General features: G+C 62.7%; 53 protein-coding genes and 3 tRNA genes (2 of these 56 running past the window's edge). 10 read left to right on the top strand and 46 right to left on the bottom strand.

What is annotated here, in order from left to right; all coding sequences use genetic code 11:
• The 32 genes from dnaE to AC6CIG_RS11340 all read right to left on the bottom strand — a co-directional run.
• Positions 1-2,729: the 5' portion of a DNA polymerase III subunit alpha gene (dnaE, locus tag AC6CIG_RS11495; protein WP_437408985.1), read on the bottom strand. The gene continues 781 nt to the left of window position 1, outside the view; the window shows 2,729 of its 3,510 coding nt (coding positions 1-2,729); it begins with the start codon at positions 2,727-2,729; its stop codon lies off the left edge, out of view.
• A gap of 476 nt (positions 2,730-3,205) precedes the next feature.
• Entirely contained in the window at positions 3,206-3,892 is a 687-nt protein-coding gene (locus AC6CIG_RS11490; protein ID WP_437408984.1) for an ABC transporter ATP-binding protein, read from the bottom strand.
• Positions 3,893-3,909: 17 nt separating this feature from the next.
• Positions 3,910-5,223, bottom strand: coding sequence for a lipoprotein-releasing ABC transporter permease subunit (locus AC6CIG_RS11485; RefSeq protein WP_018094865.1), 1,314 nt, complete (start codon positions 5,221-5,223; stop codon positions 3,910-3,912).
• 15 nt (positions 5,224-5,238) lie between these two features.
• On the bottom strand, positions 5,239-6,567 hold the full coding sequence (proS, locus tag AC6CIG_RS11480; protein WP_437408983.1) for a proline--tRNA ligase: 1,329 nt from the start codon (positions 6,565-6,567) through the stop codon (positions 5,239-5,241).
• Positions 6,568-7,312: 745 nt separating this feature from the next.
• A complete protein-coding gene (locus AC6CIG_RS11475) occupies positions 7,313-7,609 on the bottom strand; it encodes a hypothetical protein (protein WP_018094863.1) in 297 nt (98 codons plus the stop codon).
• A 21-nt stretch (positions 7,610-7,630) separates the two neighbouring features.
• Positions 7,631-7,894, bottom strand: coding sequence for a hypothetical protein (locus tag AC6CIG_RS11470; RefSeq protein ID WP_201446023.1), 264 nt, complete (start codon positions 7,892-7,894; stop codon positions 7,631-7,633).
• A complete protein-coding gene (locus tag AC6CIG_RS11465) occupies positions 7,887-8,393 on the bottom strand; it encodes a c-type cytochrome (RefSeq protein ID WP_437408982.1) in 507 nt (168 codons plus the stop codon). Before AC6CIG_RS11465 ends, AC6CIG_RS11470 begins: the two co-directional genes overlap by 8 nt.
• A gap of 18 nt (positions 8,394-8,411) precedes the next feature.
• Positions 8,412-8,834 (bottom strand): DUF411 domain-containing protein, encoded by a 423-nt coding sequence (locus AC6CIG_RS11460; RefSeq protein ID WP_379943357.1) that lies wholly within the window; start codon positions 8,832-8,834, stop codon positions 8,412-8,414.
• A gap of 12 nt (positions 8,835-8,846) precedes the next feature.
• Positions 8,847-9,767: a WD40/YVTN/BNR-like repeat-containing protein gene (locus AC6CIG_RS11455; RefSeq protein WP_437408981.1), complete on the bottom strand. Its 921-nt coding sequence runs from the start codon at positions 9,765-9,767 to the stop codon at positions 8,847-8,849.
• Between the two features lie 218 nt (positions 9,768-9,985).
• A complete protein-coding gene (locus AC6CIG_RS11450) occupies positions 9,986-10,321 on the bottom strand; it encodes a hypothetical protein (protein WP_437411670.1) in 336 nt (111 codons plus the stop codon).
• A gap of 108 nt (positions 10,322-10,429) precedes the next feature.
• Positions 10,430-10,699, bottom strand: a complete 270-nt coding sequence (locus AC6CIG_RS11445; protein WP_018094857.1) for a DUF1467 family protein — start codon at positions 10,697-10,699, stop codon at positions 10,430-10,432.
• Between the two features lie 82 nt (positions 10,700-10,781).
• Complete coding sequence (gene mce, locus AC6CIG_RS11440) at positions 10,782-11,186, bottom strand: methylmalonyl-CoA epimerase (protein ID WP_018094856.1); 405 nt, start codon at positions 11,184-11,186, stop codon at positions 10,782-10,784.
• A 53-nt stretch (positions 11,187-11,239) separates the two neighbouring features.
• The gene (locus tag AC6CIG_RS11435; protein ID WP_127709276.1) at positions 11,240-12,907 is read right to left on the bottom strand and encodes a ribonuclease J; all 1,668 of its coding nucleotides are present in this window, start codon (positions 12,905-12,907) and stop codon (positions 11,240-11,242) included.
• Between the two features lie 27 nt (positions 12,908-12,934).
• A complete protein-coding gene (locus AC6CIG_RS11430; RefSeq protein ID WP_275596429.1) occupies positions 12,935-13,702 on the bottom strand; it encodes a biotin--[acetyl-CoA-carboxylase] ligase in 768 nt (255 codons plus the stop codon).
• Positions 13,699-15,141, bottom strand: coding sequence for an NADH-quinone oxidoreductase subunit NuoN (gene nuoN, locus AC6CIG_RS11425; protein WP_003531859.1), 1,443 nt, complete (start codon positions 15,139-15,141; stop codon positions 13,699-13,701). The genes AC6CIG_RS11430 and nuoN overlap by 4 nt, the downstream gene beginning before the upstream one ends.
• 19 nt (positions 15,142-15,160) lie before the next feature.
• Complete coding sequence (locus tag AC6CIG_RS11420) at positions 15,161-16,672, bottom strand: NADH-quinone oxidoreductase subunit M (protein WP_018094853.1); 1,512 nt, start codon at positions 16,670-16,672, stop codon at positions 15,161-15,163.
• The gene (gene nuoL, locus AC6CIG_RS11415; protein WP_100672199.1) at positions 16,672-18,666 is read right to left on the bottom strand and encodes an NADH-quinone oxidoreductase subunit L; all 1,995 of its coding nucleotides are present in this window, start codon (positions 18,664-18,666) and stop codon (positions 16,672-16,674) included. The genes AC6CIG_RS11420 and nuoL overlap by 1 nt, the downstream gene beginning before the upstream one ends.
• Before the next feature lie 7 nt (positions 18,667-18,673).
• Positions 18,674-18,982 carry an NADH-quinone oxidoreductase subunit NuoK gene (nuoK, locus tag AC6CIG_RS11410; RefSeq protein WP_003531854.1) on the bottom strand — a complete coding sequence of 103 codons (309 nt, stop codon included), beginning with the start codon at positions 18,980-18,982 and terminating at the stop codon, positions 18,674-18,676.
• A gap of 29 nt (positions 18,983-19,011) precedes the next feature.
• Entirely contained in the window at positions 19,012-19,626 is a 615-nt protein-coding gene (locus tag AC6CIG_RS11405; protein ID WP_100672198.1) for an NADH-quinone oxidoreductase subunit J, read from the bottom strand.
• 151 nt (positions 19,627-19,777) lie between these two features.
• Positions 19,778-20,269 (bottom strand): NADH-quinone oxidoreductase subunit NuoI, encoded by a 492-nt coding sequence (gene nuoI / locus AC6CIG_RS11400; RefSeq protein WP_100672197.1) that lies wholly within the window; start codon positions 20,267-20,269, stop codon positions 19,778-19,780.
• 64 nt (positions 20,270-20,333) lie between these two features.
• Positions 20,334-21,377, bottom strand: a complete 1,044-nt coding sequence (gene nuoH / locus AC6CIG_RS11395) for an NADH-quinone oxidoreductase subunit NuoH (protein ID WP_018094850.1) — start codon at positions 21,375-21,377, stop codon at positions 20,334-20,336.
• A 20-nt stretch (positions 21,378-21,397) separates the two neighbouring features.
• On the bottom strand, positions 21,398-23,479 hold the full coding sequence (nuoG, locus tag AC6CIG_RS11390; RefSeq protein ID WP_018094849.1) for an NADH-quinone oxidoreductase subunit NuoG: 2,082 nt from the start codon (positions 23,477-23,479) through the stop codon (positions 21,398-21,400).
• 201 nt (positions 23,480-23,680) lie between these two features.
• Positions 23,681-24,322 (bottom strand): helix-hairpin-helix domain-containing protein, encoded by a 642-nt coding sequence (locus tag AC6CIG_RS11385; protein WP_437408977.1) that lies wholly within the window; start codon positions 24,320-24,322, stop codon positions 23,681-23,683.
• Between the two features lie 6 nt (positions 24,323-24,328).
• A complete protein-coding gene (gene nuoF / locus AC6CIG_RS11380) occupies positions 24,329-25,633 on the bottom strand; it encodes an NADH-quinone oxidoreductase subunit NuoF (protein WP_018094847.1) in 1,305 nt (434 codons plus the stop codon).
• 14 nt (positions 25,634-25,647) lie between these two features.
• Positions 25,648-26,466: an NADH-quinone oxidoreductase subunit NuoE gene (nuoE, locus tag AC6CIG_RS11375; RefSeq protein ID WP_018094846.1), complete on the bottom strand. Its 819-nt coding sequence runs from the start codon at positions 26,464-26,466 to the stop codon at positions 25,648-25,650.
• 16 nt (positions 26,467-26,482) lie between these two features.
• Positions 26,483-26,737 (bottom strand): hypothetical protein, encoded by a 255-nt coding sequence (locus tag AC6CIG_RS11370; protein ID WP_018094845.1) that lies wholly within the window; start codon positions 26,735-26,737, stop codon positions 26,483-26,485.
• On the bottom strand, positions 26,737-27,927 hold the full coding sequence (locus AC6CIG_RS11365) for an NADH-quinone oxidoreductase subunit D (RefSeq protein ID WP_018094844.1): 1,191 nt from the start codon (positions 27,925-27,927) through the stop codon (positions 26,737-26,739). The genes AC6CIG_RS11370 and AC6CIG_RS11365 overlap by 1 nt, the downstream gene beginning before the upstream one ends.
• Positions 27,928-27,983: 56 nt before the next feature.
• Positions 27,984-28,589: an NADH-quinone oxidoreductase subunit C gene (locus tag AC6CIG_RS11360; protein WP_018094843.1), complete on the bottom strand. Its 606-nt coding sequence runs from the start codon at positions 28,587-28,589 to the stop codon at positions 27,984-27,986.
• A gap of 17 nt (positions 28,590-28,606) precedes the next feature.
• The gene (locus tag AC6CIG_RS11355) at positions 28,607-29,185 is read right to left on the bottom strand and encodes a NuoB/complex I 20 kDa subunit family protein (protein WP_003531828.1); all 579 of its coding nucleotides are present in this window, start codon (positions 29,183-29,185) and stop codon (positions 28,607-28,609) included.
• Entirely contained in the window at positions 29,176-29,541 is a 366-nt protein-coding gene (locus AC6CIG_RS11350; RefSeq protein WP_018094842.1) for an NADH-quinone oxidoreductase subunit A, read from the bottom strand. The genes AC6CIG_RS11355 and AC6CIG_RS11350 overlap by 10 nt, the downstream gene beginning before the upstream one ends.
• A gap of 296 nt (positions 29,542-29,837) precedes the next feature.
• Positions 29,838-29,914, bottom strand: a tRNA-Asp gene (locus AC6CIG_RS11345).
• Positions 29,915-29,983: 69 nt separating this feature from the next.
• Positions 29,984-30,060: transfer RNA gene (locus AC6CIG_RS11340), tRNA-Asp, on the bottom strand.
• Between the two features lie 441 nt (positions 30,061-30,501).
• Here AC6CIG_RS11340 and AC6CIG_RS11335 point away from each other — a divergent pair.
• Positions 30,502-30,577 (top strand) — tRNA-Val (locus AC6CIG_RS11335).
• Between the two features lie 296 nt (positions 30,578-30,873).
• Here AC6CIG_RS11335 and AC6CIG_RS11330 read toward each other — a convergent pair.
• From AC6CIG_RS11330 to AC6CIG_RS11320, 3 genes are all read right to left on the bottom strand, one after another.
• Positions 30,874-31,272 (bottom strand): (R)-mandelonitrile lyase, encoded by a 399-nt coding sequence (locus AC6CIG_RS11330; protein WP_127709284.1) that lies wholly within the window; start codon positions 31,270-31,272, stop codon positions 30,874-30,876.
• A gap of 88 nt (positions 31,273-31,360) precedes the next feature.
• Positions 31,361-34,822: an ATP-binding protein gene (locus tag AC6CIG_RS11325; RefSeq protein WP_437411668.1), complete on the bottom strand. Its 3,462-nt coding sequence runs from the start codon at positions 34,820-34,822 to the stop codon at positions 31,361-31,363.
• Positions 34,822-36,114, bottom strand: a complete 1,293-nt coding sequence (locus tag AC6CIG_RS11320; RefSeq protein WP_437408976.1) for a metallophosphoesterase family protein — start codon at positions 36,112-36,114, stop codon at positions 34,822-34,824. Before AC6CIG_RS11320 ends, AC6CIG_RS11325 begins: the two co-directional genes overlap by 1 nt.
• Here AC6CIG_RS11320 and AC6CIG_RS11315 point away from each other — a divergent pair.
• Positions 36,079-36,312, top strand: coding sequence for a hypothetical protein (locus tag AC6CIG_RS11315; protein WP_437408994.1), 234 nt, complete (start codon positions 36,079-36,081; stop codon positions 36,310-36,312). The two genes, AC6CIG_RS11320 and AC6CIG_RS11315, sit on opposite strands and share 36 nt — an antisense overlap.
• Before the next feature lie 55 nt (positions 36,313-36,367).
• The gene (locus AC6CIG_RS11310; RefSeq protein WP_437408975.1) at positions 36,368-36,841 is read left to right on the top strand and encodes a MarR family winged helix-turn-helix transcriptional regulator; all 474 of its coding nucleotides are present in this window, start codon (positions 36,368-36,370) and stop codon (positions 36,839-36,841) included.
• A gap of 69 nt (positions 36,842-36,910) precedes the next feature.
• On the opposite strand, the gene AC6CIG_RS11305 is transcribed toward AC6CIG_RS11310, so the two are convergent.
• The 7 genes from AC6CIG_RS11305 to AC6CIG_RS11275 form a co-directional block, all read right to left on the bottom strand.
• On the bottom strand, positions 36,911-39,103 hold the full coding sequence (locus AC6CIG_RS11305) for an esterase-like activity of phytase family protein (RefSeq protein WP_437408974.1): 2,193 nt from the start codon (positions 39,101-39,103) through the stop codon (positions 36,911-36,913).
• A 230-nt stretch (positions 39,104-39,333) separates the two neighbouring features.
• On the bottom strand, positions 39,334-39,606 hold the full coding sequence (hupB, locus tag AC6CIG_RS11300; protein ID WP_003531811.1) for a DNA-binding protein HupB: 273 nt from the start codon (positions 39,604-39,606) through the stop codon (positions 39,334-39,336).
• 221 nt (positions 39,607-39,827) lie between these two features.
• Entirely contained in the window at positions 39,828-42,248 is a 2,421-nt protein-coding gene (gene lon, locus AC6CIG_RS11295) for an endopeptidase La (RefSeq protein ID WP_127709292.1), read from the bottom strand.
• 470 nt (positions 42,249-42,718) lie between these two features.
• Positions 42,719-43,996: an ATP-dependent Clp protease ATP-binding subunit ClpX gene (clpX, locus tag AC6CIG_RS11290; protein WP_003531807.1), complete on the bottom strand. Its 1,278-nt coding sequence runs from the start codon at positions 43,994-43,996 to the stop codon at positions 42,719-42,721.
• A gap of 294 nt (positions 43,997-44,290) precedes the next feature.
• Entirely contained in the window at positions 44,291-44,917 is a 627-nt protein-coding gene (gene clpP, locus AC6CIG_RS11285) for an ATP-dependent Clp endopeptidase proteolytic subunit ClpP (protein ID WP_003531805.1), read from the bottom strand.
• A 276-nt stretch (positions 44,918-45,193) separates the two neighbouring features.
• Positions 45,194-46,750: a phospholipase D family protein gene (locus tag AC6CIG_RS11280; RefSeq protein WP_437408973.1), complete on the bottom strand. Its 1,557-nt coding sequence runs from the start codon at positions 46,748-46,750 to the stop codon at positions 45,194-45,196.
• A 107-nt stretch (positions 46,751-46,857) separates the two neighbouring features.
• Positions 46,858-47,715: an endonuclease/exonuclease/phosphatase family protein gene (locus tag AC6CIG_RS11275; protein ID WP_018094833.1), complete on the bottom strand. Its 858-nt coding sequence runs from the start codon at positions 47,713-47,715 to the stop codon at positions 46,858-46,860.
• 172 nt (positions 47,716-47,887) lie between these two features.
• Between AC6CIG_RS11275 and AC6CIG_RS11270 the strand changes: the two genes are divergently transcribed.
• On the top strand, positions 47,888-49,135 hold the full coding sequence (locus AC6CIG_RS11270; RefSeq protein ID WP_437408972.1) for a cytochrome P450: 1,248 nt from the start codon (positions 47,888-47,890) through the stop codon (positions 49,133-49,135).
• A gap of 6 nt (positions 49,136-49,141) precedes the next feature.
• Here the strand turns inward: AC6CIG_RS11270 and AC6CIG_RS11265 are convergent, their stop codons facing one another.
• Genes AC6CIG_RS11265 through AC6CIG_RS11255 form a run of 3 tightly spaced genes read right to left on the bottom strand, consistent with a single transcriptional unit; the run spans position 49,142 to position 51,248 of the window.
• Positions 49,142-49,483 carry a cupin domain-containing protein gene (locus AC6CIG_RS11265; protein WP_018094831.1) on the bottom strand — a complete coding sequence of 114 codons (342 nt, stop codon included), beginning with the start codon at positions 49,481-49,483 and terminating at the stop codon, positions 49,142-49,144.
• Positions 49,484-49,511: 28 nt separating this feature from the next.
• Positions 49,512-50,792 (bottom strand): O-acetylhomoserine aminocarboxypropyltransferase, encoded by a 1,281-nt coding sequence (locus tag AC6CIG_RS11260; RefSeq protein WP_018094830.1) that lies wholly within the window; start codon positions 50,790-50,792, stop codon positions 49,512-49,514.
• 27 nt (positions 50,793-50,819) lie between these two features.
• A complete protein-coding gene (locus tag AC6CIG_RS11255) occupies positions 50,820-51,248 on the bottom strand; it encodes a CoA-binding protein (RefSeq protein WP_127709298.1) in 429 nt (142 codons plus the stop codon).
• 190 nt (positions 51,249-51,438) lie between these two features.
• Here AC6CIG_RS11255 and AC6CIG_RS11250 point away from each other — a divergent pair, with 190 nt between their 5' ends.
• Positions 51,439-52,275 (top strand): EamA family transporter, encoded by an 837-nt coding sequence (locus AC6CIG_RS11250; protein ID WP_018094828.1) that lies wholly within the window; start codon positions 51,439-51,441, stop codon positions 52,273-52,275.
• An 80-nt stretch (positions 52,276-52,355) separates the two neighbouring features.
• On the opposite strand, the gene AC6CIG_RS11245 is transcribed toward AC6CIG_RS11250, so the two are convergent.
• Complete coding sequence (locus AC6CIG_RS11245) at positions 52,356-53,177, bottom strand: enoyl-CoA hydratase (RefSeq protein ID WP_498322712.1); 822 nt, start codon at positions 53,175-53,177, stop codon at positions 52,356-52,358.
• A 170-nt stretch (positions 53,178-53,347) separates the two neighbouring features.
• Between AC6CIG_RS11245 and AC6CIG_RS11240 the strand changes: the two genes are divergently transcribed.
• From AC6CIG_RS11240 to argC, 5 genes are all read left to right on the top strand, one after another.
• Entirely contained in the window at positions 53,348-53,779 is a 432-nt protein-coding gene (locus AC6CIG_RS11240; protein WP_018094826.1) for a PaaI family thioesterase, read from the top strand.
• A 220-nt stretch (positions 53,780-53,999) separates the two neighbouring features.
• Entirely contained in the window at positions 54,000-54,464 is a 465-nt protein-coding gene (gene rplM, locus AC6CIG_RS11235) for a 50S ribosomal protein L13 (protein ID WP_018094825.1), read from the top strand.
• Between the two features lie 2 nt (positions 54,465-54,466).
• On the top strand, positions 54,467-54,934 hold the full coding sequence (gene rpsI / locus AC6CIG_RS11230; protein ID WP_003529231.1) for a 30S ribosomal protein S9: 468 nt from the start codon (positions 54,467-54,469) through the stop codon (positions 54,932-54,934).
• 151 nt (positions 54,935-55,085) lie between these two features.
• Entirely contained in the window at positions 55,086-56,042 is a 957-nt protein-coding gene (gene speB, locus AC6CIG_RS11225; protein ID WP_127709304.1) for an agmatinase, read from the top strand.
• Between the two features lie 93 nt (positions 56,043-56,135).
• Positions 56,136-56,636 carry the 5' portion of an N-acetyl-gamma-glutamyl-phosphate reductase gene (gene argC, locus AC6CIG_RS11220; protein WP_437408971.1) on the top strand. Its footprint extends 432 nt past the window's final position, so only the first 501 of its 933 coding nucleotides appear in the window; the start codon lies at positions 56,136-56,138; its stop codon lies off the right edge, out of view.

The following is a 56,636-nucleotide window of genomic DNA, read 5'->3' as shown; positions in this document are numbered from 1 at the left end:
AAGCAGTCGAAAGCACCGGCGGCGATCAGGCTTTCGAAAACACGCCGGTTCAAGAGCTTCGGATCGATCCTCAGGCAGAAATCTTCGAGATTTGCGAAAGGCCGATCGCCGCGTACGGCGACGATGTGGTCGACGGCAGACTCGCCGACGCCTTTGAGGGCGGCGAGCGAATAATAGATGCGGTTGTCGCCGGTTTCGAAGTGGCGGTGGGAGGTCTGCACGGACGGCGCGACCACCTGGATGCCGAGGCGCATCGCGTCCTGGCGGAAATCGTTGATCTTGTCGGTGTTCGACATGTCGAGCGTCATCGACGCTGCGAGGAACTCGACCGGATAATGCGCCTTCATGTAGGCGGTCTGGTAGGAGACGATGGCGTAGGCGGCTGCGTGCGACTTGTTGAAGCCGTAATTGGCGAACTTGGCGAGAAGGTCGAAGATCAGGTCGGCCTGCGGCTTCGACACGCCATTCTTGACGGCACCGTCAACGAAGCGGGCGCGTTGCTTGTCCATCTCCGCCTTGATCTTCTTGCCCATGGCGCGGCGCAGAAGGTCGGCCTCGCCGAGCGAATAGCCCGAGAGCACCTGGGCGATCTGCATCACCTGCTCCTGGTAGACAATGACGCCCTGCGTTTCCTTGAGCAGGTAATCGATCTTCGGATGGATCGATTCGATCTCTTCCTCGCCGTGCTTGCGGGCGTTGTAGACCGGGATGTTCTCCATCGGCCCCGGGCGATAGAGCGCCACAAGCGCGATGATGTCCTCGATGCAGTCCGGGCGCATGCCGATCAGCGCCTTTCGCATGCCGGCGCTTTCCACCTGGAACACGCCGACCGTCTCGCCGCGCGAAAGGGTCTCGTAGGTCTTCAGATCGTCGAGCGGAATGCTTGCCAGGTCGATGTGGATGCCGCGCTTGCCGACGAAGTCGACGGCCGTCTTCAGTACCGTCAGCGTCTTCAGGCCAAGGAAGTCGAACTTCACGAGACCCGCCTGCTCTACCCATTTCATGTTGAACTGGGTGACCGGCATGTCGGAGCGCGGATCGCGGTACATCGGCACGAGCTGCGAGAGCGGCCTGTCGCCGATGACGATGCCGGCCGCATGCGTCGAGGCGTGGCGGTAAAGCCCCTCGATCTTCTGGGCGATGTCGAGGAGGCGGGCAACGACCGGCTCCTTCTCCGCCTCTTCCTGCAGGCGCGGTTCCTCCTCGATCGCCTTGGAAAGCGGCGTCGGGTTCGCGGGATTGTTCGGCACCAGCTTGCAGATCTTGTCGACCTGGCCGTAGGGCATTTCCAGCACGCGGCCGACGTCGCGCAGTGCTGCGCGCGCCTGCAGCGAACCGAAGGTAATGATCTGCGCCACCTGCTCGCGGCCGTATTTCTGCTGCACGTAGCGGATGACCTCTTCGCGCCGGTCCTGGCAGAAATCGATGTCGAAATCGGGCATCGACACGCGTTCGGGATTGAGGAAGCGCTCGAAAAGCAGAGAGAAGCGCATCGGGTCGACGTCGGTGATCGTCAGGGCATAGGCGACCAGCGAGCCGGCACCCGAGCCGCGGCCCGGCCCGACCGGAATGTCATGCTGCTTGGCCCACTTGATGAAGTCCGCAACGATGAGGAAGTAGCCCGGAAACTTCATCCGCTCGATGACGCCGAGTTCGAAGGCCAGCCGCTCCCGATAGTCCTCTTCCTTGTAGCCGGGCGCCATGCCGAGTTTGGCGAGGCGGCCCTCCAGCCCCTCCTCCGCCTGCCGGCGCAGCTCCGCCACCTCCGCGCGTTCGGCCTCCTCCGGATCATCCGAAGCGCCGGTAAAGCGCGGCAGGATCGGTCCGCGGGTCTTCAACATGAAGGAGCAGCGCCGCGCGACCTCGATCGTATTCTCCAATGCCTCGGGCAGATCCGCGAAGAGCGCCGCCATCTCCTTGCGGCTCTTCAGATAATGATCCGGAGTCAGACGGAACCGGCTATCGTCGGACACCATCGCATTGTGAGCGACGGCCATCAGCGCATCGTGGGCGTCATAGTCGGACGGCGACGGGAAAAACGCCTCGTTGGTGGCGACGAGCGGAACGTCGAACCGGTAGGCGAGATCGATCATGCGGTTCTCGTGACGCCGGTCGTAATTCCCGTGCCGCTGCAGTTCGACATAGAGGCGATCGCCGAAAAGCTCGATCAAGACTTTCAGGCGTGCCTCGGCCAGGGCCGGCGCACCCGACTTCAGCGCCATGTCGACCGGGCCGGCTCCCGCCCCGGTGAGCGCGATCAGCCCGGACGTACCGCCTGCGGCGAGCCAGGAGCGGCTTATTCGCGCCTGCTGGTGTCCCTCGCCTTCGAGATAGGCGCGGCTGACGAGCTCTACCAGGCGAGCGTAACCGTCATCGGTCGCCGCGATCAGCACGATCGCGGGAAGTTTGACGAACTGATGGGCGTTTCCACGCCGCTCGCCCTCCGCTTCGTCCTCCATATCGATGGAGAGTTGGCAGCCGATGATCGGTTGCAATCCGTCGTCCGCGGCCTTCTGCGAGAATTCGAGCGCCGCGAACAGATTATTGGTGTCGGCGATGCCGATCGCCGGCTGATCGTCGGCCACCGCCTTGCCGATGATCTTCTTCAAAGGCAGGGCGCCTTCCAGCAACGAATAGGCGGAATGCACCCGCAGGTGAACGAACTGCGGATCCGCCGCAGCCCCTGTGCCGTGCCCGATACTCTGCCCGATACTCTGGTTGCCTGTCATCGCCGCACTCCGATTCTTGTCCGGAGCCGAGGATATCCTGTTTCCCGCCCCAACTGTCCAGTCTCAAGGACGGGCCGCCGGGGTTTTTGCCCGGCGTGCGGTGTTTGGTGCGCGTTCGACAGGAACGCGGAGCACGCTCGAAAATCCCGGTCACAGGCCGAGAGCGATTACCGAGATGCTCACGATGAAAAGGCTCATCGAGGCGAAGGCAGCAAGATCACGTACGAAATCAGCCATAACTTCTCTCCTTTCCGCTACTGTTCCCTTTTTGTTCTAATTTTGTTCGATAGTCAAGGAAGTCTGCATAGAAGACCCGCTATTCAGTGGCTATGGTTAACGTGCACCGGCGGCCCGCATTCGTGCATGCCCTTCCGAGGGGCGACACGCCTCGAATGGAACATGCAAGGAGCGCAGCCCGAGGCGGGTGACCGCGCCTCGAGCGAGGTCAGAGCCAAGTAGGCGCAGCCGCGGCCGAACTATTTCAGTTCGACGACCTTGCCGTCCTCGATGGTCACGCGGCGATCCATGAGCGAAGCGAGTTCGTGATTGTGGGTGGCGATCAGCGCCGCGAGCCCCGACTGGCGAGCGAGGGCTTCCAGCGCCTCGAACACATAGCCGGCCGTCTCGGGGTCGAGGTTGCCGGTCGGCTCGTCCGCCAGAAGGATGAGCGGCGCATTGGCGACCGCCCTGGCGATGGCGACGCGCTGCTGCTCGCCGCCGGAAAGCTCGGTCGGGCGGTGGCTGCCGCGATGGCCGATGCGCATATAGTCCAGGAGGGCCGATGCCCGCTCCGCCGCTTCGACCTTGGGCAATCCGGCGATCAGTTGCGGCATCATGATGTTCTCCAGCGCCGAGAATTCCGGCAGGAGATGATGGAACTGGTAGACGAAGCCGATCTCGTTGCGGCGGATTGCGGTTCGCCGGTCGTCGCTGAGCCCGTTGCAGGAGGTGCCGTTCACGAGCACCTCGCCCTCGTCCGGGTGTTCGAGCAGCCCGGCGATATGAAGCAATGTCGACTTTCCGGTACCGGACGGGGCCACGAGGGCGACCGTCTCGCCGCTTCGCAACGTCAGGTCGGCTCCCTTGAGGATCGGCAGAAACGTGTCGCCCTCGCCATAGTGCCGCTCGATGCCGGAGAGCTGCAGTGCCACGCGCGCATTCATCTAAGCTGTTGTCCTTGTTATTCGTACCGCAGGGCCTGCACCGGATCGAGGCGCGAGGCGCGCCATGCCGGGAAGATCGTGGCAAGGAAGGAAAGGGCAAGCGCCATGACGACGACGGTGACGGTCTCGTCGGCGTTCATATCGGCCGGAAGCTGGCTGAGGAAATAGAGCTCCGGATCGAAGAGCGTGGCGCCGGACACCCAGGAGAAGAACTGTCGGATCGACTCGATGTTGAGGCAGACGACGACCCCGAGGACGACGCCGGCGATGGTTCCCGTGACCCCGATTGCGGCGCCGGTCATGAAGAAGATGCGCATCACCGAACCGGAGGTCGCGCCCATCGTCCTAAGGATCGCGATATCGCTGCCCTTGTCCTTTACCAGCATGATCAGGCCGGAGATGATGTTCAGCGCCGCGACCAGCACGATCAGCGTCAGGATCATGAACATCACGTTCCGTTCCACCTCGAGCGCGGAAAAGAATGTTCTGTTGCGTTCGCGCCAGTCCGTAATGAATATCTGCCGGCCGGCGGCATCCTCCACCGGCTTGCGAAGCTCGTCGACCGCGTCCGGATGCTCGGCGAATATCTCGATCGACTGGACGAGGCCTTCGGCATTGAAGTAGAGCTGCGCTTCCTCGAGCGGCATGAAGATGATGGTCGCGTCGTATTCCGACATGCCCATCTCGAAGATGGCCGAGACGGTATAGGCCTTGACCCTCGGATTCATGCCCATCGGCGTGACGTCGCCGTTGGGTGAGGTGAGCGTGATCGTCCCACCCACCCGGATGCCCAGCTGCTCGGCCATGCGCGAGCCGATGGCGACGCCGCTGCCCGAGGCGAAGCCGACGAGGTCGCCGGACTGAATATTTCCCGAGATCGACTTCAGCTTGGTGAGGTCGTCGGCGCGTATCCCGCGAACGAGCGCACCCGTCGACGCATCGCCCAGGCCTTGCGCGAGAACCTGGCCCTCGACGATCGGAATGGCCATGGTCACGCCCGGAACGGCGGAGAAATTGGTGGCCAGATCGGCATAATTGGTGAGCGGGCCGTCCAGAGGCTGGACGATCATGTGGCCGTTCATGCCGAGAATGCGCGAAATGAGCTCGGTTCGGAAGCCATTCATCACCGCCATGACGATGATCAGCGTTCCCACCCCAAGCATGATCCCTATGAAGGAAAAGCCGGCAATGACCGAGATGAACGCTTCCTTGCGCCGCGAACGCAGGTAGCGCCAGGCGACCATACGCTCGAAGGCGGAGAAGGGACGGCTGGAAGATTTGCTGGATGGAGCGGCAGCCTGCACTTGCTCATCCGTCGCCGCGGTCATCATCGATCCCTTCGTCTGTTATCTCGCCGCGACCAGTTTGTTGATCGCCGCTTCGACGGTCATCGTCTCCCGCGCGCCGGTCCTGCGGTCCTTCACTTCGACTTCGCCGTTCGCGATCGAACGCGGTCCGACGATCACCTGCACCGGCACGCCGATAAGGTCGGCGGTCGCGAACTTCCCGCCGGCGCGCTCGTCGGTGTCGTCAAGAAGAACGTCGAATCCAGCCTTGCCGAGATCGGAGTAGACCCTGCCGCAAGCCGCATCGCAAGCGTCATCGCCCGTTTTCATGTTGATGACGACGACGTCGAACGGAGCGATCGCTTTCGGCCAGATGATGCCGTTGTCGTCATGCGAAGCTTCGATGATCGCCGGCACCAGGCGGGTCGGACCGATACCATAGGAGCCCATGTGCACCGTGTGTTCCTTGCCGTCCGGCCCGAGCACCTTCGCACCCATCGCCTCGGAATATTTGGTGCCGAAATAGAAGATGTGACCCACCTCGATGCCGCGCGCGGACAGGCGCTCGCCTTCGGGGATGGCGCCGAAGGCGGCCTCGTCATGCATTTCCGAGGTCGCCGCGTAGCGCGACGTCCACTTGTCGAAGATCGTCCTCAGGCCCGCGACGTCGTCGAAATTCGTATCCTCGCCCGGAATGTCGAAGCCGAGGAAGTCCTTGTGGCAGAACACCTCGGACTCGCCCGTGTCGGCAAGGATGATGAACTCGTGGCTGAGATTCCCGCCGATCGGGCCCGTGTCGGCACGCATCGGTATGGCGCGCAGGCCCATCCGGTCGAAGGTGCGGAGATAGGCGGCAAACATCTTGTTATAGGCGTGCTCCGCCCCTGCCCGGTCGAGATCGAAGGAATAGGCGTCCTTCATCAGAAACTCGCGCGAACGCATGGTGCCGAAGCGCGGACGGATCTCGTCACGGAACTTCAGCTGGATATGGTAGAGGTTCAGCGGCAGATGGCGGTAGGACTTGACGTAGGAGCGGAAGATGTCGGTGATCATCTCCTCGTTCGTCGGTCCGTAGAGCATCGGCCGGTCCTGCCGGTCCTTGATGCGCAGCATCTCCTTGCCGTAGGCGTCATAGCGCCCGCTCTCCTGCCAGAGCTCCGCCGACTGCAGCGTCGGCATCAGCAGTTCGATGGCGCCGGAACGGTTCTGCTCCTCGCGAATGATCGCATTCACCTTGTCCAGCACGCGCTTGCCGAGCGGCAGCCATGTATAGATGCCCGCGGACTGTTGGCGGACCATGCCTGTCCTCAGCATCAGTCGATGGGAAACGATTTCCGCTTCCTTCGGATTTTCCTTCAAGATGGACATGAAAAAGCGGGACAGGCGCATGACGGGTTCCAGAACTGGTGAATTCGCACTATCGACGGATTCAGGCAAAATGACGTTGTGCTTCGGCCGCTCCTTCGCCTGAGATCAGGGTAGGCAGCTGTTGCCATTCTAACAGGGCTCTTGATTTTCCCGGCGACGCATCGACGGGAACCTTTCGAGTTCAGCGTTCATAGCCGCTTCGCGCGCGGAAGGGAACCCTGCCTTAGGGCCGGCTATCGCTGCGTCGACACATAACCCGGATGAGAAAACCGGTCCCGCCCCTGCGGCAAAAGAGCACGCTAGTAACAGGACGAAGACAGTTGGTGTCAACGGAAAAATTTTACCCGACTGTAGCAAAAATGCAAAAAAAGCAGATGACAGCGCCCAAGGTTTGAGCTAATTTCGGCTCACAAAACAGGCAGGAAGACCAAATTCTTGCCGAAATTCGCGGTCAAGTCTTGGGAGGATAAGATCTTAGGCGCGCTCGTTCGCTGCCGCCGGAAACGGATTAGAGATCACGCGACACTTAGAAAACAAGGCTTTGGCCTTGTTTTTTTTTGGTTTTTCATCACCCCCTCCTGGCGAAGCAGGCGCGAGAAAGCGTCAATAATCTGTCTGTCAAGTGTGCAAACGCGCCGGCCGACCTGCATGGCTTCCCGCCCCCCGGTTCTGCTCCTTCATATTTTAGGGGTGAAAGAGAGTTGAAGGCGGTCCGCCCGTTGGTCCTGCGAGAGACCGCCCTCGTCTCATATCCTACGGAATTGCGTCAGCCGTCCTGCGGCAATGGCTTTGCTTCCCCTTCGGTGGCCGGAGCCGCTTCGTCGCCGTGCAGCGGATGATGATGAGCCATCTGCTTCATCATCCCCGCGCATGCCTCCATCATCGGCCCCATGGCGCGCATCATGTCCATCATGCCCTTCATTCCGGACATGTCGCCACCCATCATATCCATGCCGCCTTTAACCGCCTCGTCCTTCGCGACGGGGGACGCGCTATCGTTCGCATAGGCGGCGGTTGCAATGAGCAGTGCTGCCGAAAGCGTTAGCTTCGTAATGGTATTCATCCTGGTCTCTCCTTTTTCTGGTTACTTGGTTCGTTCATCGGTGCCCGGTGCATCGGCCGGCTTCTTGCTTCGGCACATGACGCAATATCCGGTGGCACACATCACCGCGCAGGGCGCGAGGCTCAAGAGAATGGGGGCCACACCCGCCGCTGCGAGCCAGTCCCAATTTGCGGCCAGGCCGGTTCCGGCAACGCCCAGTCCGACAAGGATCCAGCCGCGGCGGCCGAACGGCATCCGCAGGCCAGCTACTTGCCTTGTGCTGGCGGTTTTTACGATTTCACTCATTTTCGAGTCTCCCGTTGTTCTCATGGCTCTGCCCGTCGCCCGCGGTGATCCGGGTCTGTATTTTGCGCTGGCGCTCCGGCCACCTGCTCTTGATGAACCCCAGAACCGCAGTGATCTCGGCATCGGTCAGCAGCCCCCCAAAAGCGGGCATATCGCTTTCATAGTCCGGTAGAACCGCGCCGAGACCCGATTTGGTGAAGGTGAACAGCTCCTGATCCGAATGATGCCAGGTATGTCCGGTTGCATCATGCGGCGGCGCGGGCATGCGGCCGCTCGCTTTTCTCCGTCGCCAGTCAGGCTCTCCTTCCAGCCGCACTCCGTGGCAAGAGGCGCAATGGTCCTGGTAGATCGCCCGTCCAAGGTCGATCTGTTCGGACGTGACGGCCTCCCCCAGAAAGGTCAGGCCGTTGGCCACCGGCCGCTCCGCGGCGGCGGCAGACCAGCCCGCAGCGCCGATGCCCGCCGCGACAAAGGCCGTCATGAGTTTGCGCACACGCATCGGCCCCGCCTCCGCTGCTCACTCATCGGAATAGACCGCCGGGCCGTCGGGACCGAAAGAAAAGATGCGCAGCGACCCCGTCTTTTTGGAAGCCATACCCGGCGCATTCGCCGGCATGCCCGGCAGCGTGATACCCGTGACGGCGGGGCGTTCATGGAGCAAACGCCGGATGATATCGGCCGGTATCAGGCCGCTCAGGGTATAGCCGTCGATTTCCGCCAGGTGGCAACCCATGCCACGCTCCGGCACCCCCGCCGCCACCGAACGGTTGACGAAGTCCCGGTCATCGATCACGTGAACCTCGAAGTTCTCGGAGCGCAGGTAATCGACGTAGGCGTCGCAGCAGCCGCAATCCGGATCGCGCCAGACCGTCATCGGTTTTTCGGCAAGGGCCGGGGTCGCCAAGGCGAGAAAAACGGCCAGGGAAAGTATATTTCGCAAGAGAGTTCTCCTTCAGAGCTTCGTCCAGTTTGTGCCGCCATCGCGGCTGACTACGACCGCATCTTTCGTGACGGCGGCAAGCTGTTCGGGGTTTTGTGGATGCGATGCCAGGGCGAGCGCATTCAGCTCCGAGCTGCGGGACCAGCTCACGCCCGCATCTGCGGAAGTCCAAAGACCGGAAGGCATCGCGGCGAACAGCCTCTCGGATTCCGCGAGGCAGGAGACGAGCGCGCGGACCGCCTCCCCCTTGGGCAAGGGTGCTTCCGGTTTTTGCGGGCCGCCGGCAATCAAAGCGTCCATCGCGTCGCCCGCTACGATCGCCTGCCAGCGGCAGAAGCAGTCGGGCACCCGGATCAAGCCGGCCTCGGTTGCGGCATAGATCCAGATGCCCCCCATGCCCGAGGCGGTGTTCACCGAGGCGAGCCCGACGATCTCGCGTTCCCCGTCCCCGATCCAGGGCCGGTCCATTGCGAGGCTCCAGACCGCCCCTTTGTCTGTGCTGTGCCAGAGACCGTCACCTGCAACGGCGGCGTAGAGCGTGTCGGGCACTGCGGCGGATGCGGCCAATGCGGTTACGGGCGCCCCCGGCAGTCCCTTTCCCGGGAATTGCCAGCTGCTGCCGCCATCCGAAGAACGTGCGATGCCGCCCCCCGCCAGACCGGCGACGATCTCGCCCGGCCGCGCGGGGAGGCTGGCGAGCGCCGTCACGAAACCGGGTGACTTCAGGACCTGCCAGCCGATAACGGGAGCGAACCGTCGGATCTCTCCTTCGATCGCAGTTACGAGCGCATCGCCATCGAAAGCGATCGCGCGCGGGACAGAGGTCGCTGCCCCGATCCTGTATGGCAACAGGACGAAGCCGGCGCCGGTGGCAAGCAAGCCGACAACACTTCGCCGGGATAGGCCGGCGCATGCGGCCGTGGAAAAGATCATTATCTTCCTCATAAACGATTTCGATTGCAGCTATCGTCCTGCCTGACGGCCGGCATCGGAACGACGTGGCTGAGATGGCGCATGTCTGGCCTGGCCGCGTGCCCGGGCCGCCAGCGCCTATCAAAGCGACGGGGGACGGCTGAAACCTTGCTTCGGCGACGGTCGCCGTGGCACGGAAACTGACCGTTCCACGCGCCTCTCAGGCATTGCGCGTCAGATCAGGCGAAATGTTTTGGGGGAAGAGGGTCCGGCGGTCCGATACGGCCAGGCCGATCTTCAGCCGCAGCGGGGCCGAAGTCTTTCGACGGGACGATCGGTCGGTATCCGGGATAATCGACGGGCAGGCCCGACCAGAGGGAGGTGCAGTCGACGTTGCAGGCAAAGCCGTCAGCGTCGGCAGGCTCATCATCGCAATCCGGGCAGCCTGCCATCTGCGAGCCGGCCTCGGCTGCCATGGCGATCATCATCGCCGTGGCACCTGCCGCCTGCGCAACGGTACTCGCGGCAAAGGCGGCGAGCCAAAGGCACAGGAGGAGGCGGGCAAAATACAGCATGCCCTTTATTAGCCGGCGGGCGAGTGGCTGTCGATTCACGAAACCGTGTCGCTGCGTTCCCGGCGCGCCGGCTTGATTCATCGGCGCCGGGAACGTTGCGAAACGGCGTCAGTAGAATTCCGGCGCGAAGCGTGGGATTGCATCGATGTCGTAGCCGAGCTTCACCGAAACAATGTACCAGCCGAGATGGATGACGGCGGCAATGACCGTGGTCAGCAGTACGACCCTGAGGGCGCGGAAACGGGCTGGAGCACTCTCGACGGAGCCGGGGACGACGTCATTCTCTTCGGCTTGCGTACGCACACCGAGCGGCAGCACGACGAAAAGCGTGATCCACCAGATGATGAAGTAGATTGCAAAGGTAGAGAAGAGAGGCATCAAAAATCTCTGCGGTGGAGCGTTCGGCCGCGTTATAACCCCGCACGGCTCAACCGGCAAACCTCTTCCCCGCGCCCGACTGTCACACCTCTTCGAGCTCGATCAAGGTGCCCTGAAAGTCCTTGGGGTGAAGAAACAGGACAGGCTTGCCGTGCGCGCCGATTTTCGGATTGCCGTCGCCGAGGACACGCGCTCCCGCCTGCCTCAGCCGGTCGCGCGCGGCGATGATGTCTTCCACCTCATAGCAGATATGGTGCATGCCGCCGGCCGGGTTTTTCTCGAGGAAGGCGGAGATCGGCGATGTGTCGCCGAGCGGCTCGAGCAATTCGACCTTGGTATTGGGCAGCGTCACGAAAACGACGGTCACGCCGTGTTCAGGCAGGGCCTGCGGCTCCGAGACCGGCGCCCCGAGCGTGGCGCGATAGCTTTCGATGGCGACTGCAAGGTCGGGCACGGCGATCGCCACGTGATTCACTTTTCCCAGCATCCGATGCTTCTCTCCCTGCCCCGCAGTTCACGATTTCGGAGGGTGCCGCCGGATCAGACCTTGGTGATGAACACCGTGACGACCGGCTTCTTGCCCCAGACCTGGTTCGTAGTGCTGCGCACGGCGCGGCGAACGGCTTCCTGCAGCATCGCGAGGTCCTTCCGCTTTGCCCGCGGAATGCTCTCTACGGCGCCGAGCACCGCATCATAGAGCGTGTCCTCCATCGCCTCGCCTTCGTCGTCGTATTCCGGAAGGCCGATCGGCACGACGTCCGGGTCGCCCAGAAAGTCGTAACGGCTGTCGAGGACGACACTGACGGAGACGTGGCCGGCAAAGGAAAGCTTGCGGCGTTCGCCGATCCCCATCTCCTCGAAATCGCCGATGAGGGTGCCGTCCTTGTAGATGCGGCCGTGCGGCGCCTCGTCAATGACTTCCGCGGGTCCGGGCGCAAGCCGCAGCATTTCGCCATTGCGCAGCCGCGGCACGCTCGGGATACCCGATTGCAGTCCAAGCTCCGCATGCGCCGTCAGATGCGCCGCCTCGCCATGCACCGGCACGAGGATCTGCGGCTTCACCCACTGGTACATCTGCTGGAGCTCGGTGCGCCGCGGGTGGCCGGAAACATGCACCAGCGCCTCGCTATCCGTGACGATGTGGATGCCTTGCTCGATAAGCCCGTTCTTGATGTCGTTGATCGCTTTTTCGTTGCCGGGGATGGTGCGCGACGAAAAGACGATCGTGTCGCCGGCCGAAAACGCCACGTTGCGCATCTCGTCGCGAGCGATCTTGGCAAGGGCGGCGCGCGGCTCGCCCTGGCTGCCCGTCAAAATGACCACGACCTTGTCGCGCGGGACATAGCCGAACTCGTCTTCTGCCAGGAACGGCTTCACGCCTTCCATGAGCCCGACATCGCGCGCAACGTCGACGACGCGCTTCATCGAACTGCCGAGTAGAAGCACCTCCCGCCCGGCAGCCTCCGCCGCTTCGGCAACGGAGCGGATGCGCCCGACATTGGAGGAGAAGGTGGTGATCCCGACCCGGCCCTCGGCATCGGCAATGATCTTGGCGAGACTTTCGGAGACTTGCTGTTCGGACGGCGATACCCCCTCGCGCAGGGCATTGGTCGAATCGCAGACGAGAGCGAGGACGCCTTCCTCACCGATCTGGCGAAACCGCGACTCGTCGGTCAGCGGCCCGAGCGAAGGCTCGAGGTCGATCTTCCAGTCGCCCGTGTGCACGACCGTGCCGAGCTGCGTGCGAATGACGAGCGCCATCGGCTCGGGGATCGAATGATTGACCCCCACGGCTTCGACGCTGAAAGGTCCGACATTGATGCGGTCGCCCTGCTTGAAGATCGTGATCGGGATCTCGCTGCGGGACTTTTCGAATGCGCGCTTCGCCTCCAGCATGCCCGCGGTAAAGGGCGAGGCGTAGACGGGAACGTTCAGGCCCGGCCACAGATCGTTCAGGGCCCCGTAATGGTCCTCATGGGCATGCGTGATGATGATCGCCTTCAGGTTGCGGCGCTGTTCGGCCAGAAAGGCGATATCGGGCAGAACCAGATCTACGCCCGGCAATTCCGGGCCGGGGAAGGTCACTCCGCAATCGACCATGATCCATTGGCGGTGACCTGGCCTTCCATAGCCGTAAAGGCCGAGATTCATGCCTATTTCGCCGACGCCGCCGAGCGGCAAGAACACCAATTCTTCATCATGCGCCATGTCGTGATGCGCCTTTGCTTTTTTCAATCATCCAAAAAATACGTCGCCCGCTGCAATGGTTTGCGGCGGGCCGGAACCCGTGTCGAGTAGAAGTCGGCCGTCCCGATCGATACCTGCAAAGCGGCCGGAAAGCGAGCGGTCCGGCAGGTTGACCGTGATCGCCTCGCCGATGCCCTTGGCCGCGGCGCGCCACTGATCGATGATTGCGGCGACGCCCGCGCCACGGTCCCATACGGCGAGCGTTTCGGCCATGGTTACGAAAAGATGCGCGAACAGCTCCTCGGGAGAGGTTGTCGCGCCCTCCCGCCGAAGCGATGTGACGGGGTAAAGTGCGTCTTCAGGCATAACGGCGACGTTGATGCCGCAGCCAATCACCAGGGCCCGCCGCCCGTCGGCCAGAACCTCGCCTTCGAGAAGAATGCCGCAGGTCTTCCGCCCGTCGATAAGAATGTCGTTCGGCCACTTGATCGCGGCCTCGGCTCCGCCCGGTGGCATCACTCGGCGGATGGCCCGATGGACCGCAACCGCTGCGGCGAGCGGCACCGCATGCAGCCTGTCCACCGGCGCCGGATCGATGAGCAGCAGGGATGCGTAGAGGTTCCCCGGCTCCGAGAACCAGGCGCGGCCACGCCTGCCCCTGCCTCCGGTCTGGCGCACCGCGGTGATCCAGAGATTGCCGGGATCACCCTCGCGCGCCCGCAGAAGGCATTCGTTGTTGGTCGAGACCGTTTCGGCGAGCGCGACGTGCCGGAAATCTTCAGGCGAACTCCGGCCGCCGCTTCGTCCGCCGGTCAAAAGAATGTCCGCGCCGCGGCTTCGGCAGCGGTTCCGAGCGGACCGCCGATGAGCACGTAGCCGAGCACGAAGAGGCCGGACAGGCCGAACACCAGCCTAAGCTCGCCCGCCGTTCGGGCAAACTCGCCTCTCGGCTCCTCGAACCACATCACCTTGATGACCCGCAGATAGTAGTAGGCGCCGACGACGGAAGCGAGCACGCCGATGATTGCCAGGCCATAGAGCTGCGCCTCGATCGCCGCAACGAAGACGAAGTACTTGGCGAAGAAACCTGCCAGCGGAGGGATGCCGGCGAGCGAGAACATGAGGATCGTCAGCACCGTCGCCATGAACGGGTTGGTCTGCGAAAGGCCGGCAAGATCGTCGATACCTTCGACATGCTCGCCTTCCCGCCGGCGCATGGCAAGGATGCAGGCGAAAGTGCCCAGCGTCATGACCATGTAGATCAGCATGTAGAGGATCACGCCGCGTACGCCGGCCATCGAGCCGGCCGCCAGACCGACGAGCGCATAGCCCATGTGGCCGATCGAGGAATAGGCCATCAGCCGCTTGATGTTGCGCTGGCCGATCGCGGCGAAGGAGCCGAGCAGCATCGATGCGATCGAGATGAAGACGACGATCTGCTGCCAATCGGCGACCACCGGCTCGAAGGCGTTGATGACGATGCGCACGAGGATCGATATGGCCGCGACCTTCGGTCCTGCGGCGAAGAATGCCGTCACCGGCGTCGGGGCGCCTTCGTAGACGTCCGGCGTCCACATATGGAAGGGGACGGCGGAGATCTTGAAGGCGAGGCCTGCAAGAATGAACACCAGCCCGAAGACGAGGCCCAGCGACCGGCCCTCGGCCGTGAGCGCCGCCGCGATCTCGTCGAAGCCGGTATGCCCGGTGAAGCCGTAGACGAGCGACATGCCGTAAAGCATCATGCCCGAAGACAGCGCGCCGAGAACGAAATACTTCAGGCCCGCCTCGGTCGACCGGACGCTGTCGCGGTTGATTGCCGCCACGACGTAAAGGGCGAGTGACTGCAACTCCAACGACAGGTAGAGCGAGATGAGATCGTTGGCCGATATCATCAGCAGCATGCCGAGGGTGGCCAGAACCAGAAGCACGGGGAACTCGAACCGGTCGATCTGAGCCGAACGCGCGTGGCCGACGGTCATCACCATCACGGTGATCGAGCCGATCAGGGCGAGCACCTTCATGAATTTGGCGAAGGGATCCGACAGGAAGGCGCCGCCATAGGCCTCCCCCTCGCCCGTCTTCAGGACGAGCCACAGCCCGGCGATGATGAGCACAGCGACCGCAAGCCCGGTCACGGTCGGTGTGGCTCTTTCGCCCGAAAAGACGCCGATCATCAGGAGAGCCATCGCGCCGACCGCAAGGATCAGCTCGGGCATCGAAAGTTGCAGGCTGGCGATAAGGGTTTCAGCAGTCATGTCACATCACGTCCCTTGATCATTGCACCGAAAGCGCAACGTCTTGCGCTGCCTGCAGGGCGGCGGCGTAGTTGTTGACGAGCAAGTCCACGGAGGCCGCGGTCGCGTCGAAGACCGGTGCCGGATAGACACCGAAGAAAATGGTCAGGATCACCAGCGGATAGAGAATGAGTTTCTCGCGCCCCGACAGATCGAGCAGCGCCTTCAAACTTTCCTTTTCCAGCGCACCGAAGATCACCCGGCGGTAGAGCCAGAGCGCGTAAGCCGCCGACAGAATGACGCCGGTCGTCGCGAACAGGGCGACCCAGGTGTTGGCTCGGAAGGCGCCCACCAGCGTCAGCACTTCGCCGACGAAGCCCGACGTTCCCGGAAGGCCCACATTGGCCATGGTGAAGACCATGAAGGCGACGGCATATTTCGGCATGTTGTTGACGAGGCCGCCATAGGCCGCGATCTCGCGCGTATGCAGCCGGTCATAGACGACGCCGACGCAGAGGAAGAGCGCGCCCGAGACGATGCCGTGCGACAGCATCTGGAAAATCGCTCCCTGGACACCCTGAACATTCGCCGCGAAGGTTCCCATCGTCACGTAGCCCATATGCGCCACCGATGAATAGGCGATGAGCTTCTTGATGTCGGTCTGCATCATCGCGACCAGCGAGGTGTAGATGATCGCAATGATCGACAGGGTGAAGACGAACGGCGCGAAGAAGTCGGACGCCAGCGGGAACATCGGCAGGGAGAAGCGCAGGAAGCCGTAGCCGCCGAGCTTCAGGAGGATGCCGGCCAGGATGACTGAGCCTGCCGTCGGCGCCTGCACGTGCGCATCGGGAAGCCAGGTGTGCACCGGCCACATGGGCATCTTCACCGCGAAGGAAGCGAAGAAGGCAAGCCAGAGCCAGGTCTGCATTTCGCGCGGGAACTGATAGGCGAGCAACTGCGTGATGTCGGTGGTGCCCGCCTGCCAATACATCGCCATCATGGCAAGCAGCATCAGAACGGAACCGAGCAGCGTGTAGAGGAAGAACTTGTAGCTCGCGTAGACGCGCTCCTTGCCGCCCCACACACCGATGATGATGAACATCGGGATGAGACCCGCCTCGAAGAAGACGTAGAAAAGGATGATGTCGAGAGACACGAAGACGCCAAGCATCAGCGTTTCCAGGATCAGAAACGCGATCATGTATTCCTTCAGGCGCTTCTCGATCGTCACCCAGCTTGCCAGCACGCAGAACGGCATCAGGAATGCCGTCAGCGGGACGAAGAGTATGGAAATGCCGTCGACGCCCAGATGATAGGAAATGCCGGTGCCGAGCCACTCCCGCTTCTCGACCATCTGGAAGCCCGGGTTCGACGGGTCGAACTGGTACCAGATGTAGAGCGACACGAGGAAGGTGAAGACCGTCGTCAGCAGCGAGACGTTCAGGATGTTGCGGCGGCCGTAGGCGCTGTCTTCCCTTGTGAGCAGGAGAAGCAGAACGCCGACGAGCGGCATGAAGGTGACCGCGGAAAGTACGGGCCAATCGGTCATCAGAAGGAACTCCCGAGCATCATCCATGTAACGAGCGCTGCAATACCGATCAGCATGGCGAACGCGTAGTGGTAGAGGTATCCGGTCTGCAGGCGGACCACCCGGTCGGTCACGTCGAGAACGCGCGCAGCGATCCCGTTCGGGCCGTACCCGTCGATCACCCGTCCGTCACCCTCCTTCCAGAGGAAGGTGCCCAGGCGCTTGGCGCTGCGGACGAACAGGAAATCGTAGAGTTCGTCGAAATACCACTTGTTGAGCAGGAACTGGTAAAGCCCGCGATGCTGCTCGGCGAGATATTTCGGCGTCTCCGGCGAACGGATGTACATGTACCAGGCCGTGAAGAGACCGAGCGCCATGGCCGCGAACGGGCTCCATTTCACCCATAGCGGAACGTGGTGGTACTCCTCGAGAAGCTCGTTTTCGGCGGACGTGAACAGAGCGCCCTGCCAGAACTCGGCGTAGTGGTGACCGAAGAAATAATCGTGGAACAGGAAGCCCGCGACGAGGGCGCCGGCGGCCAGGATGTAGAGGGGCACCAGCATGACCTGCGGCGACTCGTGGACGTGATGCATGACGTCGGAGGAAGCGCGTGGCTTGCCGTGGAACGTCATGAAGGTCAGGCGCCAGGAATAGAAGCTGGTGAAGAGCGCCGCGATGACCAGCAGCACGAAGGCCAGACCGGAAACGACGCTATGCGACGCGAAGGTGGATTCGATGATCGCGTCCTTCGAGAAGAAGCCCGCCGTGCCGATGACCGTACCGGGAATGCCGACGCCGGTGAGCGCGATCGTACCGATGAACATCATCCAGTAGGTGACCGGAATATGCGTGCGCAGTCCGCCCATGTAACGCATGTCCTGCTCGCCGTCGACGGCGTGGATGACCGAGCCCGCGCCCAGGAACAGGAGCGCCTTGAAGAAGGCGTGCGTGAAGAGGTGGAAGATCGCCGCGCCATAGGCGCCGACGCCGAGCGCGACGAACATGTAGCCGAGCTGCGAGCAGGTCGAATAAGCGATGACGCGCTTGATGTCGTTCTGGACGAGACCGACGGTCGCCGCAAAGAATGCGGTGATCGCGCCGATCAGGGTGACGACCGTCAGGGCGTCCGGCGAAAGCTCGAAGAGCGGCGACATGCGGGCGACGAGGAAGACGCCCGCGGTCACCATGGTTGCGGCATGGATAAGGGCCGAAACCGGGGTCGGGCCTTCCATGGCGTCCGGCAGCCAGGTGTGCAGCAGGAACTGCGCCGACTTGCCCATCGCGCCCATGAAGAGCAGCAGGCAGGTGGCCGTCAGGGCATGCCCCTTGTCGAGCTGCATTCCGAAGAGATTGATGACCGCGTCCCCTGCCGCAGCACCCTCGGCCGGCAAATAGTTCTGCGCGGCGGCGAAGATGGTCTCGAAATTGATCGAGCCGAAGAGGACGAAGACGCAGAAGATGCCGAGCGAGAAGCCGAAGTCGCCGACGCGGTTGACGATGAAGGCCTTCATCGCCGCCGCATTGGCGGACGGCTTCTTGTACCAGAAGCCGATCAGCAGGTATGACGCGAGACCCACGCCTTCCCAGCCGAAGAACATCTGCAGCAGATTGTCCGACGTGATGAGCATCAGCATCGCGAAGGTGAAGAGCGACAGATAGGCGAAGAAACGCGGCCGGTTCGGATCGTGGTGCATGTATCCGATCGAATAGATGTGCACCAGGGTCGAGACGGTGTTGACGACGACGAACATGACGGCCGTCAGCGTGTCGACGCGGAAAGCCCATTCGACATCGAAGCTTCCGGACTGGATCCAGCGCAGCACCGAAACCTTGATCATCTCCTCTTCGCCGAGGGCGACGTGGAAGAAGACGAACCAGGAGAGCGCTGCGGTGACGATCATCAGGCCGCTGGTCACATATTCGGATGCTTTGGCGCCGATCTGCGTGCCGAGAAGGCCGGCGATCAGGAAGCCGATCAGAGGCAGGAAGACAATAGCCTTGACGATGGTATCCATAGCCCTGTCAGCCCTTCATCATGTTGACGTCTTCGACGGCGATCGAGCCGCGGTTGCGGTAGAAGACGACGAGAATTGCAAGTCCGATGGCGGCTTCGGCCGCCGCAACGGTCAGGATGAACAGCGCGAACACCTGGCCGGTGATGTCGTTCAGGAAGGCCGAGAACGCCACCATGTTGATGTTGACGGCCAGCAGGATGAGCTCCACCGACATGAGGATGATGATGACGTTCTTCCTGTTGAGGAAGATGCCGAAGACGCCGAGCGTGAACAGAATGGCGCTGACGGTCAGATAGTGGGAAATTCCGATTTCCATAAGTGTAGTCCCTCGACCTCGCGTCCCGATTAGATGCCCTGCCCCGGCTTGACCGTAACCACCTCGACGGCGGTTTCGGGGGTGCGGGCAACCTGCTGCGGAATGCTCTGACGCTTGATGTTCTGACGGTGACGCAGGGTCAGCACGATGGCGCCGATCATGGCGACGAGCAGCACGAGCCCTGCGATCTGGAAGAAGTAGACGTAATGGGTATAGAGGACATCGCCGAGCGCGGCGGTGTTGGTGCGGTCGCTCGGCGCCGGTATCGGCATTGCGATGCCCTTGGCGATTTCAGGCGAGAAAGCCGAGCCGCCGACAACCACGATCAGTTCGGCGGCAAGGATCAGCCCGATCAGCGCGCCGATCGGCGCGTATTCGAGCACGCCCGCGCGAAGCTCGGCAAAGTCGATGTCGAGCATCATGACCACGAAGAGGAAGAGAACCGCGACGGCCCCGACATAGACCACCAGCAGGATCATCGCCAGGAACTCGGCGCCGGTCAGCAGGAAGAGCCCGGCCGCATTGAAGAAGGTCAGGATCAGGAACAGAACCGAATAGACCGGATTCCTGGCCGCGATGACCATGAATGCCGACGCCACGGCGATGAAGGCAAAAAGATAGAAAAAAAGAGCCTGCAGACCCATGATCGGTGCCTTTTTCGTCTTGCTGGCGTGAAGGCACGCAGGCCCGCACTCCATGAGGCAAAGCCGGACCACCTGTCCGGCCGATGCCCAAACCCGTTTTGCATGCACCGTCTTCGATCAAGCGGCGCGATGCTGCGTTGCGCGAATGGCCTCAGCGGTAGGGCGAGTCCATCGCAATGTTGCGCGCGATTTCCCGCTCCCACCGGTCACCGTTGGCGAGCAGCTTCTCCTTGTCGTAGTAGAGCTCTTCGCGCGTCTCGGTGGAGAACTCGAAGTTCGGCCCCTCGACGATCGCATCGACCGGGCAGGCTTCCTGGCAGAAGCCGCAATAGATGCACTTCACCATGTCGATGTCGTAACGCACCGTGCGGCGCGTGCCGTCATTGCGGCGCGGCCCGGCCTCGATGGTGATGGCCTGCGCAGGACAGATCGCCTCGCACAGCTTGCAGGCGATGCACCGCTCTTCGCCGTTGGGATAACGGCGCAGCGCGTGCTCGCCGCGGAAGCGCGGGCTGATGGGCCCCTTCTCGAAGGGATAGTTCAAGGTCGCCTTCGGACGGAAGAAATAGCGCATCGACAGAAGGAATGCGCCGACGAATTCCTTGAGGAACAGCGAGCTGACGGCGTTCGAAAGACCGGCCATCATTAACCTCCAAACTTGCCGGTCGCGGAGAGACCGGCGGTATGCAGCGAAGCTCGAGCGGCCATCATGCCCAGCCCGTCAGCTTCAGAACGAATGCGACGATGACGACCATCGCCAGCGAAAGCGGCAGGAAGACCTTCCAGCCGAGGCGCATCAGCTGGTCGTAGCGATAGCGCGGGACGAAGGCTTTCACCATGGCGAACATGAAGAACACCAGCGACGCCTTCAGCACGAACCAGATGATGCCCGGGACCCAGTTCAGGAGCCAGATGTCGACCGGAGGCAGCCAGCCGCCGAGGAACAGAATCGTCGTCAGCGCGCACATCAGGCAGATCGCCGCGTATTCGCCGAGCATGAACATCATGTACGGGGTCGAGCCGTATTCGACCATGAAGCCGGCGACGAGTTCCGATTCGGCTTCCGGAAGGTCGAAGGGCGGACGGTTCGTCTCGGCGAGCGCCGAGATGAAGAAGATGATGAACATCGGGAAGAGCGACAGCCAGTGCCAGTCGAGGAACGAGGCAGGCAGGCCGAGCATGGTGCCGACGCCGTCATTCTGCGCGTTTACGATGTCCGTCAGATTGAGCGAGCCGACGCAGAGCAGCACGGTGACGATGACGAAGCCGATCGAGACCTCGTAGGACACCATCTGCGCCGCGGAGCGCAATGCGCCGAGGAAGGGATATTTCGAGTTCGACGCCCAACCGCCCATGATGATGCCATAAACCTCGAGAGAAGATATGGCGAAGACGAAGAGGATGCCGACATTGATGTTCGCGATCACCCAGTTCGCATTGAGCGGAATGACCGCCCAGGCGGCGAGCGCCAGCGTCACGGAAACGAGCGGGGCGAGCAGAAAGATCGTCTTGTTGGCGCCGGCCGGAATGACCGGCTCCTTGAAGACGAATTTCAAAAGGTCGGCGAAGGACTGGAACAGCCCCCAGGGGCCGACGACGTTAGGTCCGCGGCGAAGCTGCACGGCCGCCCAGATCTTGCGGTCGGCGAGCAGGATATAGGCGATGAAAAGCAGCAGCGCGACCAGAAGCAGGAGCGACTGGCCGATCATGATGGCCGTGGGCCAGACATAGGTCGAAAAGAAAGCGTCCATGATGCTCTATTCCCTCGCGCTCATTCCGCGGCAGCTTTGAAATTGTTGCGCGCCAGGGCCGAGCATTCGGCCATGACGGCGGATGCGCGCGCTATCGGGTTCGTCAAATAGAAGTCTTTGACCGGAGACGCAAACACGGATTTCGCCATCGCACCGGCTTTTTGTGCAAGTGCGGCAATTTCGTCGCTGCGGCCTGCGGCGATCTCGTCGACTGCGGCGAAATGCGGATGGGCCGCATAGAGCTTCGCGCGCAATTCGCCGAGCGAGTCGAAAGGCAGCTTCCTGCCGAGCACGTCGGAAAGCGCGCGGATGATCGCCCAGTCCTCGCGGGCTTCACCCGGCGCGAAAGCGGCGCGGTTGCCCATCTGGACGCGCCCTTCGGTATTGACCCAGGTGCCGGACTTTTCCGTGTAGGTCGCGCCGGGAAGAATGACATCCGCCGCATGCGCGCCGTTGTCGCCGTGCGAGCCGATGTAAACGGTGAAGCCGGCCTTCTTGGCCGAGAGATCGATTTCGTCGGCACCCAGCAGGAAAAGGACATCCATGGCGTCGACCATTTCGCCTGCCGACTTGCCGCCCTGACCGGGCACGAAGCCGAGATCGAGACCGCCGACGCGGGCGGCCGCGCTGTGAAGCACGGCAAAACCGTTCCACTCGGCGTTCACCGCACCAACGGCAACGGCGAGCTTCGCCGCATTGGCGAGCACGGCCGCACCGCCCTCCCCTGCCAAGGCGCCCTGGCCGACGATGATCAGCGGACGCGCGGCCTTTTCCAGCGTTGCGAAGAACGTCCCCTTGCCGGAAACGAGTTCGGCGAGCGTGTCGGTACCCGCACCCAGATATTCGTATTCGTAACGCAGCTCACCAGCCTCGCCGATCACACCGATCGGGAAGTTGGCCATGCGGTAGCGCTTGCGGATGCGGGCATTGAGGACCGACGCCTCGAAGCGCGGATTCGAGCCGATGATGAGCAGTGCATCGGCGCTTTCGATGCCCTGGATCGTCGGGTTGAAGATGTAGCTCGAACGGCCGAACGACGGATCGAGCGCTGCGCCGTCCTGTCGGCAGTCGAGGTTCGCCGAGCCGAGCGAGGAGACGAGCTCCTTCAGCGCGTACATTTCCTCGACCGAAGCGAGATCGCCGGCGATCGCGCCGATCCTGTCGCCCGACGTGCCGGCAACGGCGGTCTTGATCGCCTGGAAGGCTTCGCCCCAGCTTGCCGGCTGCAGGCGTCCATCCTTCTTGACATAGGGGCGATCCAGGCGCTGCGTCTTCAGCCCGTCCCAGATGAAGCGCGTCTTGTCGGAGATCCACTCTTCGTTGATCTCCTCGTTGACGCGCGGCATGATCCGCATGACTTCGCGGCCGCGCGTATCGACGCGGATGGCAGAGCCGACCGCGTCCATGACATCGATCGATTCGGTCTTGCCGAGCTCCCACGGGCGCGCGGTGAAGGAGAAGGGCTTGGAGGTCAGCGCGCCGACCGGGCACAGGTCGACGACGTTGCCCTGCAGTTCCGAGGTCATCGCCTGTTCGAGATAAGTGGTGATCTCGGCATCCTCGCCGCGGCCGATCAGGCCGAGTTCGGCGATGCCGGCGACTTCCGTCGTGAACCTGACGCAGCGCGTGCAGTGAATGCAGCGGTTCATCACCGTCTTGACGAGCGGACCGATATACTTGTCCTCGACCGCGCGCTTGTTTTCCTGATAGCGCGAGCTGTCGATGCCGAAGGCCATCGCCTGGTCCTGCAGGTCGCACTCGCCGCCTTGGTCGCAGATCGGGCAGTCGAGCGGGTGATTGATGAGCAGGAACTCCATGACGCCTTCGCGCGCCTTCTTGACCATCGGCGTGGTCGTGAAGACTTCCGGCACCTCGCCGTTCGGACCGGGACGAAGGTCGCGCACGCCCATGGCGCAGGAGGCCGCCGGCTTGGGGGGGCCGCCCTTGACCTCGATCAGACACATGCGGCAGTTGCCGGCAACCGAAAGCCGCTCATGGAAACAGAAGCGCGGAACCTCGGCGCCGGCCTCCTCGCATGCCTGAAGCAGCGTGAAATGATCCGGGACCTCGATCTCTTTTCCGTCGACTTTCAGCTTTGCCATCTTCGTACTCAATCCTGTCTTCAGTCCGTCTGCTCTTCTACAGCGCCGCGCGTCTTGATCTGGCGCGCAAGGGCCGCTGCAGCACTTTGGTTTTGCTGCATGTTTCCTTTAATCGGCTACGATTAAAGGAAACATGCAGTAGGCAACGGACAATTCCTTCACGGTCTCGCCGCTTGCCGTGACCACCGCACGGTCGTCACGTTATTTCTCTCGCGCTCCCGTGAGCGCCTTTGCCTGCCCGATCCAATCGTCGCGGACGCCGCGGCCGGCAAGGCCGAGTTCGCTATCCAGTCGCTCCACGTCGGCCTTGCTCAGGGCGGCGATGTCGGCGAAGCGGAATATGCCCCTGCCGTTCAGCACCTGCTCGAGCTTGGGGCCGATGCCGGAGATGTGCTTCAGGTCGTCGTTTGCGAGGCCTGCCGCCGGTGCCGCAGCCCGCTTGACGGATCCGCGCGGTTTGAGCGTCTCGCCCGCGGAGACCGGAGCTTTCCGCTGCGCTGCCTTTCGCGGCCTTGCGACCGGAGCAGGCTTGGAGATCTCCGCCTGATCGGGCGCGGCGACGCTCTTCTTGACCGTGCTGGCCGCCCCCTGCATCGCGCCGAACATCATGCCGGCGATGTGACTGGACAGACCGAAGCCAAGAGCCGTCGCTGCCGCGACGGCCGCCGCCGGATGCGCCATCAACGGATGCAATCCGACGCTCGGCAAGCCGGCGTTCGACAGGTTCTTCATCCATTCGCCCATGCCGAACGGATCGGCCGGGTCGGCGCCCTGAGGCCGTGCGAATGGACCGGCCGCGCTCGCGGCTGTCCTCTCCTGTCCGTCCTTGCGTGCCCCAGCCATGGTTTCTTACTCCGCCGCCTCCAACACGGCGCCATGCGAGGTCGCATTGCGCGTGTATTCGTCGATCCGCTTCTCCATTTCCGGACGGAAATGCTTGATAAGGCCCTGGATCGGCCATGCCGCCGCATCGCCGAGCGCGCAGATCGTGTGGCCCTCGACCTGCTTCGTCACGTCGAAGAGCATGTCGATCTCGCGCTTCTGGGCGCGGCCCTGCACCATGCGCTCCATGACGCGCATCATCCAGCCCGTGCCTTCGCGGCAGGGCGTGCACTGGCCGCAGCTCTCGTGCTTGTAGAAGGCCGACAGCCGCCAGATCGCTTTGATGATGTCGGTCGACTTGTCCATGACGATGACGGCAGCCGTGCCCAGGCCCGAGCCGAGCTCGCGCAGGCCGTCATAATCCATGATCGCGTCCTTCATCTGCGCGCCGGGCACGCAGGGAACCGACGAGCCGCCGGGAATGACCGCCAGCAGGTTGTCCCAGCCGCCGCGAATGCCGCCGCAGTGCTTCTCGATCAGCTCGTGGAACGGGATCGACATCGCGTCCTCGACCGTGCACGGGCGATTGACGTGGCCGGAAACCGAATAGAGCTTGGTGCCGTGGTTGTTGGGGCGGCCGAAGCTCGTATACCAGCCGGCGCCGCGGCGCAGGATCGTCGGCGTCACCGCGATCGACTCGACATTGTTGACCGTCGTCGGGCAGCCATAAAGGCCCATATTCGCCGGGAAAGGCGGCTTCAGGCGCGGCTGGCCCTTCTTGCCTTCGAGGCTTTCGAGCAGCGCCGTCTCTTCGCCGCAGATATAGGCGCCGGCACCGTGATGCACGTAAATGTCGATGTCGTAGCCGAGCTTGTTGTTCCGGCCGAGCAGGCCGTATTCGTAGCATTCGTCGATCGCCGCCTGCAGCGCTTCGCGCTCGCGGATGAACTCGCCGCGGACGTAGATATAGGCGGCATGCGCACCCATGGCGAAGCTCGCAATCACGCAGCCTTCGATCAGCGTGTGCGGATCGTGGCGCATGATGTCGCGGTCCTTGCAGGTACCGGGCTCGGACTCGTCGGCATTGACGACGAGGTAATGCGGGCGCCCGTCGCTTTCCTTCGGCATGAAGGACCATTTGAGACCGGTCGGGAAGCCGGCGCCGCCGCGGCCGCGCAGGCCGGAGGCCTTCACCTCGTTGATGATCCAGTCGCGGCCCTTTTCGAGGAACTGCTTCGTGCCGTCCCAATGGCCGCGCGCCATCGCGCCCCTCAGCGACTTGTCCTTGAGGCCGTAGATGTTGGTAAAGATGCGATCTTCATCTCTAAGCATGGGGTATCACCTCTTCACCGCGGCTTCTTCGCGGGCTTCGACTTATCGACCGTTTCGCCCTCGACCTTGACGTTCTTCGCCGCCGCCTTCCTGGCGGTGGCCGGCGTCTTCAAGGTCGGATTGGTAACGTCCGTCGCGGTCGAAGGCTTTGCCGCATTCGACGGAGGCACGCTCACCGCCTGTTCGTCCTTCGACTTGCGGACCGATTTCTTCTTCTCTTCGACCGGCGCCTGCAGCGTCGTCAGGCCGCCGATCGGCGCGGAATAGATGCGGTCGATCTGCGGACCCGGCACGACTTCCGCTCCCTTGCCTGCCTCGAAGCTGTCGATGATCTCCTCGAGCCGCTCCGGCGTCAGATCCTCGAACGTGTCCTTGAAGATCATGACCATCGGCGCGTTGACGCAGGCGCCCTGACATTCGACCTCTTCCCAGGAAAGCGTGCCGCCCTCGTTGAGGGTGAAAGGTTCGCTGGCGATCTTCTTCTTGCAGACCCTGATCAGGTCTTCGGCGCCGCGCAGCATGCAGGGCGTGGTGCCGCAGACCTGGACATGGGCACGCGTTCCGACAGGCTGCAGCTGGAATTGCGTATAGAAGGTGGCGACTTCGAGAACACGGATATAGGCCATGCCGAGCATGTCGGCGACCGACTCGATCGCCGCCCTCGTCACCCAGCCATCCTGCTCCTGAGCACGCATCAGCAGGGGGATGACCGCCGACTGCTCGCGGCCCTCGGGATATTTCTTGATCGTTGCCTCGGCCCAGGCAGCGTTTTCCTTGCTGAACGCGAAGGCCGCTGGCTGGACTGTGTCTTCGGCTAGTCGACGAACGGACATTCTAGTGGACACCTTATCAGTTAATCGAACCGCACCGCGATTTCGTCAGCGAGACAAATTCGCAGGCATAGGCTGACTGGTCTTTCTGCAAAAACACGATGTAGCGCGCGCCGTTGTTGACGGCTGCCTTGATCTCGTAACCCCTGGACAGGAGCGCCGGCATGGTGCCGCCCCTGAGCGCTGCGGATGACTCGCTGCCGACGTCCTCCTGGGCCGAGGCCCCGGAGGCGAGCGCAAGAAGTCCGACGGCGACGAGCGGCACCAGACGCATCAGCGATCCACCTCGCCGAAAACGATATCGAGGGAGCCCAGCACGGCCGAAACGTCGGCAAGCTGGTGTCCGCGACAGAGGAAGTCCATCGCCTGAAGGTGCGCGTAACCCGGAGCGCGGATCTTGCAGCGATACGGCTTGTTGGTGCCATCGGAGACCAGATAGACGCCGAACTCGCCCTTGGGCGCCTCGACCGCGGCGTAGACCTCCCCGGCCGGCACGTGATAGCCCTCGGTATAGAGCTTGAAGTGATGGATCAGCGCCTCCATCGACCGCTTCATCTCGCCGCGCTTCGGCGGCACGATCTTGCCGTCGAGCGAGGAGACCGGACCGATTTTGGCATCGCCGAGCAGACGGTCGACGCACTGGCGCATGATACGCGCCGACTGGCGCATCTCGATCATGCGGATGAGATAGCGGTCGAAGCAGTCGCCGTTCTTGCCGATCGGAATGTCGAACTCCAGGTCGGAATAGCATTCATAGGGCTGCGAACGGCGCAGGTCCCAGGCCGCCCCCGAGCCGCGCACCATCACGCCCGAGAAACCCCAGGCCCAGGCGTCCTCGAGGCTGACGACGCCGATATCGACGTTGCGCTGCTTGAAGATGCGGTTGCCGGTCAGAAGCTCGTCGATATCGTCGACGGTCTTGAGGAACGGGTCGATCCAGTTGCCGATATCTTCGACCAGCTGGTGCGGCAGGTCCTGATGCACGCCGCCCGGACGGAAATAGGCCGCGTGCATGCGCGCGCCGCAGGCCCGCTCGTAAAAGACCATCAGCTTCTCGCGCTCCTCGAAGCCCCAGAGCGGCGGCGTAAGCGCGCCGACGTCCATGGCTTGAGTCGTCACGTTGAGGAGATGCGACAGGATCCGGCCGATCTCCGAATAGAGAACGCGGATCAGCTGGCCGCGGACCGGCACCTGCGTACCGGTCAATCTTTCGACCGCAAGCGCGAAGGCGTGCTCCTGGTTCATCGGCGCGACATAGTCGAGCCGGTCGAAATAGGGTATCGCCTGCAGATATGTCTTGGCCTCGATCAGCTTTTCCGTGCCGCGATGCAGGAGGCCGATATGCGGATCGACGCGCTCGACGATCTCGCCGTCAAGCTCCAGCACCAGACGCAGAACGCCGTGCGCCGCCGGATGCTGCGGGCCGAAGTTGATGTTGAAGTTGCGGACGTTATGTTCGGTCATACCGATTGCTCCAGGCCGGATGGCGTCCTTCGCGGATCGCCGCGGGCCGACTTAATTCAGCGTGGTCTCGCCTTTTCGTCGCCGGGCAGCACGTATTCCGTGCCTTCCCAGGGCGAAAGAAAGTCGAAATTGCGGAATTCCTGCTTCAGCTCGACGGGTTCGTAGACGACGCGCTTGGCCTCGTTGTCGTAACGCACCTCGACGAAACCGGTCAGCGGGAAGTCCTTGCGCAGCGGATAGCCTTCGAAGCCGTAGTCCGTCAGAATGCGCCTCAGATCCGGGTGACCGGTGAAGAGGATGCCGTACATGTCGTAAGCTTCGCGCTCGAACCAGTCGGCGCCGGGATAGACCGACGTCGCCGAGGGGACAGGCTCGTTCTCGCCGGTCGCAACCTTCACGCGGACGCGCTGGTTCTGGCGCGGCGAGAGAAGATGATAGACGACATCGAAGCGGTCCGGGCGCTGCGGATAATCGACCCCGCAGACATCGATGAAGCTGACGAAACCACACTGGACGTCGTCGCGCAGGAAAGTCAGGAGCGCGACGAGGTTCTCGGCTTTCGCCGTCAGCGTCAGTTCGCCGTATTTGACCTCCGCATCGGCGATCAGCGCGCCACGCGCCTCGCGAAGATAGGAGGCAAGCTCGTTCAGGGCTTCACTCATCTTAAGTTCCCCTGCCCTTAGCGCTCGATCGTGCCGGTCCGGCGGATCTTCTTCTGCAGCAGAAGCACGCCGTAAAGCAGCGCTTCTGCCGTGGGAGGACAGCCTGGCACATAGATGTCGACGGGCACGACGCGGTCGCAGCCGCGCACAACCGAATAGGAATAGTGATAGTAGCCGCCGCCATTGGCGCAGGATCCCATCGAGATCACGTAACGCGGCTCGGGCATCTGGTCATAGACCTTGCGCAAGGCCGGCGCCATCTTGTTGGTCAGCGTGCCGGCGACGATCATGACGTCGGACTGACGCGGCGAGGCGCGGGGCGCAAAACCGAAGCGTTCGGCATCGTAACGCGGCATCGACATCTGCATCATTTCGACCGCGCAGCAGGCGAGACCGAAAGTCATCCACATCAGCGAACCGGTGCGGGCCCAGTTGATCAGCTCGTCGGTCGAGGTGACGAGAAAGCCCTTGTCGGCGAGCTCGTTGTTGATCTCGCCGAAGAACGCGTCATTGCTGCCGATCGGCTTGCCGGTCGCGGGATCGAGGATACCCTTGGGCTGCGGCGCAACGAGCGTGGTGCCGGATGCTAATTCCATTCCAGCGCTCCCTTCTTCCATTCATAGATAAAGCCGACCGTCAGGACCAGAAGGAAGACCATCATCGACCAGAAGCCGAACCAGCCCAACTCCTTGAACGAAACCGCCCAGGGGAAGAGGAAGGCGACCTCGAGATCGAAGATGATGAAAAGGATCGACACGAGATAGAAGCGGACGTCGAACTTCATGCGGGCATCGTCGAACGCATTGAAGCCGCACTCGTAAGCCGACAGTTTTTCCGAATCAGGCGCCTTGAAGGCGACGGCGAAAGGAGCGACCAGAAGTGCGAGGCCGATCACCAGCGCGATCCCAATGAAAATCGCGATCGGTACGTAGGAACCGAGAAGTTCTGTCATTTTATCCGTCCCTGCCTGCGGAGGGCGCCATGAAAGCGCTTCAACGAAGAATGCCGCAGGCCGAAAAGCATGTTGCAACGCCAGAGTGGTTAGCGCAGGCGGCGCCCGGGCGCAAGCCTCGAAGGGGCATTTAAACCGGTTCGCAGCGCATTGCGGGGATGCGCCCACCGCAGGATGCGCGGCAAGGCGCGCAATCGCGGGAAGCCGGGCCTCCCGGCGCCAGGAATTCCGCGGCGAGACACTTTGCCGCAATGCAAAAAAGCACAGATAAGGGAGACGGCCACTTGAGAAGAGAATGGCGCGAGTGACGGGGCTCGAACCCGCGACCTCCGGCGTGACAGGCCGGCACTCTAACCGACTGAGCTACACCCGCGCATTATGGCCATCGCTGACCATTATCTCATCATCGGCACTTTTTGAGAATGCCGCATTCTTTCAAGAGTGGCGCGAGTGACGGGGCTCGAACCCGCGACCTCCGGCGTGACAGGCCGGCACTCTAACCGACTGAGCTACACCCGCATCTCTTGACATTCCAGACGCGCTCGCGCGCCCCTGCCCGAAGCGGCCTTGCCGTTCGATGAGCGGCTAACTAAGCGGTTCGCTTTGGGGTGTCAAGCGCGATTGAAAACAAATCCGTGACGGAACGTTTTTTGGTCCACAGCATGGCTTCAGGCAAGGATTTTGCCGCCTGTGAAAGCCGCGCACCAAAGGTGAGCACCCCCTCACCCCCTCGGGGGCTCGCCCTTCCTTTATATGCGGGCGCAGCGGAGCGACCAACAATGCGCCGCCTGCCTCGCCAGCCGCCTCCCTTCGCCCCCCAATTGTCCACAGACTTCCTGACGGGTGCCCCGGTCCGCGATAAAAAATTCGAAAAAATCGCTCGAACGCTCTTGCGGTTTTCGCCGGTTACGCATAGATCACGCCCACCGACGCGGCGGACACTTGTCCGGCAACGCGATAGGGCGATTAGCTCAGTTGGTAGAGCGCCTCGTTTACACCGAGGATGTCGGGAGTTCGAGTCTCTCATCGCCCACCATTTCTTGCATATGTCAGGCAGTGTTTTGCGCAGGTTTCTCTTGCGAGCCGCCTCACCGCTTTGAAGCCACAGCGATTCCGGACGCCGCGCTGCCCTGCGTAGCGCACGCCCTTCGACCGTCATTCCTGTGCCAGCAACTAGAATCCAGCCAGGCCAGTCCTGGGCTGAAAAACTCTAGCGCGCCGAAGGTGCGGCGCTTCCGGATTGCTGTAACGAGCACAGGCATGAGGGAGACGACGGCGCCGTCAGTCATCAATGCAGCACTGAACGCTCCAGTCATTCGGAGCCGCGCAAGCTTACCCGCCCCGATACTGCTCCTCCGTCACATGCTCGAGCCAGTCCACCGCCTTGCCGTCGAGCGCCTCCTGAATTGCGATATGCGTCATTCCCGTTTCCGGCGCGGCGCCATGCCAGTGCTTTTCGCCCGGCGGGAACCAGACGATGTCGCCGGCGCGGATCTCGCGCGGCTCCCCGCCCCAGCTCTGCGCCAGGCCGCGGCCTGCGGTGACGATCAGGGTCTGGCCGAGCGGGTGCGTGTGCCAGGCGGTGCGCGCGCCGGGCTCGAAAGTCACGGTCGCGCCGCGTACCCGGGCGGGTGACGGCGCCTCGAAGGCCGGGTCCACGCGAACGGACCCGGTGAAATATTCGGCCGGGCCATGCGCCGAGGGTCTCGATCCGCATTCGAAGATATCCATTGGAGCCTCCTTTGAGGGACTTCGCCGGGCCAGCCGACGGGTGATGCAGGGGCAAGGCGCATGCAGCTTACCTCTTTCCGGCAAGCGGCTACAACCGGTGGATCGTCACGCCCGGGCAGGCGCTCCGCGCAATGTCGCAAAGGTGCTCGTGGTGGGTCAGATAGATCACCTGTCCGACATCGGCCATTTCCGCCATCAGCTCGAAGGCGCGGCCGGCGCGGCCGTCGTCGAAGGTTTCCATGATGTCGTCGGCGATGAAGGGCAGCGTTTCCCGCGTCGCCGCGACCTCGTGGTAGCCGGCGATCCTGAGCGCGAGATAGAGCTGGAAGCGCGTGCCCTTGGAAAGATCGCGGGCGAGCTTCGATCCGCCGGCGGCGGTATTTGCTATGAGGAATTCCTGGCCCTTGTCGGCTTGCGTCGAGAGACCGGAATATTCGCCGCCGCTGATATGCATGAAGGTTCGCGAGGCGCGTTGCATCATGGCGCTGCGGTGGCGCTCGCGAAACAGCCTGAGCGCCTGTTCGGCGGCGATCACGCCCGCGCGCAGCCGGAGATAGCCGATCGCCTTGCTCTCGATGTCGAGAAGCAGCGTGCGCCGCCGCTGTTCGAGCTCCGCCACCCGGTCGCCGCCCTCGACGGCGGCAAGCGCCCTCTCCCGGGTCCTGACATCGGAGTGCAGCTCGCTGACATCCCGGTCGGCCGCCTCGATCGCCTCCTCCAGCCGCGCCAATTCCAGCCCGAGCTCCCGGTCGTCGAGTTCGGCGAGCAGCGCTTCGGCCTCGGCGGCGCTGGCGACGCCGAGCCGCGCGGCCAGATCGCTTTCCATTTCCGAGCATCGCTGTCGCAGCCGCTGCGCTTCGCGGGTGGCTTCCAGGCAGGCGGCCGCTTCGTCGAGAGTCCCGCAGCCGAAGAAGTCGAGGACCCTCTGCCTGTTGGCGCCGTGAAGTCGCTCCTCGGCGCGCAGCGAGTCGAGGCTCTCCTCCATGCGCTCGATATTGCCTTGAAGCGCCAGACGGCGCTCCTCCTTCTGAAGTGCGGCGGCAACGCGGTCGCGCACCGCGGAAAAGAGCGTGAGGACATCGCCGGCCCGTTCTTCGCCCAGTGCGGCGGCCACGCCGACGACGTTTTCCGTGAAGGCCGCCTGATCCCTGCGCATCCCCGCCACGCGATGATCGAGCTCCGCTTTCTTCTGCATCAGCTTGTCGAGGTTCTGAAGCACGGCGAGCACGGGACCGATTTCCTGCGGCAGCGGGCGCTCCACCTGCCGGGAAAGCCACGTGCCGGCGAGCGCCTCGTCCCATTCCCCGCACCAGGATGCCATCGCAGCCTCCGCGGCCGCAAAAGCAGCCCGTCGCTTTTCGAGCGCCTCCGAGGCGCGTTGGAGCTGCGCCACGGCATTCCGGAAAGCAGTGGATGCGGCCTCCGCTCGGGAGGAGACAAGTTCCGCTACCGCGAGCAAGGCGTCGAGGCGCTCCGGCAGCGCATCGGTCATCCCGAGCCGCGCCAGCTCCGCCCGAAGACTGCAGACCGCCGCCTTCTCTTCGGCGACCGCCCGGTCGCGCTCCTTCAGCGCAGTGCGAAGTTCCATGCGCAATTCGAGCGCGGATGCGCGGGCGGCAAGCCACGCCTCCAACTGGGGCAGCCCCGTTATGCAAGGCAAGCCACAGGCGCGTGCGGCGGCGCCGATCTCGGCGTTCAGCCTCTGCCGCCGCTCCTCCGCGGCTTTCCTTTGCATGTCCAGCGACTGCAGGCGGGCGCGCCGCTCGGTCACGGCCAGCGTCAGGTTGCGTATCTCGGCCACGCGCTCCGCCTGGGCAAGCCGAAGCGCCGTGGTTGCATCATGCTCGTGCAGTGCCGTCTCGAATGCGATCGCCGTCTGCTCGTCCAGACCGGCACGATGCCGCTGCCAGGCAGTATTGCGGCGGCGCCTCAGTTCGCAAACGGTCGCGTCGTCCACGACGCCGCCATTGGCCGCAATGGCGGCAAGGCGCGCCTCGTCTCCGGCCTGGCGTTCGCTTTCGTCGGCGATCCTGTCGCCGAGGCGCAAGCGCCGCTCCGCCTCGGCGTGGTCCTCGGCCCGCCACGCTTCCACGACGGGCGGTGCCGGAGCGGGAAGCGCGGCCAGATCGTCGATCGTGCCGGCGAAAGGCCGCAATTCATCCAGCCGGTCGCATATGGCGGCATCGATCCGGTCGATCTCCCTTGCCGATGACTGCTGGCGCAAAAGGCAGTCGCTCTGCCGGAGGAGATGCACGCGTTCGGCGAGGAACGCCGGGTCGGCCGTCCCCTCCTTCAGCGGGGCAACTTCGCGCTCGGCGTCGCCGTGGTTCCCTTCCGCGGTTTCCATCTCCTCTCGCGCCGCTGCCAGCCTTTCCGAAAGGCTTGCGTGCCGGCGCACCAGATCCTGCAGACGGACGGCGCGCGCCGCCGGCAGCAGGAGCGAGGCCAGGTCGGGATTGCCCGCCTCGCCGAGGCGGATCAGACAGGCATCGATCTCGGCGGCCGTCTTCGCCAGTTCCTCCAGACGAGCCGGCATGTCGCGGTCAGCCGTGAGATAGCGGGCTTCGAGTGCGGTTTCGCGCAGAGCCCCGAACCGGTCCGCGATCGCCAGCGCCTGCTCGTCGCGAGGCAGCCCGGCAAGCTCTTCGCGCCGCCGGGTGAGTTCCTCGTGCAATTGCCGGAGCCGCGCCGCGATTTCCGCATCGCTGCGGCGAAGAACCGGCAATTCCTCCTGCCACTCGGCCGGCGGCACCGGCAACGGGTCCCGCCCGGCAAGCTCCTGCCGCACGCCGCGAAGCCGCGCGAGAAGCGGCAGGGCGTCGCGCTGAGCCCGCATCCGGTCCCGGTCGGCACGCAACTCGTTGCGCTGTCTCGCCGCTGCCTCGTGGCGTGCGCGCATGCTCGTCAGGGCCTTGCGGAGTGCTGCATATTCGCGTGCATTCACGTCGACCGCGTTCCGCTCCGCCTTCAGCGCGTCGAGCTCCGCCTTCAGTTCGGCGAGCTGGTGCTTGCGCGCCTGCGGGCGGAAGAAAGAATCCGCTTGGGCTCGAAGCCCGGCAAGCACGGCGGTGCTGTCCGGCAAACCGGAACTGGCGGAAAACAGGAGAGACCCCAGCTCGCCCTCGCTCTTCAGTATGGCTTCCCCGCCCTCTTCGATGCTGTCGTCGTCGAGCGAGAACATCGTGCTGTAGGTTGCCCGGTCGATAGAGCCGAGGGCTGTGGAAAACAGGCCATCGGGCAGCGGCTGCTCGTCGGGGCCGATCAGGCTGTTGGCGTTGCGCTTGATGCGGTAGGCGTGATGCAGGCGGTTACCGGCCGCGACGATGCCGCCGATCCGCATCGTCTGATAGGGATGCAGGAAGCCGTAGGGGCTCGAACGTTCGATGCCGAAGACGAGGTCGAGGAAGCCGGAAAAGAGGGTCGACTTGCCGGCTTCGTTCGGGCCGTAGATGAGGTGAAAATCCGGCTCGCCCAGCCTCGCCTCGCCGAAATCGAGATGTCGCTCCGTGAATTTTCCGTAGCGGACGAGCTCCAGTCGCTGAAGCCGCATCAGTCGATGCCTCCGGCGCCGGCACGGCCGTGAAGATGCGCCAGCACATCCACACTCCCCGCAAGTGCTGCCTCCAGCGCCAGCCGCTCCAGCGCCTCCTCGTCGCTCGCCAGCACCTGCCTGAGTTCAGGCGGCAATTGCTGCAGGAGCTCCTTTGCAACTCTGCTCAGCTCGCCGCGAAAGCCGAAGGAGGGCAGAACGTCGTTTTCGACGAGTGCCGCCAGTTCACCGACCGGGTCGGCCGCACTTTGCTCCGCATTGCCGATTGCCTGGCAGCTCAGTTCCGTCTTCTCGATCCAGCATCCGCCGATCCCGGCCGCGATGTTGACGATCTCCGCTTCCAGGAGATCCGCGTCGCGCCTGAGGCGCCAGGCAAGCGGCGTCGCGCCGGTCAGCGTCAAGCGCAGGATCAGATTGTCCGCCGCCATGTTCTTTCGAAGGTGGATCAATTCACGGCCCACCGCATCCAGCATGTCGCGCCAGTCCGCAATCCCGCTCACGTCGATCTCATGTCGCTCGAACGCGGCGGTGCCGGTCGGCCGGTCATCCAGCGCAACCAGCCCCTCATCGTCGATCGTCACGATCGTGACGCCCTTCGTCCCCGCTTCGTTGATGTCTCGGCCCTGCGGCATGCCGGGCATGACGATTGAGGGCTTTTCGCAGTGCACCTGCCGCTGATGGATATGACCGAGCGCCCAATAATCGAAACCGTGCCGCTGAAGCTCGGCCACGCTGCAGGGCGCGTAAGGGTCGTGGGCCGCGGATCCGGAGAGGCTGGTATGCAGCATGCCGATATTGATGCCGCCGGCGACCGGCGGATGGAACTGGGGCAGCAGGCTTTCCGGCGCGTGCGGATCGGCAAAGCTCACGCCGTGGATGTGCACCGTGCGGCCGTTCGCAAGCGTCTTGACATGAACCGCCCTGCTCCGGCCGGCAAATACATGCACCGAAGACGGCAGGGTGAGTTCGCGCGTCACCTGCGACTGGGAATCGTGATTGCCGCGAATGATGAACGTCCGGATGCCGGCCTCGTCGAGCCGCCGAAGCTCGGCCGCCAGGAAGAGCGCCGTGTTCATGGAGGTCTGGCTGCCGTCATAGAGATCGCCGGCGATCAAAAGCGCATCGACGCTTTCGGCAATGCAGAGATCGACGATACGGACGAGCGCATCGCGCGTCGCGCTTCGAACGAGGCCGGCAAGCTCCGCATTTCGGAGTGCCAGGCTGCGCAAGGGCGAATCGAGATGGAGGTCTGCGGTGTGAACAAATCTGAAGGGCATGGCCGGGCGGACCATGACCTGGCGCCGCCGCTTTCGTCAATGGCTGCAGGACCGGGTATCCACGGAATGCTTGAACGCGGGCAGCGTTACGACGCGCCGGCCGACAACTCTTCGCTTCGCAAACAACGGCATCGCGACCAGGGCGCGTTTCTTGTCGCCGCCGGTCATTCCCAAGTTTTAGGTGGTTTTGGTCGACAAATGCGGCAATTGTGACTATCAATAATGTCACTGCCATTTCACATGGCCCCTCATAATAACTCATAAGGTCATGAAGAAGACATTCGAGGTTTCCGATAAGCTGTTCGAGCTCTACCATCGCGTTCATCGTCTGGTGAACGAGTCCATGACGGAGGAAGGCGTATCGCTTGCCAGGAGCAAGTTCCTGTTCTTCCTGAGCAAGCTCGGACCCTGTCGGTCTACCGACATAGCCTGTGCGCTGAATTTCGCTCCGCGAACAGTGACCGAGGCGATCGACGGACTGGAACGCGACCGTCTGGTGATGAGAAAACCCGACCCCGAGGATCGCCGCGCAAAGATCGTCTCCATAACAGAGACCGGCCGGGCCGTTCTTCAGGCTGCAGAACATCCGCGCAAACAGCTCATCGAAGAGATCTTTTCGGCGCTCGATGACGAGCAACTGGACCAGTTGTACGATATCGTCAGCAAACTCGTCGAGAAAACCGACGATATCCGCAAGCGCAAGGAAGAAGCGGAAGCGACTGAGATTGGCGTCGCGCGCTGAACGCCGTTCAGGAATCAAGAGGCCGGGACATCATGTCCCGGCCTCTTTCGTTTTCTCCGTATCGGACGCTTACATGGCGTCCATCGCGCCTATGGAGAAGAACAGCGTTTCGCCGGAGGAGTCGTCGACGCCGTCATTGTCGGTGACGACATAACCGTTGCCGGCCGCGTCGATTGCAAAGCCTTCGACCTTGTCGACGACATAGCCGCTCAGCGACTGCAGGTCCGGAATGAGGTCGCGCACCTCTTCCTTGTTCACGACAGGCAGTGCCCCGCCGAGTGCCGCGGGTTTCAGGTCCGCAAGCGCGACGCGGTAGAGCTTCTTGAGCTTGGCGGCTTCGCCGACCAGATTGTCACGCTCGACGATATAAGCGTAGGCTCCATGAACGGAAATCTCCGACAGGCCGACCCAGCCTTCCTCCGCCTTTTCAAGCGGATAGCGCACGGCGCCCCATTCCTTGCTCGACGGCTTGTAGGAGACGAGCTTGACGAAGCCCTTCTCGTCATCCTTCCATTCGCGCTGCACAGCCATCCAGAGAACCTGATCGTCCCCTTCGCCCACGACCGCTATGCCTTCGAAGCCGTAGCGGATCTCGCTGGCGCGCAACTCCTCCGGTAGTGCGATCTCCTGCTTGATCTCGCCCTTCTTGTTCACATGCAGCAGCGCATGGCTGTAGAGCTTGTCGGAGTTGCCTTCCGAAGCGAGCCAGAAGCCGCCTTCGCCGTCATTGGCGATGCCTTCGACGTCGAGCTTCTGGGCGGGAGCGCCGTCACGGGTGACCGGCAGGGCTTCCGTGATCAAAGCGGGCTTCTGCGTAGCGTCGATCGTGAAGATGGTCGGCTGCGACGAGTAGACTGAATCATTGACCGCATGCAGGAAGCCGGGCTTGTCGGCAGCGGCAAGGCCGGAAAGCGCCCCGAAGCCGATGGGCAGCCCGTCCTTCTCCACGGAACGGATCTGCGGATAGGCAGCCTCCCCTTCCCCGCGCTCGTAGATCATGACATGCGCCCGCGCCCCGCCGTCTTCGACGAGATCGACCTCGTTGGCGGTCGCAAACAGGTTGCGCCCGGGAATGGCGACAGCGCCCTCGGGGGAAACGCCGGAGGGCAGAAGCTGCACGAGCTCCGGTTCGCCGCCCGTATCCTTGTAGACGCCGACGATCGAGGCGCGTTCCGAAAGAACGAAGAAGAGCTTGTCCTCGCCGAATTGCGCCATTTCAAGCCCTTCCGGTTCGACGCCCTTCGCCGAAGAACGCTTTTCCGGATAGTGGCCGATCGACGCGATAGCGTGTTCGAAGGCTGCTCCCGACTCGTAGAGGACCTTCCCGGTCGTGTCGAAGATCGTGAAGCCGCGGCTCCCGCCCTCATAATCGCCCTCATTGGCGACGACCAGGCGATCGTCGTCGAGCCACTTGATCGCATCGGGCTCGCGCTTGCGGCCCGCCTGCTCGCCGGTAAAGGCGATGGAGCCGTCGCGCTTTGTGTCGATACCTTGGAGATCGACCGTGCCCGCAGGGAAATGCGTCTTCACGGTTGCGGACTTACCGTCGATGATGACGATGTGGTTGTTCTCCTGGAGGGTGAGCGCAATCTCGTCCCGGCCGTTGAAGGCTACGAATTCCGGCTCGGGATCGTCGCCGGCGACCTCGGCGAGACCGGTCAGCGTCACATGCTTGATGGTCGCGCAATCGGCCGCCCCGTCCTTCAGCGACAGGATCACGAGATCTCCTGCAGGCATCTGAGGGATCTGCCCGTCATTGACGTCCTCGTCGCGCTCGTTCTCGATCGCGACTGCGGCAAGCGTCCGATCCTTGTTCACGGCCACCGAGTCCGGCTGGCCACCGAGATCGCAGGTGGCATCCACCTCCCTGCCGGCAATGTCGACCACGGCGAGCACGCCGGACGGATTGGTAAAGCTTTCGCTCGTGTTGACGGCAACGAGCGCTTTGGCACCGGCTACCGCAACCGAAGTCGGCTCCCCGTCGAATGAGACGATACCGCCTGCCTCAGGCGCCCTGGCGTCGGTGATGTCGATGAAACCGATGCGTTTGCCGGGACTGTCGGAATAGATCAGCGTATTGCCGTCTTCGCTTGCGGTGATGATTTCGGCCGATGTCGGGGCGTTCCGCTCGGCTCCCTCGGGCAAATTCATGGCCACCGCAAAGGATGCGATGCGATTGAATACCTGTTCGGCCTGAACGACCGATGCCGTCGATGCGGCAAGTGCCGCGGCCAACGCCGTGGTGATGGAAATTGCTTTCATCTGTCCCTCCTTGTCGCGGCACGCCGTTGCGCTACCGCGTGCGTCCGAAAACGTCGGACGGGAGGCTTTTGCAACTGTCCTGTAACAGCCGGATGACAGGGAAAGCCGGAATGAAAAGAGGCCCGGATGACCGGGCCCCAATCAACCTGCCGAATGCCGCCTGGGCGGTATCGCGACAGATGGAACATGAACCAGTAGCGGACGGAGGCACCCGCCGCTCCATCGGTAAATTAGTTGACGGCGTCCTTGAGGCCCTTGCCGGCCGTGAACTTCGGCACGTTGCGTGCCGGGATGTCAACTTCCGCACCCGTCGACGGGTTGCGGCCCTTGCTGGCTTCGCGGCGCGATACGGAGAAATTGCCGAATCCGACGAGGCGGATGTCGCCGCCGTTCTTCAGTTCGCCCTGAATGGTCTCAAAAACTGCATCAACGGCAGAAGACGCATCTGCCTTCGAGAGTCCGGCCTTGTCGGCTACGGCAGCCACGAGCTCATTTTTGTTCATGTTTCCACCCCTTTCATGCTGGTTCGAAACGACTGTCTTCTTAAGGCGGGGCTGCGAAAGCAATGCCCACGTCTTGCCATTCCCAATTGCGCCTAATCCCTTGGAATGCAAGGGTTGCAGCGTGCTTTTACAACAAAAAAGACCGGCAGAACGCCGGTCTTCCTTGTTTTTCTGGCCGAAGGGCGCAAGCGGGACACACTTGTCACCCTATCTGCACTGCCTCAGTGGGCAATCGAAGTGCCCGCTTCGTCCTGCGAATCAACGGACGGCAGGGCGGCCGGCTGGCTTGCCGGGTCCCATTCGATGGGCTCCGGAAGCCGCAGCAACGCGTGCTCGATCACCTCGCCCATCCGCGAAACGGGGATGATTTCGAGGCTGTTCTTGACGTTGTCAGGGATGTCGGCGAGGTCCTTGGCGTTCTCCTCGGGGATCAGCACCTTCTTGATGCCGCCGCGCAGAGCCGCCAGCAACTTCTCCTTCAAACCGCCGATCGGCAGCACGCGTCCACGCAGGGTGATTTCACCGGTCATCGCCACGTCCTTGGAGATGGGGATTCCGGTCATCACCGACACGATCGCCGTCGCCATGGCGACACCGGCGGACGGGCCGTCCTTCGGGGTCGCGCCCTCCGGCACGTGGACGTGAATGTCGCGCTTGTCGAACAGCGGCGGCTCGATGCCGAAATCGATCGCGCGCGAGCGGACATAGGATGCCGCCGCCGAAATGGATTCCTTCATCACGTCACGTAGGTTGCCGGTAACCGTCATGCGGCCCTTGCCGGGCATCATCACGCCCTCGATCGTCAGCAATTCGCCGCCGACCTCAGTCCAGGCAAGACCGGTGACCACTCCGACCTGATCGTCACGCTCGGCTTCGCCGTGGCGGAAGCGCGGCACACCGAGATAGTCGTGGATGTTCTCGGCCGTCACTTCGACCTTCTTGGTCTTGCCCTTGAGGATCTCCGTCACCGCCTTGCGCGCCAGCTTCATCAGCTCGCGCTCGAAGTTGCGGACGCCCGCTTCTCGCGTGTAGTTCTGGATGACCGCCATAAGAGCGCCATCCGTGACGGAGAACTCGTTCGTCTGGAGCGCATGGTCGCGGATCGCCTTCGGCAGCAGGTGCCGCTTGGCAATCTCCCGCTTTTCGTCTTCGGTATAGCCGGCAATGCGGATGACTTCCATGCGGTCCATCAGCGGCGGCGGAATGTTGAGCGTGTTCGCCGTGGTGATGAACATCACGTTGGAGAGGTCGTATTCCACCTCCAGGTAGTGATCCATGAACGTCGAGTTCTGTTCCGGATCGAGCACCTCCAGAAGCGCCGAGGACGGATCGCCACGGAAGTCCTGGCCCATCTTGTCGATCTCGTCGAGCAGGAAGAGCGGGTTGGACTTCTTCGCCTTCTTCATCGACTGGACGACCTTACCCGGCATGGAGCCGATATAGGTCCGCCGATGGCCGCGAATTTCGGCCTCGTCCCGAACGCCGCCCAGCGCCATGCGGATATATTCGCGGCCGGTCGCCTTGGCGATCGACTTGGCGAGCGACGTCTTGCCGACGCCCGGAGGGCCGACGAGGCACAGGATCGGCCCCTTGATCTTGGACGAACGGGCCTGCACCGCCAGATATTCGACGATGCGTTCCTTTACCTTGTCCAGACCGAAGTGATCGGTATCCAGCACCTTTTCGGCATGGTTGAGATCGGTCTTGATCTTCGACTTCTTGCCCCAGGGCAGGCCCAGCAGCCAGTCGAGATAGTTGCGCACGACCGTCGCTTCCGCCGACATCGGGCTCATCTGGCGCAGCTTCTTCAGCTCCGCATCGGCCTTTTCACGGGCTTCCTTGGAGAGCTTCGTCTTGGAGATGCGCTCTTCGAGTTCGGCCATCTCGTCACGGCCGTCCTCGCTGTCGCCGAGCTCCTTCTGAATCGCCTTCATCTGCTCATTCAGGTAGTACTCGCGCTGCGTCTTCTCCATCTGGCGCTTGACGCGCGAACGGATGCGCTTTTCGACCTGAAGAACCGAGATCTCGCCTTCCATGAAGCCGAGCGCCTTTTCGAGGCGCATCTTCACGCTCGTCGTCTCCAGCATTTCCTGCTTTTCGACGATCTTGATCGACAGATGCGATGCGACGGTATCGGCGAGCTTCGAGTAGTCTTCGATCTGGCTCGCGACGCCGACGACTTCCGGCGAAATCTTCTTGTTGAGCTTCACATAGCTTTCGAATTCGGAAACGACCGAACGGCTCAGCGCCTCGATCTCGACCGGATCCTCGTCCGGTTCGGGCAGCGCATGGGCGACGGCCTCGTAGAAATCGTCACGCGGCGTATAGCGCTCGATCTCGGCACGCGACCGCCCTTCGACCAGCACCTTCACGGTTCCGTCGGGGAGCTTCAGAAGCTGCAGCACGTTCGCAATCGTGCCGACTTTGTAAATGGCGGCGGGTTCCGGATCGTCATCCGTAGCGTTGATCTGGGTCACGAGCATGATCTGCTTGTCGGTACCCATGACCTCTTCGAGTGCACGGATCGACTTCTCCCGGCCGACGAAGAGCGGCACGATCATGTGGGGGAAGACCACGATGTCACGCAGCGGCAGAACCGGATAGGTCGCGCTTTCAATCGCCGGAGACGTTTTGTTCGTCATATCATTTCCTTTCCGTCCCGATGTTCGGGCCCGTTTCCGGGAGCCTCTGCGGCACTCCCGGCTGTCACATTTCGTACATGAAAGTGGAGTGCAAGAGAGGCCTTTTCAAGGTACGGCGCAATCCCCGCCTTCATGGATAATCCCCGACCTTTAAGCTCGGATGCTGTTGCAGACCTTGCGACCTGCCCGGATATCGCGGCCTGCAAATGCGCACCCCTTGAATCTGCGCATCATCGCGTTGTTGCGGCACTTTAGCAACAATCGATTGGTGCGATCACCATGATTTTGAACTGAAACATTCGCGGGAACGGGCCCGGACGGCGGCTGCAGAGCCGTCTCCAAAATGCCGGTTCCGGACCGCTTCGCCGGCACGATCGCAACGGCGTCACATGAAAAAGCCCCCACGCGGGGGGCTCTTCAAACAATCGTGAGCGGCGAGCGCGCCCGATAAGACGCGCTGCGCTTGAGGCTCAAGCCGAAACGTTGGTCTTCTCCTCGGAACGCTCCGAGTAGATATAGAGCGGCCGCGCCGTTCCCTTGACGACCTCGTCCGAAATGACGACTTCGCGAACGCCTTCCAGCGTCGGCAGTTCGAACATGGTGTCGAGCAGGATCTTCTCCATGATCGAACGCAGGCCGCGTGCGCCGGTCTTGCGGACGATGGCACGGCGGGCGATCTCACGCAGCGCGTCCTCGTGGAAGTTCAGTTCGACGTCTTCCATTTCGAAAAGCCGCTGATACTGCTTGACCAGAGCGTTCTTCGGCTCCGACAGGATCTGGATCAGCGCATCCTCGTCGAGATCCTCGAGCGTCGCCAGAACCGGCAAGCGCCCGATGAATTCCGGGATCAGGCCGAACTTCACCAGATCTTCCGGTTCGAGCTCGCGCAGCACCTCGCCGACGCGCCGGTCTTCCGGAGCGCGCACCGTCGCGCCGAAGCCGATCGACGTCTTCTCTCCGCGGGCGGAGATGATCTTGTCGAGGCCCGCAAAAGCGCCGCCGCAAATGAAGAGGATATTCGTCGTATCCACCTGCAGGAACTCCTGCTGCGGATGCTTGCGGCCGCCCTGGGGCGGGACCGATGCGACGGTACCTTCCATGATCTTCAGAAGCGCCTGCTGCACGCCCTCGCCCGAAACGTCGCGAGTGATCGACGGGTTGTCGGACTTACGGGAAATCTTGTCGACCTCATCTATGTAGACGATGCCGCGCTGGGCGCGCTCCACGTTGTAATCGGCCGCCTGCAGGAGCTTGAGGATGATGTTCTCGACGTCCTCACCGACATAGCCGGCCTCGGTCAGCGTCGTCGCGTCCGCCATCGTGAAGGGAACGTCGATGATGCGAGCGAGCGTCTGCGCCAGATAGGTCTTGCCGCAGCCGGTCGGCCCGACCAGCATGATGTTCGACTTCGCAAGCTCCACGTCGCTGCTCTTGGCCGCATGGGCTAGGCGCTTGTAGTGGTTATGCACGGCGACCGACAGGATACGCTTGGCCTGCTGCTGGCCGATGACGTATTCGTCGAGGACCTTGATGATCTCCTGCGGTGTCGGAACGCCGTCGCGGGACTTGACCATCGAGGTCTTGTTCTCTTCGCGGATGATGTCCATGCAGAGTTCGACGCATTCATCGCAGATGAACACGGTCGGTCCGGCAATCAGCTTGCGGACTTCATGCTGGCTCTTGCCGCAAAACGAACAATAGAGAGTATTCTTCGAGTCACCGCCGTTGCTACCGCTGACCTTGCTCATTTCCACTTCCTTCCAGCACGCCGGACACCTTCGGAAAGATATCACGGACACTCAGTTCGCCTTGCACGTCGGCTCCAGGCGCCGCCCAAGGCTCTTGGGAGTACTCACCGTCCCGGGCGGAGGCCCGATCACCGGTTGCAACGACTCTCCCCATCAAATCCGAATGCTATGCTCCTTGTTCCAACATAGCATTAAGGATTCATATTAACGGCTTTGCCCCTTGGATAAAGCCCCTTCGCCATTACAAATGTGTCACAATTACATCTGTGGCGACACAAAAGCCCGTGTTCTAACCTATTCCATGCCCTCGACCGCATCGCGCGACGTGATCACCTTGTCGATCAAACCCCAGTCGAGCGCCTCGTCCGCACTCATGAAATGATCGCGGTCGAGCGTCTGCTCGACTTCTTCGTAGGTGCGGCCGCAATGCTTGACGTAAACCTCGTTCAACCGGCGCTTCATCTTGAGAATGTCGCGTGCATGCCGTTCGATGTCGGACGCCTGACCCTGGAACCCACCGGAGGGCTGGTGGACCATTATCCGCGAATTGGGCGTTGCGAAGCGCATGTCCTTGTGACCGGCGGCAAGCAGCAGCGAGCCCATCGACGCCGCCTGACCGATGCAGAGCGTCGAGACCGCCGGCTTGATGAACTGCATGGTGTCGTAGATCGCCATGCCCGCTGTCACGACACCGCCCGGAGAGTTGATGTAGAGAGCGACTTCCTTCTTCGGGTTTTCCGCCTCGAGGAACAGCAACTGTGCGCAGACCAGCGTCGCCATGTGGTCTTCGACAGGCCCCGTCAGGAAGATGATGCGCTCCTTGAGCAGTCGCGAATAGATATCGTAGGATCGCTCGCCGCGATTGGTCTGCTCAACAACCATCGGCACCAGCGCCATGGCCGTATCAACTGGATTTCTCATATCGAACCTTCATCAATCGGGACCGCATCCCTTCGCGGACCGGAATCATCGGATAAGCCTCAGACCTTACATAGAGTGTCAATGCCCTTCACTTCAAGACGCGAACATTCGATAAACTGAATAGTCGCAGGCCCGGGGTCCAGACCTTTTTATCGGCGTGGCGGATTGGCGGTAGAACAATTTTCCAATTCTTGATGCCGTCGCGCACGCCCCCGGGCGCCTTCCTCACAGGCATTCGCAGGAGCGCGGTAAACGACTGGTAAATTCCGACGCGTTTCAAAGCTGGGACTCCAACGGCAGAAAGCGGATCACGCCGGCGATAAGCCGGCGGAGGATGCTTGCGTCCGGCTCGCGCCGCAGCAGCCGCAGGGAGCCGTTCGTCCGGTCCCGCCACGCGGGCCTGCCGTCCTTAAGCATCAGGCGATAGCTTCGCTCCGGCGCCGTTTCCTCGTCGAAGATCGACTGAAGCTCGGCGGCGAGCGCCTCGTCGGAGAAGACGATGCCCATCTCGGTGTTGAGCGACGCGGAACGCGGATCGAAATTCATGGAGCCAACATAGCCGCACAGGCCATCGACGACGAAGGCCTTGGTGTGGAGGCTCGCGTTTCGCGCTCCGAACAGCGACATACGGTGACGATCGAAGAAATCGCCGCGCTCCTTGAGCTCGTAAAGCTCGACACCGCCGTCAAGCAGGCCTTTGCGATACTTCACGTAGCCGCCATGCACCGCCGCGACGTCGGTTGCGGCAAGCGAATTCGTCAGCACCGCCACCCTCGCGCCCTTTCCCGCGAGCAGCGCCAGCACGCGCGTCCCCGCTGCGCCGGGGACGAAGTAAGGCGAGATGATCCGCAGATCACGCCTGGCGCCCTTGATCAGCGGGAACAGTTCGCGCAACAGCCAGTTCTGCCGCTTCTGCATCAGCGCCTTTTCCGGCGGGTCGAACGCCATGCGCATATCCGCGCTGCGATGGAGGGTCCGGCTCCCCCAATAGGGGCCGGGACCCGCGTCTGCGACCCTTTCGAGGTAGAAGCGCGCGGCCGCCGTGCACGCCAGTGCGTCCAGCGCCTCTCTCAGCGCCGGAAGGTACTGCTTGCGCGGCGTCCTGAGCGCGGCGATCGGCAGCACCGACGTGCTGTTCCAGTAGAGATCGAACATGGTCGTCGCCTGGTCGACGACCGGCCCCGCCATCCAGACGTCGAGGTCACGGAAGTTCGACAGTTCGGCCGCGTCGAAATAGGCATCGCCGATATTGCGCCCACCGGATATCGCCAACCGGCCATCGGCAACCCACAGCTTGTTGTGCATCCGGCGCGTCGCACTGAAGGCCCGTATCGCCATTTCGAACCCGCGGCGGAAGCGGTCCGTTCGTGCCCGGCTTGGATTGAAGAGCCGCACGTCGACATTCGGATGTGCGTCGAGCGAAATGCAGAGACGGTCATGGATGCCCGCATTGATATCATCGAGCAGCAGGCGGACGCGAACGCCGCGGTCGGCCGCCCGGATGATCTCGCGCGTCAGCAGAAACCCGGTCAGGTCGTCCTTCCAGTAGTAGTATTGCAGGTCCAGGCTGCGCCCCGCCCGGCGGGCCGAAAGCGCCCGCGCAACGAAGGCTTCGATGTTATCGGAAATGAGCGCGACCACGCTCTCGCCGGGTTGGGCGGCACCCAGCAGCGGTCCGAGATGCAGATCGATGCGCGTCTCGTCTCCGCCGATGGGGAGCGCGAATGATGGTTCGATCCGCGGCCTGCGACCAAACCAGCCGTAAACGTAGAGGACCGCGACCAGGAAGAGCCCGCAGAGCGCTACGAGAAAAAGTGCAATCCACGACAACATCAGACGCTGCCCTGCCGCAAGTTTCACCGGAGCCGATCAAGGATGAAACATGCGGAAACCAAAGTACGACGGCGACCACTGCGCCCTCCATGGCGCGTGCGACACCGCTATCCCTGCCCCGCATCGGCCAATCGGGCTTCCTCACCTTCGGGGCCGTCCTTCTGGACAACCTTCAGATCGATCGAGGCCTTGACGGGCAGATGGTCCGAAGCCACTCGCGCCAAGGGCGTGTCGTGCACGGCCACCGAGGTGACAAGATGATGCGGATTGCCGAGCACCCGGTCGAGCGGCAGCAGCGGAAAACGCGAGGGGAAGCTGGCAACGGCTGAATGCGACGGGTCGAATATAGGACTGAGGAAGCTGAGCGAGGAGCGTTTGCCCATGCGCCATTCGTTGAGGTCGCCGATCAGCAGCGTCGGACGGCCGGCGCCGTCCGCCGTCGCCTTCAAAAGCGATTCCGCCTGGCGCGCCCGGGAATGACGCAGCAGGCCAAGGTGGGCGGCGATCACCCGCAAGGGACCCGCCTTCAGGTCGAGATCGACGACGAGGGCGCCGCGCGGCTCGACGCCCGGCAATTTCAGCTGCCGCACGTCGGAAACCGCGCCCTCACGGATAAGCAGGACGTTGCCATGCCATCCGTGGCCCTTCTCGCTGAAAGGCGAGATCGGAACGGAGACAAGATGCGCCTCACGGCGCAGGTGCTCGAGATCGAGGAGCCCCGCGCGCTCGCCGAATCTCTGGTCGGCCTCCTGAAGCGCGACGATATCCGCACCGATCTCGGCGATGACCTGCGCAATTCGCGGCGGGTCGAAGCGCCCGTCGGTGCCCACGCATTTGTGGATATTATAGGAAGCGATCACGATGTCGCCGCGGTTCACGGCGGCATCACGGTTGACGACCGTCGGCCGCCGCTTTCGTATCGCTGCCATGATGCCCGCGGATAGATTGCCTTGCGTCTTTGCCATGCCGCTCCCTGCTTGCTGCCGCATCATGCTCAAATAGGTCGGGCGGTGCTACCGGAAAAGTAGCTAGCGGCGATGTTGTTCCTTCCGGTGCCGAAGGCACTTGCAGTCAGCCCTCATGGCGCAATAGAGATGCGGATCGCCATCCGATCGCAGCATTCGAAGAGTCGATATCATGTCCATCGCCCCCGGTATCACCATCGACGGCCCCGCCCGGCGCGTCTCCCTGGACGTCCGCAACCCCCGCTTCTTCCGCAATCCGCTGCCGGCCTACGCGGCGCTCCATGCGCAATGTCCGGCCTTTTTCTGGGAGGAGCCGCAGCAGTGGTTCTTTGCGGGCTACGAGCAGGTGAACAGTCTATTGCGCGACCGCCGCTTCGGCCGGCAGATCCTGCATGTCGCCACCCGGGAAGAACTCGGCATGCCGGAACCGAAACCGCATCTGAAGGCTTTCGATGCGCTGGAGGAACACTCGCTGCTCGAACTGGAGCCGCCGGCCCATACGCGGCTGCGCACGCTCGTCAATCGCGCCTTCGTCTCCCGTCAGATCGAACAGCTCAGGCCGGAAATCGAGGCGCTCTCGCATGCTGTGATCGACGGCTTCGAGAAGGATGGCCAGACCGAGCTGTTGAAGACCTATGCCGAGACGATCCCGGTCACCATCATCGCGCGGATGCTCGGCATCCCGGTCGAAGCGGCGCCGCGTCTGCTCGACTGGTCGCACCGCATGGTAAAGATGTACGTGTTCAATCCCAGCCTGGAAACGGAGTTCGACGCCAACCAAGCATCGGCGGAGTTCGCCGACTACCTGAAGGGAATCATAGCGGAGAAGCGGGCAAACCCCGCCGACGACCTGCTCACGCATATGATCACCTCCGAAAAAGACGGCGAGCGCCTGTCGGATGCGGAGCTGATTTCGACCACGGTCCTCCTTCTGAATGCGGGCCACGAGGCGACGGTTCATCAGATCGGCAATGCCGTGCACACGATCCTGCAGTCCGGCCTCTCCCCCACCGAGCTTTTTTCGGACGAGAAGACGACGGAGCGCACGGTGGAAGAGTGTCTGCGCTTCGCCGCGCCCTTGCATATCTTTCAGCGCTACGCGCTCATGGATATCGAGCTGGAGGACGGCATCGCCCTCAGGAAGGGGGACAAGATCGGCCTGATGCTGGGGGCGGCGAACGTCGATCCGCGCAAATTCTCCTCTCCCGATACGTTCAGGCCGGATCGCCACGAAGGCGCCAACGTCTCGTTCGGCGCCGGCCTGCATTTCTGCATCGGCGCACCGCTGGCACGGCTGGAGCTGCAGATTTCCCTGCCGATCCTGTTCCGGCGGCTTCCCGGAATGCGGCTCAGGAACGAGCCGCCGGTCAAGGACGCGTTCCACTTTCATGGTCTGGAGCGGCTCGATCTGGTCTGGTGAGCGGCGTCAGACGCGGATCACGTAGTCCTTGCGAGTCGTTTCAACGACTTCCCAGGTTCCCTTGAAGCCGGGTCTCAACACCAGGCTGTCGCCGGCTTCGAGATGAAGGGGCTCCCCGCCCTCTTCGGTCACGATCGAATGACCGGAGAGGATGTGGAAATATTCCCACTCGTCATAGACGATCCGCCACTTGCCGGGCGTGGCTTCCCATATGCCCGCATAGAGCCCGCCGGCCTCCTCGATATTCCAGGTGCGAAATTCCGGATTTCCAGAAATCAGCCTGTCGGGCGCCGGCGCCCCGATCTCAGCCTCGACGCAAGACGGATCGAATTTCAGCATATGGCCCATAAGAAGCCTCCACGTCCTGCCGTGCCTCTCAGGCCTTGCCCAGCGCCTGTTCCAGATCGGCAATGATGTCGGCCACGTCCTCGATGCCGACCGACAACCGGATGACGTCGGGTCCGGCGCCTGCGGCGACCTGCTGCTCCGGCGTGAGCTGCCGGTGCGTGGTCGAGGCGGGGTGGATCACGAGCGAACGCGTGTCGCCGATATTGGCAAGATGGGAGAACATTTCCAGTGCCTCGACAAAGCGCTTTCCCGCCTCGTATCCGCCCGCGAGCCCGAAAGTGAAGACGGCTCCCGCCCCCTTCGGCGAGTAGCGCTGCTGCAGCGCGTGGTTCGGATCGCCTTCGAGCCCGGAATAGCGGACCCAGGACACCTTCTCATGCCCTTTCAGCCATTTGGCGACCTCCAGCGCGTTGTCGCAATGGCGCTGCATCCTCAGCGGCAGCGTCTCGACGCCGGTCTGGATAAGGAAGGCGTTGAAGGGCGAAATCGCCGGACCGAAATCCCTCAGACCCAGTACCCGTGCGGCGATGGCGAAGGCGAAGTTGCCGAAGACCTGGTGCAGGACGATGCCGCCATATTCCGGCCTGGGCTCCGACAGCAGCGGATACTTGCCGGATTTCGACCAGTCGAACGTACCGCCGTCGACGATGATCCCGCCCATCGAATTGCCATGACCGCCGATGAACTTGGTGAGCGAATGGACGACGATATCGGCGCCGTGTTCGAGCGGCCGCATCAGATAGGGCGTCGCCATCGTATTGTCGACGATGAGCGGCAGTCCATGCCGCCGCGCGACGTCTGCGATCGCGGCTATATCGACGAAGGTGCCGCCCGGATTGGCGAGGCTTTCGATGAAGATCGCCTTGGTGCGTTCGTCGATCTGCGCATCGAAGCTTTCGGGCTCCGCCGCATCGGCCCAACGGACCTGCCAGTCGAAGGCCTTGAAGGCATGGCCGAACTGATTTGCCGACCCGCCGTAAAGCTGTCTGGCGGAAACGAAATTGTCACCCGGCCTCATGATCGTATGGAAAACCAGCAGCTGGGCCGCATGCCCCGAGGAAACGGCCAGGCCGGCGGTCCCGCCTTCGAGCGCCGCGATCCGCTCCTCCAGTACCGCCTGGGTCGGGTTCATGATGCGGGTATAGATATTGCCGAATTGCTGAAGGCCGAAAAGTGCCGCCGCATGATCCGTATCGTTGAAGACGAAGCTGGTCGTCTGGTAGATCGGCGTCGCCCGCGCGCCGGTCGTCGGGTCCGGCTGGGCCCCGGCGTGAATTGCAAGCGTGCTGAACCCGGGTCCGGATTTCATCATCGTTCCTCCCTCATTTATTAACGATCAACCGATCAGTCGCGGATATTCGATTGCCGGGCAGCGGTCCATGACGACCTTGATGCCTGCGGCTTCGGCCTTGGCCGCAGCCGCATCGTCGCGGACGGACAGTTGTCCCCAGATGACCTTGGGCAGGGCCGGCAGCGACAGGATCTCGTCGACGAGCGCGGGCAAGGCCGAAGCCGCGCGGAAGACGTCGACCATGTCGATCGCCTCCCCTATTTCCGCGAGGCGCGCTACCACCGGCTGGTCGAGAATCGTACCGCCCGCATGGCCGGGATTGACCGGAATGACGCGGTATCCCTTGCGCAGAAGAAAGGCCATGACGCGATAGCTCGGCCGCTCCGGCTTCGGCGAAGCGCCGACGAGCGCGATGGTCTTCGTCTCGCGCAGGATGTCGGCAAGATAGTAATCCGGGTAGGCATCGTGGTGCATGCTTGTTGTCCGCGCATGTTTATCATGCGGAGCGATAGTTGGCGTGGAGCGGCCGCGAGTCAACCAAGGCACCTTCCCCGGCCATGCATTTGCACCGTTTCGTTGCGATCGATCTGTAATTCCGGTTGCATTTCGGCAAATGCGAGCCCACAACCGGCTTTCCCGCCCAATCACCCCGCCGAGGTTCATCTTGCCGCCGGACGTCATTGCGCTCGTACTTCTCGGAGCGCTGCTGCACGCGACCTGGAACGCGCTCGTCAAGGCCGGCACGGAAAAATCGCTCGACGCCGCCATGGTGTCGCTTGGCGGCGCGGTCGTGGCGCTCCCCTTCCTGCCCTTCCTCCCGATGCCCGGTTCCGAGGCCGTGCCCTACATTCTGGTTTCGGCACTTTTCCAGTTCGCCTATTTCCAGCTGGTCGCAGCCGCTTACCGCGCAGGCGACATCGGGCTGGTCTATCCCTTGATGCGCGGCGTCGCTCCTCTTCTCGTCGCGGCGACGAGCAGCCTCGTCATCGGCGAGAAACTGAGCGGCGGCGCGATGGCCGGCATCATGACGATCTCCGCGGGCGTGCTCACGCTCGCCTTCGAATCCCGCAAGGGCGGCAGGCACGCCATCGTTCTGGCACTGCTCAATGCCTGCGTGATCGCGAGCTATACCTATGTCGACGGGATAGGCGCCCGCATTTCCGGCAATGCCATATCCTACACGCTCTGGATGGCATTGCTGCCGCCGGTCCTGCTCTTCGGCTGGGCCTTCGCCCGGCGCGGCGTCAAGCCGGTCGCGCGGCATGTCAGCCGTCACTGGTGGCGCGGGCTTGTCGGCGGCGCCGGATCGATCGGCTCCTATGGCCTTGCGCTCTGGGCGATGACGAAAGCCCCGGTCGCCACCGTCGCCGCCCTCCGCGAAACGGCGATCCTGTTCGCCGTCGTCATCTCCGTCGTGTTCCTCGGAGAGCGCGTCAGCGCCTGGCGCATCATCGCCGCCTGCATCATCGCGCTCGGTGCCTTGCTCCTCAGGCTCGCCTGAGGCCCAGGACCTAAAGCGCGTCGCGCTCGTTACTGCATGTCGTTATCCCAAAACCGCTGCACACTTTTGGGCGACATGCACTATTCCTCTTTCCATTCCGGCATGCGCTTGCCGAGAAAGGCACCGATACCTTCCTCGGCATCGCGGGCGAGCATGTTCTCGACCATCACGCCGACAGCGAAGTCGTAGGCGTCGGCAAGCGGCATTTCCGTCTGACGGTAGAAAGCCTCCTTGCCGATCTTCAGCGCCTGCGGCGACTTCGAGGCAATGATCGATGCATATTTGTCGATGACCTGGCGCAGATATTGCCGTGGGACGATGCGGTTGACGAGACCGAACTCCTTCGCTGTCCCGGCATCGATCGTCTCACCGGTCAAAAGCATCTCCATCGCCTGTTTGCGATGGGCGGCGCGCGTCAGGGCGACCATCGGTGTAGAACAGAAAAGGCCGATATTCACGCCGGGGGTGCAGAAGGTCGACGTGTCGGTGCAGATCGCGAGGTCGCAACTGGCGACCAGCTGGCACCCGGCGGCGGTCGCGAGGCCGTCGACTTCGGCGATGACCGCCTGCGGCAGCCTGGTGATCGTCAGCATGACTTCGGCTGCGAGGCGAATCGTTCGCTCGAAGAACGCCCGGCCACCGTCGGCGTCGGCCCGGTGGGCGGTCATTTCCTTGAAATCGTGCCCGGCGGAGAAGAGCTTCCCGGTCGCCGCGATGACGACGACCTTGATCTCCTTCGAGACGGCCGCTTCTTCGAGTGCCGCCAGCAGTGCTTCCATCAGGGCGATCGAAAGCACATTTGCCGGGGGATTGTTGAGGGTAAGCCGCAGGACCGGGCCATCTAACTCGCGCAGCAAGGGTCCGTTCGACTCTTCTTTCCTGAATGAAACGACGTCCGCCATGGCTCTCTCCCATATCGAAGTTCGTGTCGTGGTACGCCGCCGTCGGCGCTCTTTCAACCCCGCGCTCCCGACTGACCTATGACTGCCTTAGACCAATTTCCCGCTTGCACGGCGCTCCAGGACGTTTTGTAACGGGTGCAACCAAGGCAAGTAACACGGGAGAGAACGCGATGACCCTGCAGCCGGTCATGACCGTCGAGGAGCTCAACCGCTTTCTCGACACCGATTTTCCGCAGGTCCACACGGACGGAAAGGTCTTCGCGGTGACCGAGACCGGACCGGGCTTCGCCACGATGCGGCTCGACCCGAACGAGCGCCACATCCGTCCGGGCGGTACGGTCTCGGGCCCGACGCTCTTCGCGCTGGCGGACGTGTCGGCCTATATCGCGCTCATCGCGCATATCGGTCCGGTCGCGCTTGCCGTCACCACCAGCCTCAACATCAACTTCCTGCGCAAGCCGGAACCGGAACCACTCGAATGTACCTGCCGGATTCTCAAACTCGGCAAACGGCTGGCCGTTCTCGACGCCTCGATAAAGACGGTAGCAAGTCCCGATTTGATCGCGCATGCGACGGCGACCTATTCGATTCCGCCCCGTTGAAGGGTGGTATAATAATACCACACTGGTAACCATCTGAATTTGCTTCATCTTCTTTCACGGTGCGCGGAAAGTCGGCCTTGACCTTGATGGCGAGCTTCCTTATAAGCTGCCCCAGATCGCGGTCCGACTGGGCCGCCTTCTTTTTTGCCCTCATCGAGGTCAAAGCAAGCAACAAGAAACGCCCGGCTTCGTTTCCGGGTCCAAACGAAAGAGTTTAGATATGGCAACCTTCGTTCAGAAGCCTGCAGAGGTGGAGAAGAAGTGGATCATCATCGACGCCGAAGGCCTCGTTGTCGGTCGCCTCGCTTCCCTTATCGCAAACCGCCTGCGCGGCAAGCATAAAGCCACCTACACGCCGCATGTCGACGACGGCGACAACGTCATCGTCATCAATGCAGAGAAGGCCGTCCTCACCGGCAAGAAGTACACCGACAAGAAGTACTACTGGCACACCGGTTACCCCGGCGGCATCAAGGAGCGCACCGCGCGCCAGATCATCGAAGGTCGCTTCCCGGAGCGCGTCATCGAGAAGGCCGTCGAGCGCATGGTTCCGCGCGGCCCGCTCGGCCGTCGCCAGATGAAGAACCTGCGTGTCTACGCCGGCTCGAACCACCCGCATGAAGCACAGCAGCCGGCCGTCCTCGACGTCGCCAAGCTGAACAGCAAGAACACAAGGAGCGCCTGATAATGGCTGACCTTTCCGCTCTCAAGGAAATCGCCACGACCGCGGAACCGGCTGCTCCGGTTCACGTCAAGAAAGTCGACGCCCAGGGCCGCTCCTATGCGACCGGCAAGCGCAAGGACGCCGTCGCCCGCGTTTGGATCAAGGCCGGTTCCGGCAAGATCACCATCAACGGCAAGCCTTTCTCGGACTACTTCGCCCGTCCGGTTCTGCAGATGATCCTGCAGCAGCCGGTCGTCGCGGCAGCCCGTGACGGCCAGTTCGACATCGACGCGACCGTCGCCGGCGGCGGCCTTTCCGGCCAGGCCGGTGCCGTTCGTCACGGCATTTCCAAGGCCCTCACCTACTTCGAACCGGGCCTGCGCCCCGTTCTGAAGCGCGGCGGCTTCCTCACCCGCGACAGCCGCGTGGTCGAGCGCAAGAAGTACGGTCGTGCCAAGGCACGTCGTTCGTTCCAGTTCTCCAAGCGCTAATCGCTTGCAGACTGCACTTTCGAAGGCCGGGCTCGTCCCGGCCTTTTTTCATGTGCATCCATAGCGTCCCCGTGCACATGATTTTGACGCCGGGCTCTTGCCTTGCCCCGATCGATTGGCCAACGTCCCGCACATCTGTCGGGAGAACAGCATGGCCAACAAGTCGATCGACCACGCGATCACTGCAAAATCACTGACGGCGGCGGCCTCCGATCCGACGCATGCCGGCATCCTTTCCTTCATGCGGCGGAAATACACCAAAGAGCTCAAGGGTGTGGAGGCGGTCGTCTGGGGAATCCCGTTCGATGCGGCCACGTCGAACCGCCCCGGCGCGCGCTTCGGGCCACAGGCGATCCGACGCGCATCGGCGATCTTCGACAACGATCCGCAATATCCGTTTCAGCGCGACCTGTTTGCCGACATGGCGACGATCGATTACGGCGATTGCCTGCTCGACTACGGCAACCATGCGAAGACTCCCCAGACGATCGAGCGCGAGGCGTCGAAAATCCTGAAGTCCGGCGCCTACCTGCTGACGCTCGGCGGCGACCACTTCGTCACCTATCCCATCCTCAGGGCCCATGCAGCCCTGCACGGGCCCCTCGCCCTCGTCCAGTTCGACGCCCATCAGGACACCTGGCCGGACGAGAAAGGCCGCATCGATCATGGCTCTTTTGTCGGCCGCGCGGCACGCGAGGGACTGATCGACGTGGAACGCTCGATCCAGATCGGCATCCGGACGCATGCTCCGGAGGATTGCGGCCTTCGGATCGTCTACGGCTACGAGCTCGAGGAGATGCGCGCCGAGGAGATCGCCGATACCATCATCCGCCATGTCGACAGCCGCCCCGCCTATCTGACCTTCGATATCGATTGCCTTGACCCGGCCTTTGCGCCCGGCACCGGCACGCCCGTGGCCGGCGGCCCGTCAAGCGCAAAGATACTGTCGGTCCTGCGCAAACTCGGCGCGCTTCATATCGCCGGGAGCGACGTGGTCGAGGTGGCGCCTGCCTACGACCACGCGGACCTTACCGCCATTGCTGGCTCGACCATCGCCATGTATATGCTTGGCCTGCGTGCCGAGTGGCTGGCGGAGAGGCGCGGCTGACCGAAGCGGCGGCGCGGGCCCAAGAAATTGATTCAATTCTATGCCAGACTGATTCCGGAAACGCCGCTAACGGACTGCAGGAGCAGGAAAATCATGAAACCGAAGATCTTTATCGATGGCGAACACGGCACGACGGGCCTGCAGATCCGTGCGCGCATGGCCGGCCGTACGGATCTCGAACTCCTGTCCATTCCGGAAGCGGAGCGACGCAATGCAGCGATGCGCGAGGATCTCCTGAACAGCGCCGATATCGCCATCCTATGCCTGCCGGACGACGCCTCGCGGGAGGCCGTTGCCATGGTTGCCGGAAACAATCGCGTGCGCATTATTGATACGTCGACCGCGCATCGCGTCGCGCCCGACTGGGCCTATGGCTTTGCCGAGATGGACAAGGCGCAGCCCCAGCGGATCCGTGACGCGCGCCATGTCGCCAATCCCGGCTGCTACCCGACCGGAGCGATCGCCCTGATCCGCCCTCTGCGCCAGTCGGGTATCCTGCCGGACGGCTATCCCGTCACCGTCAATGCGGTTTCCGGCTATACCGGCGGCGGCAAGCAGATGATCGCGCAGATGGAGGACGACAAGAATCCGGAC

It is taken from the genome of Sinorhizobium sp. GQ132 (genome assembly GCF_059758575.1).
Note: the sequence above shows the minus strand (reverse complement) of the source record. Positions and strands in the feature narration are given on the sequence as shown.

Excerpts from the sequence above, each read along its gene's own strand:
- AC6CIG_RS11420 (WP_018094853.1), bottom strand. The coding sequence starts at position 16,672 with ATGACCGATTGGCCCGTACTTTCCGCGGTCACCTTCATGCCGCTCGTC.
- AC6CIG_RS11490 (WP_437408984.1), bottom strand. The coding sequence starts at position 3,892 with ATGAATGCGCGCGTGGCACTGCAGCTCTCCGGCATCGAGCGGCACTAT.
- AC6CIG_RS11245 (WP_498322712.1), bottom strand. The coding sequence starts at position 53,177 with ATGGCGGACGTCGTTTCATTCAGGAAAGAAGAGTCGAACGGACCCTTG.
- rplM (WP_018094825.1), top strand. The coding sequence starts at position 54,000 with ATGGCAACCTTCGTTCAGAAGCCTGCAGAGGTGGAGAAGAAGTGGATC.
- AC6CIG_RS11280 (WP_437408973.1), bottom strand. The coding sequence starts at position 46,750 with ATGTTGTCGTGGATTGCACTTTTTCTCGTAGCGCTCTGCGGGCTCTTC.
- hupB (WP_003531811.1), bottom strand. The coding sequence starts at position 39,606 with ATGAACAAAAATGAGCTCGTGGCTGCCGTAGCCGACAAGGCCGGACTC.
- AC6CIG_RS11275 (WP_018094833.1), bottom strand. The coding sequence starts at position 47,715 with ATGGCAAAGACGCAAGGCAATCTATCCGCGGGCATCATGGCAGCGATA.
- AC6CIG_RS11465 (WP_437408982.1), bottom strand. The coding sequence starts at position 8,393 with ATGCGTGTGCGCAAACTCATGACGGCCTTTGTCGCGGCGGGCATCGGC.
- nuoG (WP_018094849.1), bottom strand. The coding sequence starts at position 23,479 with ATGGCAAAGCTGAAAGTCGACGGAAAAGAGATCGAGGTCCCGGATCAT.
- AC6CIG_RS11260 (WP_018094830.1), bottom strand. The coding sequence starts at position 50,792 with ATGAAATCCGGACCCGGGTTCAGCACGCTTGCAATTCACGCCGGGGCC.
- nuoH (WP_018094850.1), bottom strand. The coding sequence starts at position 21,377 with ATGGACGCTTTCTTTTCGACCTATGTCTGGCCCACGGCCATCATGATC.
- AC6CIG_RS11355 (WP_003531828.1), bottom strand. The coding sequence starts at position 29,185 with ATGGAATTAGCATCCGGCACCACGCTCGTTGCGCCGCAGCCCAAGGGT.
- clpX (WP_003531807.1), bottom strand. The coding sequence starts at position 43,996 with ATGAGCAAGGTCAGCGGTAGCAACGGCGGTGACTCGAAGAATACTCTC.
- AC6CIG_RS11325 (WP_437411668.1), bottom strand. The coding sequence starts at position 34,822 with ATGCGGCTTCAGCGACTGGAGCTCGTCCGCTACGGAAAATTCACGGAG.
- AC6CIG_RS11350 (WP_018094842.1), bottom strand. The coding sequence starts at position 29,541 with ATGACAGAACTTCTCGGTTCCTACGTACCGATCGCGATTTTCATTGGG.
- AC6CIG_RS11455 (WP_437408981.1), bottom strand. The coding sequence starts at position 9,767 with ATGATCTTTTCCACGGCCGCATGCGCCGGCCTATCCCGGCGAAGTGTT.
- AC6CIG_RS11310 (WP_437408975.1), top strand. The coding sequence starts at position 36,368 with ATGAAGAAGACATTCGAGGTTTCCGATAAGCTGTTCGAGCTCTACCAT.
- AC6CIG_RS11445 (WP_018094857.1), bottom strand. The coding sequence starts at position 10,699 with ATGCCTCTCTTCTCTACCTTTGCAATCTACTTCATCATCTGGTGGATC.
- AC6CIG_RS11405 (WP_100672198.1), bottom strand. The coding sequence starts at position 19,626 with ATGGGTCTGCAGGCTCTTTTTTTCTATCTTTTTGCCTTCATCGCCGTG.
- AC6CIG_RS11475 (WP_018094863.1), bottom strand. The coding sequence starts at position 7,609 with ATGAATACCATTACGAAGCTAACGCTTTCGGCAGCACTGCTCATTGCA.
- nuoL (WP_100672199.1), bottom strand. The coding sequence starts at position 18,666 with ATGGATACCATCGTCAAGGCTATTGTCTTCCTGCCTCTGATCGGCTTC.
- nuoI (WP_100672197.1), bottom strand. The coding sequence starts at position 20,269 with ATGGCCGGTCTTTCGAACGCCGTCAGCTCGCTGTTCCTCAAGGAATTC.
- AC6CIG_RS11435 (WP_127709276.1), bottom strand. The coding sequence starts at position 12,907 with ATGGCGCATGATGAAGAATTGGTGTTCTTGCCGCTCGGCGGCGTCGGC.
- AC6CIG_RS11305 (WP_437408974.1), bottom strand. The coding sequence starts at position 39,103 with ATGAAAGCAATTTCCATCACCACGGCGTTGGCCGCGGCACTTGCCGCA.
- AC6CIG_RS11450 (WP_437411670.1), bottom strand. The coding sequence starts at position 10,321 with ATGCTGTATTTTGCCCGCCTCCTCCTGTGCCTTTGGCTCGCCGCCTTT.
- nuoE (WP_018094846.1), bottom strand. The coding sequence starts at position 26,466 with ATGTCCGTTCGTCGACTAGCCGAAGACACAGTCCAGCCAGCGGCCTTC.
- AC6CIG_RS11320 (WP_437408976.1), bottom strand. The coding sequence starts at position 36,114 with ATGGTCCGCCCGGCCATGCCCTTCAGATTTGTTCACACCGCAGACCTC.
- AC6CIG_RS11485 (WP_018094865.1), bottom strand. The coding sequence starts at position 5,223 with ATGATGACCGCGGCGACGGATGAGCAAGTGCAGGCTGCCGCTCCATCC.
- rpsI (WP_003529231.1), top strand. The coding sequence starts at position 54,467 with ATGGCTGACCTTTCCGCTCTCAAGGAAATCGCCACGACCGCGGAACCG.
- lon (WP_127709292.1), bottom strand. The coding sequence starts at position 42,248 with ATGACGAACAAAACGTCTCCGGCGATTGAAAGCGCGACCTATCCGGTT.
- AC6CIG_RS11470 (WP_201446023.1), bottom strand. The coding sequence starts at position 7,894 with ATGAGTGAAATCGTAAAAACCGCCAGCACAAGGCAAGTAGCTGGCCTG.
- nuoK (WP_003531854.1), bottom strand. The coding sequence starts at position 18,982 with ATGGAAATCGGAATTTCCCACTATCTGACCGTCAGCGCCATTCTGTTC.
- nuoF (WP_018094847.1), bottom strand. The coding sequence starts at position 25,633 with ATGCTTAGAGATGAAGATCGCATCTTTACCAACATCTACGGCCTCAAG.
- AC6CIG_RS11240 (WP_018094826.1), top strand. The coding sequence starts at position 53,348 with ATGACCCTGCAGCCGGTCATGACCGTCGAGGAGCTCAACCGCTTTCTC.
- nuoN (WP_003531859.1), bottom strand. The coding sequence starts at position 15,141 with ATGACTGCTGAAACCCTTATCGCCAGCCTGCAACTTTCGATGCCCGAG.
- AC6CIG_RS11255 (WP_127709298.1), bottom strand. The coding sequence starts at position 51,248 with ATGCACCACGATGCCTACCCGGATTACTATCTTGCCGACATCCTGCGC.
- proS (WP_437408983.1), bottom strand. The coding sequence starts at position 6,567 with ATGCGCCTGTCCCGCTTTTTCATGTCCATCTTGAAGGAAAATCCGAAG.
- speB (WP_127709304.1), top strand. The coding sequence starts at position 55,086 with ATGGCCAACAAGTCGATCGACCACGCGATCACTGCAAAATCACTGACG.
- mce (WP_018094856.1), bottom strand. The coding sequence starts at position 11,186 with ATGCTGGGAAAAGTGAATCACGTGGCGATCGCCGTGCCCGACCTTGCA.
- AC6CIG_RS11265 (WP_018094831.1), bottom strand. The coding sequence starts at position 49,483 with ATGGGCCATATGCTGAAATTCGATCCGTCTTGCGTCGAGGCTGAGATC.
- AC6CIG_RS11385 (WP_437408977.1), bottom strand. The coding sequence starts at position 24,322 with ATGGCTGGGGCACGCAAGGACGGACAGGAGAGGACAGCCGCGAGCGCG.
- AC6CIG_RS11330 (WP_127709284.1), bottom strand. The coding sequence starts at position 31,272 with ATGGATATCTTCGAATGCGGATCGAGACCCTCGGCGCATGGCCCGGCC.
- clpP (WP_003531805.1), bottom strand. The coding sequence starts at position 44,917 with ATGAGAAATCCAGTTGATACGGCCATGGCGCTGGTGCCGATGGTTGTT.
- AC6CIG_RS11365 (WP_018094844.1), bottom strand. The coding sequence starts at position 27,927 with ATGACCGAACATAACGTCCGCAACTTCAACATCAACTTCGGCCCGCAG.
- AC6CIG_RS11270 (WP_437408972.1), top strand. The coding sequence starts at position 47,888 with ATGTCCATCGCCCCCGGTATCACCATCGACGGCCCCGCCCGGCGCGTC.
- AC6CIG_RS11370 (WP_018094845.1), bottom strand. The coding sequence starts at position 26,737 with ATGCGTCTGGTGCCGCTCGTCGCCGTCGGACTTCTTGCGCTCGCCTCC.
- AC6CIG_RS11360 (WP_018094843.1), bottom strand. The coding sequence starts at position 28,589 with ATGAGTGAAGCCCTGAACGAGCTTGCCTCCTATCTTCGCGAGGCGCGT.